49 protein-coding genes and 1 pseudogene (1 of these 50 only partly in view) are annotated in these 56780 nt (G+C 60.6%); 27 read left to right on the forward strand and 23 right to left on the reverse strand.

Translation table 11 applies throughout. The annotated features are described in order from the left end of the window. Positions 1-224: 224 nt before the first annotated feature. Together AB4N85_RS05435 and cobF are read left to right on the forward strand one after the other, a co-directional pair. Positions 225-854, forward strand: a complete 630-nt coding sequence (locus tag AB4N85_RS05435) for a histidine phosphatase family protein (protein WP_371857494.1) — start codon at positions 225-227, stop codon at positions 852-854. Continuing rightward, positions 854-1609 (forward strand): precorrin-6A synthase (deacetylating), encoded by a 756-nt coding sequence (gene cobF / locus AB4N85_RS05440; RefSeq protein ID WP_252869192.1) that lies wholly within the window; start codon positions 854-856, stop codon positions 1607-1609. The genes AB4N85_RS05435 and cobF overlap by 1 nt, the downstream gene beginning before the upstream one ends. 219 nt (positions 1610-1828) lie before the next feature. Here the strand turns inward: cobF and AB4N85_RS05445 are convergent, their stop codons facing one another. The 3 genes from AB4N85_RS05445 to AB4N85_RS05455 are packed head-to-tail and all read right to left on the reverse strand — an operon-like array spanning position 1829 to position 4410. Next, positions 1829-3010 (reverse strand): acetyl-CoA C-acetyltransferase, encoded by a 1182-nt coding sequence (locus AB4N85_RS05445; protein WP_252869193.1) that lies wholly within the window; start codon positions 3008-3010, stop codon positions 1829-1831. Between the two features lie 11 nt (positions 3011-3021). Further along, a complete protein-coding gene (locus AB4N85_RS05450; RefSeq protein WP_150742753.1) occupies positions 3022-3687 on the reverse strand; it encodes a CoA transferase subunit B in 666 nt (221 codons plus the stop codon). A gap of 24 nt (positions 3688-3711) precedes the next feature. Then, a complete protein-coding gene (locus AB4N85_RS05455) occupies positions 3712-4410 on the reverse strand; it encodes a CoA transferase subunit A (RefSeq protein WP_016774135.1) in 699 nt (232 codons plus the stop codon). A 296-nt stretch (positions 4411-4706) separates the two neighbouring features. Here AB4N85_RS05455 and AB4N85_RS05460 point away from each other — a divergent pair, with 296 nt between their 5' ends. Beyond that, positions 4707-5642, forward strand: a complete 936-nt coding sequence (locus AB4N85_RS05460) for a LysR family transcriptional regulator (protein WP_252869194.1) — start codon at positions 4707-4709, stop codon at positions 5640-5642. Between the two features lie 44 nt (positions 5643-5686). On the opposite strand, the gene AB4N85_RS05465 is transcribed toward AB4N85_RS05460, so the two are convergent. Together AB4N85_RS05465 and AB4N85_RS05470 are read right to left on the reverse strand one after the other, a co-directional pair. Beyond that, entirely contained in the window at positions 5687-6304 is a 618-nt protein-coding gene (locus AB4N85_RS05465) for a DNA-3-methyladenine glycosylase family protein (RefSeq protein ID WP_252869195.1), read from the reverse strand. A 58-nt stretch (positions 6305-6362) separates the two neighbouring features. Further along, entirely contained in the window at positions 6363-7445 is a 1083-nt protein-coding gene (locus AB4N85_RS05470; RefSeq protein WP_252869196.1) for a bifunctional transcriptional activator/DNA repair enzyme AdaA, read from the reverse strand. 109 nt (positions 7446-7554) lie between these two features. On the opposite strand from AB4N85_RS05470, the gene AB4N85_RS05475 reads away from it, so the two are divergent. Beyond that, on the forward strand, positions 7555-7986 hold the full coding sequence (locus tag AB4N85_RS05475) for a VOC family protein (RefSeq protein WP_252869197.1): 432 nt from the start codon (positions 7555-7557) through the stop codon (positions 7984-7986). Here the strand turns inward: AB4N85_RS05475 and AB4N85_RS05480 are convergent. Then, complete coding sequence (locus AB4N85_RS05480; RefSeq protein WP_252869198.1) at positions 7968-9086, reverse strand: carboxylate-amine ligase; 1119 nt, start codon at positions 9084-9086, stop codon at positions 7968-7970. The two genes, AB4N85_RS05475 and AB4N85_RS05480, sit on opposite strands and share 19 nt — an antisense overlap. Before the next feature lie 161 nt (positions 9087-9247). On the opposite strand from AB4N85_RS05480, the gene AB4N85_RS05485 reads away from it, so the two are divergent. The 4 genes from AB4N85_RS05485 to AB4N85_RS05500 all read left to right on the forward strand — a co-directional run bounded on the left by AB4N85_RS05485 (position 9248) and on the right by AB4N85_RS05500 (position 13370). Next, positions 9248-9523, forward strand: a complete 276-nt coding sequence (locus AB4N85_RS05485; protein WP_252869199.1) for a hypothetical protein — start codon at positions 9248-9250, stop codon at positions 9521-9523. A 194-nt stretch (positions 9524-9717) separates the two neighbouring features. Continuing rightward, on the forward strand, positions 9718-10323 hold the full coding sequence (locus tag AB4N85_RS05490; protein ID WP_041478637.1) for a biliverdin-producing heme oxygenase: 606 nt from the start codon (positions 9718-9720) through the stop codon (positions 10321-10323). Next, the gene (locus AB4N85_RS05495) at positions 10320-12557 is read left to right on the forward strand and encodes an ATP-binding protein (RefSeq protein WP_056784641.1); all 2238 of its coding nucleotides are present in this window, start codon (positions 10320-10322) and stop codon (positions 12555-12557) included. The genes AB4N85_RS05490 and AB4N85_RS05495 overlap by 4 nt, the downstream gene beginning before the upstream one ends. Before the next feature lie 225 nt (positions 12558-12782). Beyond that, positions 12783-13370 (forward strand): LysE family translocator, encoded by a 588-nt coding sequence (locus AB4N85_RS05500; protein WP_252869200.1) that lies wholly within the window; start codon positions 12783-12785, stop codon positions 13368-13370. Positions 13371-13513: 143 nt separating this feature from the next. Here AB4N85_RS05500 and AB4N85_RS05505 read toward each other — a convergent pair whose 3' ends face one another. After that, positions 13514-14347, reverse strand: a complete 834-nt coding sequence (locus AB4N85_RS05505) for an AraC family transcriptional regulator (protein ID WP_150635695.1) — start codon at positions 14345-14347, stop codon at positions 13514-13516. A gap of 163 nt (positions 14348-14510) precedes the next feature. Here AB4N85_RS05505 and AB4N85_RS05510 point away from each other — a divergent pair. Further along, positions 14511-14711: pseudogene (locus AB4N85_RS05510) on the forward strand (GFA family protein); the annotation flags it as partial. 727 nt (positions 14712-15438) lie between these two features. Here AB4N85_RS05510 and AB4N85_RS05515 read toward each other — a convergent pair. Continuing rightward, the gene (locus tag AB4N85_RS05515; protein ID WP_150635694.1) at positions 15439-16269 is read right to left on the reverse strand and encodes an alpha/beta fold hydrolase; all 831 of its coding nucleotides are present in this window, start codon (positions 16267-16269) and stop codon (positions 15439-15441) included. Between the two features lie 248 nt (positions 16270-16517). Between AB4N85_RS05515 and AB4N85_RS05520 the strand changes: the two genes are divergently transcribed. From AB4N85_RS05520 to AB4N85_RS05535, 4 genes are read left to right on the forward strand one after another with little or no spacing between them, the layout of a single operon-like run. Beyond that, the gene (locus AB4N85_RS05520) at positions 16518-16973 is read left to right on the forward strand and encodes a (2Fe-2S)-binding protein (RefSeq protein WP_041478642.1); all 456 of its coding nucleotides are present in this window, start codon (positions 16518-16520) and stop codon (positions 16971-16973) included. A 22-nt stretch (positions 16974-16995) separates the two neighbouring features. Then, positions 16996-19158, forward strand: coding sequence for a xanthine dehydrogenase family protein molybdopterin-binding subunit (locus AB4N85_RS05525; protein WP_252869201.1), 2163 nt, complete (start codon positions 16996-16998; stop codon positions 19156-19158). Between the two features lies 1 nt (position 19159). After that, on the forward strand, positions 19160-19738 hold the full coding sequence (locus tag AB4N85_RS05530) for a hypothetical protein (protein ID WP_056784654.1): 579 nt from the start codon (positions 19160-19162) through the stop codon (positions 19736-19738). 54 nt (positions 19739-19792) lie between these two features. Then, the gene (locus AB4N85_RS05535; protein ID WP_095179571.1) at positions 19793-20755 is read left to right on the forward strand and encodes a sensor domain-containing diguanylate cyclase; all 963 of its coding nucleotides are present in this window, start codon (positions 19793-19795) and stop codon (positions 20753-20755) included. A 267-nt stretch (positions 20756-21022) separates the two neighbouring features. Here AB4N85_RS05535 and AB4N85_RS05540 read toward each other — a convergent pair whose 3' ends face one another. From AB4N85_RS05540 to gloB, 9 genes are all read right to left on the reverse strand, one after another. Continuing rightward, the gene (locus tag AB4N85_RS05540; RefSeq protein WP_252869202.1) at positions 21023-24145 is read right to left on the reverse strand and encodes a hypothetical protein; all 3123 of its coding nucleotides are present in this window, start codon (positions 24143-24145) and stop codon (positions 21023-21025) included. Positions 24146-24297: 152 nt separating this feature from the next. Then, positions 24298-25092 (reverse strand): enoyl-ACP reductase FabI, encoded by a 795-nt coding sequence (gene fabI / locus AB4N85_RS05545; protein ID WP_003202751.1) that lies wholly within the window; start codon positions 25090-25092, stop codon positions 24298-24300. 19 nt (positions 25093-25111) lie between these two features. Continuing rightward, positions 25112-26722, reverse strand: a complete 1611-nt coding sequence (locus AB4N85_RS05550; RefSeq protein WP_252869203.1) for an ABC transporter ATP-binding protein — start codon at positions 26720-26722, stop codon at positions 25112-25114. Position 26723: 1 nt separating this feature from the next. Beyond that, on the reverse strand, positions 26724-27743 hold the full coding sequence (locus AB4N85_RS05555) for an ABC transporter permease (protein ID WP_016774153.1): 1020 nt from the start codon (positions 27741-27743) through the stop codon (positions 26724-26726). A 1-nt stretch (position 27744) separates the two neighbouring features. Continuing rightward, a complete protein-coding gene (locus AB4N85_RS05560; RefSeq protein WP_016774154.1) occupies positions 27745-28818 on the reverse strand; it encodes a microcin C ABC transporter permease YejB in 1074 nt (357 codons plus the stop codon). A 4-nt stretch (positions 28819-28822) separates the two neighbouring features. Continuing rightward, entirely contained in the window at positions 28823-30664 is a 1842-nt protein-coding gene (locus AB4N85_RS05565; protein ID WP_460067291.1) for an extracellular solute-binding protein, read from the reverse strand. Beyond that, positions 30661-32493 (reverse strand): extracellular solute-binding protein, encoded by a 1833-nt coding sequence (locus AB4N85_RS05570; RefSeq protein ID WP_460067293.1) that lies wholly within the window; start codon positions 32491-32493, stop codon positions 30661-30663. The genes AB4N85_RS05565 and AB4N85_RS05570 overlap by 4 nt, the downstream gene beginning before the upstream one ends. A gap of 333 nt (positions 32494-32826) precedes the next feature. Further along, complete coding sequence (locus tag AB4N85_RS05575) at positions 32827-34290, reverse strand: transglycosylase SLT domain-containing protein (protein WP_041480626.1); 1464 nt, start codon at positions 34288-34290, stop codon at positions 32827-32829. Positions 34291-34389: 99 nt separating this feature from the next. Then, positions 34390-35157, reverse strand: coding sequence for a hydroxyacylglutathione hydrolase (gloB, locus tag AB4N85_RS05580; RefSeq protein WP_056786790.1), 768 nt, complete (start codon positions 35155-35157; stop codon positions 34390-34392). 66 nt (positions 35158-35223) lie between these two features. Between gloB and AB4N85_RS05585 the strand changes: the two genes are divergently transcribed. The 4 genes from AB4N85_RS05585 to AB4N85_RS05600 all read left to right on the forward strand — a co-directional run bounded on the left by AB4N85_RS05585 (position 35224) and on the right by AB4N85_RS05600 (position 38426). Then, positions 35224-35982 carry a class I SAM-dependent methyltransferase gene (locus tag AB4N85_RS05585; protein ID WP_041480625.1) on the forward strand — a complete coding sequence of 253 codons (759 nt, stop codon included), beginning with the start codon at positions 35224-35226 and terminating at the stop codon, positions 35980-35982. 90 nt (positions 35983-36072) lie between these two features. Continuing rightward, entirely contained in the window at positions 36073-36543 is a 471-nt protein-coding gene (rnhA, locus tag AB4N85_RS05590; protein WP_007910572.1) for a ribonuclease HI, read from the forward strand. 201 nt (positions 36544-36744) lie between these two features. Next, entirely contained in the window at positions 36745-37503 is a 759-nt protein-coding gene (gene dnaQ, locus AB4N85_RS05595; RefSeq protein WP_041480624.1) for a DNA polymerase III subunit epsilon, read from the forward strand. A gap of 308 nt (positions 37504-37811) precedes the next feature. Further along, entirely contained in the window at positions 37812-38426 is a 615-nt protein-coding gene (locus AB4N85_RS05600; protein WP_016774208.1) for a GNAT family N-acetyltransferase, read from the forward strand. Here the strand turns inward: AB4N85_RS05600 and AB4N85_RS05605 are convergent. Both AB4N85_RS05605 and AB4N85_RS05610 read right to left on the reverse strand, forming a co-directional pair. Further along, complete coding sequence (locus AB4N85_RS05605) at positions 38392-39285, reverse strand: LysR substrate-binding domain-containing protein (RefSeq protein ID WP_041480623.1); 894 nt, start codon at positions 39283-39285, stop codon at positions 38392-38394. The two genes, AB4N85_RS05600 and AB4N85_RS05605, sit on opposite strands and share 35 nt — an antisense overlap. A gap of 85 nt (positions 39286-39370) precedes the next feature. Further along, the gene (locus tag AB4N85_RS05610) at positions 39371-39601 is read right to left on the reverse strand and encodes a hypothetical protein (RefSeq protein ID WP_041480622.1); all 231 of its coding nucleotides are present in this window, start codon (positions 39599-39601) and stop codon (positions 39371-39373) included. A 183-nt stretch (positions 39602-39784) separates the two neighbouring features. Between AB4N85_RS05610 and AB4N85_RS05615 the strand changes: the two genes are divergently transcribed. Next, entirely contained in the window at positions 39785-40342 is a 558-nt protein-coding gene (locus tag AB4N85_RS05615) for an NADPH-dependent FMN reductase (protein ID WP_024012496.1), read from the forward strand. Positions 40343-40491: 149 nt separating this feature from the next. Beyond that, positions 40492-41775 carry an arsenic transporter gene (locus tag AB4N85_RS05620; protein WP_095179577.1) on the forward strand — a complete coding sequence of 428 codons (1284 nt, stop codon included), beginning with the start codon at positions 40492-40494 and terminating at the stop codon, positions 41773-41775. A gap of 110 nt (positions 41776-41885) precedes the next feature. Here AB4N85_RS05620 and AB4N85_RS05625 read toward each other — a convergent pair whose 3' ends face one another. Continuing rightward, on the reverse strand, positions 41886-42836 hold the full coding sequence (locus tag AB4N85_RS05625; RefSeq protein ID WP_252869206.1) for a DUF1853 family protein: 951 nt from the start codon (positions 42834-42836) through the stop codon (positions 41886-41888). 114 nt (positions 42837-42950) lie between these two features. Between AB4N85_RS05625 and AB4N85_RS05630 the strand changes: the two genes are divergently transcribed. The 6 genes from AB4N85_RS05630 to pepN are packed head-to-tail and all read left to right on the forward strand — an operon-like array spanning position 42951 to position 49468. Continuing rightward, a complete protein-coding gene (locus AB4N85_RS05630; RefSeq protein ID WP_041480619.1) occupies positions 42951-43841 on the forward strand; it encodes an NAD(+) kinase in 891 nt (296 codons plus the stop codon). After that, complete coding sequence (locus AB4N85_RS05635) at positions 43841-44812, forward strand: metallophosphoesterase (RefSeq protein ID WP_095179579.1); 972 nt, start codon at positions 43841-43843, stop codon at positions 44810-44812. The genes AB4N85_RS05630 and AB4N85_RS05635 overlap by 1 nt, the downstream gene beginning before the upstream one ends. Further along, positions 44809-45678 carry a rhomboid family intramembrane serine protease gene (locus tag AB4N85_RS05640; protein ID WP_423661599.1) on the forward strand — a complete coding sequence of 290 codons (870 nt, stop codon included), beginning with the start codon at positions 44809-44811 and terminating at the stop codon, positions 45676-45678. The genes AB4N85_RS05635 and AB4N85_RS05640 overlap by 4 nt, the downstream gene beginning before the upstream one ends. Positions 45679-45712: 34 nt before the next feature. Next, complete coding sequence (locus tag AB4N85_RS05645) at positions 45713-45973, forward strand: YeaC family protein (RefSeq protein WP_252869208.1); 261 nt, start codon at positions 45713-45715, stop codon at positions 45971-45973. Further along, positions 45970-46800 carry a DUF2797 domain-containing protein gene (locus AB4N85_RS05650; protein ID WP_252869209.1) on the forward strand — a complete coding sequence of 277 codons (831 nt, stop codon included), beginning with the start codon at positions 45970-45972 and terminating at the stop codon, positions 46798-46800. The genes AB4N85_RS05645 and AB4N85_RS05650 overlap by 4 nt, the downstream gene beginning before the upstream one ends. Before the next feature lie 10 nt (positions 46801-46810). Next, complete coding sequence (pepN, locus tag AB4N85_RS05655; RefSeq protein ID WP_252869210.1) at positions 46811-49468, forward strand: aminopeptidase N; 2658 nt, start codon at positions 46811-46813, stop codon at positions 49466-49468. Between the two features lie 185 nt (positions 49469-49653). Here the strand turns inward: pepN and katG are convergent, their stop codons facing one another. Then, positions 49654-51930 carry a catalase/peroxidase HPI gene (gene katG / locus AB4N85_RS05660; protein ID WP_252869211.1) on the reverse strand — a complete coding sequence of 759 codons (2277 nt, stop codon included), beginning with the start codon at positions 51928-51930 and terminating at the stop codon, positions 49654-49656. Positions 51931-52190: 260 nt separating this feature from the next. On the opposite strand from katG, the gene AB4N85_RS05665 reads away from it, so the two are divergent. Continuing rightward, entirely contained in the window at positions 52191-52619 is a 429-nt protein-coding gene (locus AB4N85_RS05665; protein ID WP_095179584.1) for a hypothetical protein, read from the forward strand. A 9-nt stretch (positions 52620-52628) separates the two neighbouring features. On the opposite strand, the gene AB4N85_RS05670 is transcribed toward AB4N85_RS05665, so the two are convergent. Next, complete coding sequence (locus tag AB4N85_RS05670; protein WP_252869212.1) at positions 52629-54839, reverse strand: LTA synthase family protein; 2211 nt, start codon at positions 54837-54839, stop codon at positions 52629-52631. Positions 54840-55167: 328 nt separating this feature from the next. On the opposite strand from AB4N85_RS05670, the gene AB4N85_RS05675 reads away from it, so the two are divergent. Then, the gene (locus tag AB4N85_RS05675; protein WP_095179586.1) at positions 55168-56184 is read left to right on the forward strand and encodes an ABC transporter substrate-binding protein; all 1017 of its coding nucleotides are present in this window, start codon (positions 55168-55170) and stop codon (positions 56182-56184) included. Positions 56185-56404: 220 nt separating this feature from the next. On the opposite strand, the gene AB4N85_RS05680 is transcribed toward AB4N85_RS05675, so the two are convergent. After that, on the reverse strand, positions 56405-56780 hold the 3' portion of the coding sequence (locus AB4N85_RS05680) for a copper chaperone PCu(A)C (RefSeq protein WP_252869213.1). 104 nt of this gene lie beyond the right edge of the window; the window shows 376 of its 480 coding nt (coding positions 105-480); its start codon lies beyond the right edge, outside the window; the stop codon is at positions 56405-56407.

Below are 56780 nucleotides of genomic sequence, written 5' to 3' on the forward strand. Positions count from 1 at the left end.
TCACATTCCGTTAAACGAGTATTTATGTAATGGGTGCTACATGTCTAGCTAATTTTTGTACAGGTTTTCTGAGCACCAAAAGTGTGCAAGGTGCCCGTGTAATAAGGGCTACGTCGAAGTAACGCGCTGTTGTAGTCCTTTGCCAATTGTTGTGTCAGACATTGCCTATCCCAAGCTCAGCGACGGGCCGGTGACAGCCCTGAACGCCGAGGTTTTACGGCACAATGCGACGCGTATCGGCTGTGTGCCATTGTTTGTTTTATCTTTCGACCGAGAACCTGCTTGTGCCAAGTAGCCGTTTGACACTGATTTGCCATGCGCGAACCATCGCACAGAAACTGGCGCGTTTTCCTACGAACGAGCCTGTTGAAGAGTTGCATTTAGCTTCTGACGCGTGGAGGGCGCGATTCGCCCCGCCACGGCGACTGATTTGCGCGCCTGAGCTGCGTACCCGGCAAACGGCAGCGTGGTTTGGCGTCGATGCGCAGATTGATCAAGCCCTGCGCGATTGCGATTGGGGACGCTGGCACGGCCAATCGATCAAGGATCTGCAAGCCAATGAAAACCAGGCTGTGCAAGCCTGGCTAGCCGATCCTGAAGCCGCACCCCATGGCGGCGAATCGGTCAGGCAACTGACGCAGCGGGTCTCAATGTGGCTGGACTCCATCGCCGAAACCCCTGGACATGTAGTGGCAGTCACCCATCCGTTCGTCATGCGCGCGGCGCTGATGCAGGTGCTGCAAGGCGCGGCGTTCAATGCAATCGACATCGAGCCACTGGCGATGATCGACTTGCGCTTCAATGGCATCTGGCGGCTACGCTTGCCGGGCATGGCCCTTGACGAGGAATTCTGATGAAACAGCTGCTGGTCATCGGCATTGGCGCCGGCAATCCGGACTACATCACGATGCAGGCGGTGAAAGCGCTGAATCGGGTCGATGTGTTCTTTTTGCTGGATAAAGGCCAGAGCAAGCAGACGCTGATCGATCTGCGCCGCGAGATCTGCGAGCGCTACATCACTGACCACGCTTATCGCTTTGTCGAAGCCAGCAGTCCGGAGCGCGAGCGCGGCGATGTCGACTACAGGGCGAGCGTCGATGCACTGAACCTCGCCAAGCAGCAGACCTTCGAACGGCTGATCAATGAAGAATTGTCCGACGGCCAGTGCGGCGGATTCCTGATCTGGGGCGATCCGGCGTTATACGACAGCACATTGCGGATTCTTCAGGCGATTCAGGCATCAGGCCGCTGTGAATTCGACTATGAAGTCATCCCCGGGATTACCAGTGTTCAAGCCTTGGCTGCGCAGCACAAAATACCTTTGAACACGATTGGTCGCTCAGTAGAAATCACCACAGGCCGGCGATTGGCGGCGGGGCAGGTGAGTGAAGCGGACAGTCTGGTGGTAATGCTCGATGCCGAGGATTCGTACCAGCGGGTGGCGGATCGGCAGACCGAGATTTTCTGGGGCGCTTACCTGGGCACGCCGGACGAGATACTGCTCAGCGGCCGGCTGGCGGAAGTGGCCGATGAGATCGAACGGGTGCGCAAGGCGGCGCGAGCGGAGCATGGCTGGATCATGGATACCTATCTGTTGCGCAAGCCTTGAGTGGTTGGCGCCTGAACAAGCGCTTTCGCGAGCAGGCTCGCTCCCACAGGGAAATGCGTTGCAGAATGTGGGAGCGAGCCTGCTCGCGAAGGGGCCAGAACATTCACCACCGATTGTAGACAGGCAAAAAGAAACCCGGTGCAACGCAAATCGCACCGGGTTTTTTGTTGCCAGCCAACAGCGGATGTCGTGGATCCGCCGTCAACCTTGAACTCCGTATCAGCCGCGTTCCAGCGCCAAAGCCACGCCCTGACCGCCGCCGATGCACAAGGTCGCCAGACCTTTTTTCGCATCGCGCTTGAGCATTTCGTGCAGCAATGTCACCAGCACGCGGCAACCTGATGCGCCGATCGGGTGGCCGAGGGCGATGGCGCCGCCGTTGACGTTGACCTTGTCCAGATCCCATTGCAGGTCTTTGGCCACGGCCAGCGATTGCGCAGCGAACGCTTCGTTGGCTTCAATCAGGTCGAGCTGGTCGATGTTCCAGCCGGCCTTGTCCAGGCAGCGGCGGGTCGCCGATACCGGGCCGATGCCCATGATCGCCGGGTCGACGCCAGCGTTGGCGTAGGCGGCAATCCTGGCCAGAACCGGCAGGCCCAGCGACTTGGCTTTCTCGGCACTCATCAGAATCACGGCGGCGGCACCGTCGTTCAGCGACGAGGCGTTGCCTGCGGTGACGCTGCCGTCCTTTTTGAACGCCGGACGCAGTTTCGCCAGAGATTGTGCGGTGGTATCGCCGCGTGGCTGCTCGTCGACCTTGAACGCGACCGGATCGCCTTTGCGCTGCGGGATCAGGATCGGCGTGATTTCATCAACGAAGCGCCCGGCCTCGATCGCAGCGGCAGCTTTCTGCTGGGAAGCGGCAGCGAAGGCGTCCTGCTGTTCGCGGCTGATCTGGTATTTGTCGACCAGATTCTCGGCAGTGATGCCCATGTGGTAATCGTTGAACGCATCCCACAGGCCATCGCTGATCATGGTGTCGACGATTTGCGCGTGGCCCATGCGCAGACCGGTGCGCGCACCCGGCATGATGTAGTTGGACAGGCTCATGTTTTCCTGACCGCCGGCGATGATCACCTCGGCGTCGCCGCAACGGATCGCTTGCGCGCCCAGGTGCAGAGCCTTGAGGCCGGAACCGCAAACCTTGTTCAGGGTCATGGCCGGTACGGCGTGGGGCAGGCCAGCCTTGATTGCGGCTTGACGTGCCGGGTTCTGGCCAGCGCCAGCGGTGAGCACCTGGCCCATGATCACTTCATCGACCTGCGCACCGTCGAGGCCGGTCTGCTCGAGCAACTGGCGGATCACCGCCGCGCCCAGGTCTACTGCGGATACATTGGCCAGGGAGCCCTGAAAACTGCCGATCGCAGTACGCGTGGCGGCAACAATGACGACGTCTTGCATTTTCGAATTCCTCACTGGGCAGCGAACTGCATTTCCGGTACGTGATCCGGGACGATCAGTTTACCAGCGGTTTTGGCGACGATTTCCTCAACACTGACGCCAGGTGCGCGTTCCTTGAGGACAAAAGCGCCATTTTCGATTTCCAGATACGCGAGGTCGGTCAGCACGCGCTTGATGCAGCCGGCACCGGTCAGCGGCAGGCTGCATTTGGCCAGCAGCTTGGACTCACCATCCTTCGAGGCGTGGGTCATGATGACAATGATGTTGTCGGCGCCGGCCACCAGATCCATCGCGCCGCCCATGCCCTTGACCAGTTTGCCGGGGATCATCCACGAAGCGATGTTGCCTTCCACATCCACTTCGAAAGCGCCGAGCACGGTCAGGTCGACATGGCCGCCGCGGATCATCGCGAAGGATTCGGCGGAATTGAAGATCGACGCGCCGATCCTTGCAGTCACCGTTTGTTTGCCGGCGTTGATCATGTCGGCATCGATGGTTTCTTCGGTCGGGAACGGACCCATGCCGAGCAGACCGTTTTCCGATTGCAGCATGACTTCCATGCCATCGGGGATGTAGTTGGCGACCAGGGTCGGAATGCCGATGCCGAGGTTGACGTAGTAGCCGTCCTGCATTTCGCGGGCGACGCGCTGAGCCATTTGTTCGCGGGTAAGTGCCATGTTGTTGTTCTCCGTAGGCCTGAATTATTTGCGGATGGTGCGCTGTTCGATGCGTTTTTCGAACGTGCCGCAAATGACTCGATCGACGTAGATGCCCGGGGTGTGGATCTGCGTCGGGTCGAGTTCGCCGGGCTCGACGATTTCTTCGACTTCGACCACGGTGATCTTGCCGGCGGTAGCGGCCAGCGGGTTGAAATTCTGCGCGGTGTGACGGTAAACGACGTTACCGAAGTGGTCGGCCTTCCAGCCTTTGACGATGGCGAAATCGCCGGTGATGGATTCTTCCATCAGGTATTTGCGCCCCTTGAACTCGCGCACTTCCTTGCCTTCAGCAACCGGGGTGCCAACGCCAGTGGCGGTGAAGAACGCCGGAATGCCGGCGCCGCCTGCGCGCATCTTCTCGGCGAGGGTGCCTTGCGGGGTAAGGATGACTTCGATCTCGCCCTTGAGCAGTTGCTCTTCAAACAGTTTGTTCTCGCCGACGTAGGAGGCGATGACTTTGCTGATCTGGCGGTCGGTGAGCAGCACGCCAAGGCCGAAACCATCAACGCCGCAGTTGTTGGAAACCACGGTGAGGTCACGGGTGCCCTTGCGCTTGATCTCGGCGATCAGGTTTTCCGGAATGCCGCACAGACCAAAGCCGCCGGCGATGACTGTCATGCCGTCTTCCAGCCCGGCCATCGCTTCCTCGTAGGAATACACACGCTTGTCGAAACCTGCCATAGGCACCTCTTTTATTATTTGCGGGCGGCTGGCTAGCCGAATGACTGGAGTGTCTCTCTGCTGGATATATTTGTTAAGTTGATTTTTAAGGTGGATTGATTGATAAATCTCACCAATACGCGTTCGGCGATGATCGTTCCCACGCTCCGCGTGGGAATGCCTCCAGGGACGCTCCGCGTCCAGTAACGCGGAGCGTCACGGGCTGCATTCCCACGCAGGAGCGTGGGAACGATCAGGGCCATCGCATCACGGCTTGCAGCTTGACGCTTGCAGCTTGCAACTGGAGCAAAGCGACCATGACCATCAAACAGATCCGGGCCTTTCTCGCCGTGGCTCACAGCCTCAGTTTTGCTGTGGCCTGCGAGCGTCTCCACCTGTCGCAGTCAGCGCTCAGCCTGACCATCAAGGCGCTGGAAGAGGGCCTGGGAGGGCGTCTGTTCAGCCGTAACACGCGTAACGTGGCGTTGACCCCGGAAGGCGAGTCCCTGCTGCCGCTGGCGCGCCGCTTGATCGCCGACTGGGACAATGCCGAAGACGAAATGCGCCAGCGTTTCAGCCTGCAGCGCGGACGCGTGACGCTGGCGGCGATGCCGTCATTTGCCGGCAATCTGCTGCCGCCGATCCTCAAAAGCTTTCGCGCGCGTTATCCGAACGTCAACGTGACGGTCAACGACGTGATCAACGAGCAAGTGCTGGAAATGGTCCGCGATCGTCAGGTTGAACTCGGTGTGGCGTTCGCGCCGATGCAGAGCACGTCGATGACATTCACGCCTTTGTATGTCGATCGCTTTGTCGCCGTGGTGCCGGCCGATTCAGCGCTGGCCGGTCGCGCCGACATCGATTGGCAGACCTTGCTGGAGCAACCGTTCATCACCCTGCAGCGGCCATCAACGGTGCGGGTGATGCTGGAAGAGCATTTGCAGGCGCGCGGAATGAAGTTGCCGGTGGAGTTCGAGAGTCATCAATTGGCAACGGTCGGGCGAATGGTTGCCAGCGGGCTTGGGGTCAGCGCGGTGCCGGCATTGTGCGCGGGGCAAATGTGCGAGCTCGGTGCGCATTGCCTGACCTTGAATGATTCTGTGGAGCGGGCGATTGGTGTGTTGACCGAGCCGGGCAATGACCTGTCGGCGGCGGCGCAGGCGTTATTCGAGATTCTCAAGGCTGAGGATTTGCAGCGACAGTTCGATTTTCCCCTCACCCTGGGAGCGCGGAAACAGAGCGCCGAACGCTGATTCAGTGTGGGAGCGAGCCTGCTCGCGAAGAACGATAATGCGGTCTAAGCCTTGGCCACGCGCCACAGATACCAGGCCGCGACCGTCCGATAAGGCTTCCACGCCTGGCCAATCCCGATCATCTGTTTGCGCGTCGGCTGCACCTCCAGTCCCTTCAAGCGCCGATATCCCTCACGCACGCCAAAATCATCCGCCGGCAGGATGTCCATGCGTTCGAGGCTGTAGATCAACAGCATCTCCACGGTCCAGCGGCCGACACCGCGCAAACTGGTCAGGCGTTCGATCAGGGTTTCATCGTCCATCGCCCGTGCAGTCGGGTAATCCGGCACCACGCCGTCCAGCGTCGCCTGGGCGATCCCTTGAATCGTCGCAATCTTGCTCGCTGAAAAGCCACAAGCACGCAGTCGCTCGACCTCAGTCGCGAGAATCTGCTCCGGGCGTGGAAACACCTGACCGGGAAACAACCCCACTAAACGCCCAAGGATCGCATCGCCGGCCTTGGCGTGCAGTTGCTGATAGGCAATCGCCCGTACTAGCGATTCATACGGGTCGCGCGCTGGATGTGGTTGATGCAGGCACGGGCCGACGGCGCTGACATGGCGCAGCCAATCAGCGTCTATCGCGGCCAGAAAAGCGCTGGCCATCTCATACGTGTCAGCCATGTTGCGGTGATACGGACGTACTCATCGAAATCCCTGTTTGCGCGTTGGATCGCATGGCTCAAAAAGCCAATTGTTGAGTCATTTGCAGCGCGGCGTTTTCCAGCCTGAGCAGGAACGCCTTGCGCGGTTGTCCGCCACCATAACCGGTCAGCGAACCGTCTGCGCCGATCACTCGGTGGCACGGCACCACGATCGACAGCCGATTGTGCCCGTTGGCCAGCCCGACGGCACGGCTGGCGCCGGGTTTGCCCAGGCCTGCCGCGATGGCGCCGTACGTGCTGGTGTGGCCATAGGGAATTTGCAGCAGCGCCGCCCACACCTCACGGGCAAAAGCGCTGCCGGGCAGGTGCAGCGGCACGCTGAACTGAGTGAGTCTGCCGGCAAAGTAATCCGCCAGTTGCACCTCGATCTGCTGCAAGTGGGCGTTATGCCCCGGTGCAATCGCGTAGCCGTAACGGTTTTGCAGCGCTTCAACTTCACGGGTCAGCGCCGGGCGATCGAGAAATTCCAACAACACCAGCCCACGGCGCTCGGCCATGGCGATCATTGGCCCCAGCGGCGTGGTCAGGCGGGTGAACAGCAACGGTTCACTATTGGCCGCGCGGCCCGGGGTGATGTGGAAGGACTTCTGAAACGCATCGCGAAAACCGCTGAGCGACTCGTAGCCGGAGTCGAACGCCGCGTGATCGATCGACGTGCCTTGCCTGATCCCGCCCAGGGCCATGCCGAGGCGCCGTGTGCGCAGCCAGGCGTGGAAGGTCATGCCAAAATGCTGCTTGAACCAGCGCCGCAGTTTCAGCGGTTCGATGCCCTCGGCGAGCAATTGCGCATCGCTCCAGCGCCGTTCGGGATCGGCGTCCACCGCGTTGAGCAGGCGCTGCACCCAGTCCGGGGCAATGGCTGCCGCGTCCAGCGGTTTGCAGCGCAGGCAGGCGCGATAACCGGCGCACAGGCATTCGTCGGCGTGGGCGAAGAATTCGACGTTTTCCGGTTTCGGCTTGCGCGCCGTGCAACTGGGGCGGCAAAAGATCCCGGTGGTTTTCACGGCGGTGAAGAACACGCCTTCATAGGCAGTGTCGCGCTCGAGCATGGCGCGAACCATTTCGGCGTGGGGCGGCAGGACAGCGGCTGGTATGTTCATGACGTGAGAGTAAATCCGCTTTGTCGATGGCTCCACCGAAAAATCGACAGTGAATTTTTTCCCTTGTGCAGCACAATGAGCGGGTCGCCGCTTTCGAGGAAGCCAACTCATGCATCCCTTTTCCATTCAGCACATCGATCATATCGTCCTGCGCGTCGCCGACCTGCAGCGCAGCATCGATTTCTACGCCAGGGTGTTTGGCGCCGAAGTGGTCAGGCATAACCAGCCGCTGGGGCTGGTGCACCTGCGGGCCGGTACGTCGATGATCGATCTCGTTGATTTGGCGGGCGAACTCGGGCGCAAGGGCGGCGGCGCCGCTGATGCGCACAAGCGCAACGTCGATCACTTCTGTCTGCGCATAGAGCCGTTCGACGAAGCCGCGCTCATCGCCCATCTGCAATCGTTCGGGCTGACCGTTGAACAAGCCGCCAGGCGTTTTGGCGCCGAGGGTTACGGCTTGTCGCTTTACTGTTTCGACCCGGACGGCAATCAGGTCGAACTCAAAGGCCCGTCCGAGAGCGATCAGCCAGCGGTTTCCTGAAGCAGCAGCTCGGCCACTTGCCCGAGGGCCGAACGGCCGTTTTGCGGTTGTTCAGACGCCAGATTGAACAGCGCCAGTTGCCGATCGGCGCTGGTGCCGCTGTCGATGATCGCCCGGGCACGTTCGAACAACTGCGCCGCGCCCAATACCTGTGCCGTTTCGGCAAAACGCTGCTCGGCCAGTTCCAGCCATTGCGCGAGCGAACAGTCGCCGTCGATGCCTTCGACCAAAAAGCGCGCATGAATCCCCTGATGTTTGGCCCGCCAGCGATTTTCCTCCAGCATCGAACGTGCGGTCTGGTCATAGAGCAATCCTGGCCGCCGCTGCGCACTGGCGTGAGCCACCAGAACGCGAAAGAACGCCGCAAGGGTCAGCGCATCCTCGACCCGAGGGCAAGCGTCAGTCATACGCAGTTCCAGGGTCGGAAAACGCGCGGCCGGGCGCACGCCCCACCAACACTCGCCGGGCTGGCTGATCGCGCCGATACGCATGAGAAACGCCAAGTGTTCGTCGTAATGGCGCTGATCGGCAAACAGCGGCGGGATGCCCATGCGTGGCCACTCGTCACACGCGGTCTGCCGATAGCTCATGAAATCGCTGGCGGCGCCATCCCAGATCGGCGACGAACAACTCAGCGCCAACAGCAGCGGCGTCCACGGCAGGACTTCGTTCATCACGGCGATGCGATCCAGCGGCTCGATCACCTCGACGTGCACATGCAGCCCCGACAACACGCTGCGCCGGGCAACATGGCCGTAGCGCTCGAACAGATGATGGAAATGTTCCTCGTCGGTCGGAACCTGCTCGCGCCAGTCGGCCAGCGGATGACTGCCGGCGCTGAGCACGCCCAGAGCAAACGGTTCAAGGGCTGCACCCAAGGCCTGACGGCTGCCACGGAGAAAATCGCCAGCGTGCACAAAGTCGCTGAACACCGGCGAAGCCACTTCGATCTGGCCCTGAAACATCTCCGTGGCAAACCACACACCCAGCGCCGCCCTGCAAGCCTCGATGGCCTGTGGGGGCGGACTGCCGACCATGCGCAGGCTCTGCAGGTCAGTGAGAAAGTACTCTTCCTCAATGCCGAATCGCGGGTGGCTCATGACGGTGCTCGAGCAAGTGGTTCTCTTGAGAACCGTGCGCCGTTGCGGTGGTTCACGCCAGGCGACCAGTGCCCCGCGAATGCACCGTTGGTCTTGTCCATTGCACTTGAGCGGCCGAGGCGTTTCCAAACAAGTCCGATCAACGTGTTCTGGAGGCAGACATGAGCAACCCATCCAGCAACGACAAAGCGCTTGAGCAAACCGTCAATGCCAACGACGACGGCTTCGCCATCGGCACGGCCGGGCGTGATGAAGATCCCAACGCCACCACCGACTGGGATGTCAGCCGTGACAACGAAGATGTCATGACGCCGGACGATACTCGCGGTCTGCCCGGTTATCCCGGGGCCGAAAAAAACAATCCTTCGAAACCCGTTGTCGACAGCAGCGTACCGGCCAACGGCGACCCATCGGTGCAGAACGACGGCGCTGATTGAGGTGGTCAGCAGTGGCAGGATAATGGCGTCGGTCGAACTTTTCTGATCCGGCGCCACTCTGAACCTGTCATAGGGTCGCAGTTCGACAGAAAAAACGCTTCGGCAGTCAGAAAAAGCCGCGTGGCGTGATAAATTCCCCCCACGTCGAGCCCACCCAGAATGGCCCCTGCCGGGTCCCACCAAGAGCGATCTACATGCAAGCAAAGGCCCGTGAGGTTTATGTGCCACCGGTGCTGCAAGATCTGCGGGCCGGCACAGCCGAACTGCACATCGCACTGGAAAAACGCCTTCCTTTTTTTACCGATACCCTCGATACCCCCGCATTCGAGCGCTTGATGGCGGCCTATTACGGTTTTTATCAGCCGCTGGAACGGGCGTTGCTCGCCAGTGGCGCTGTCCCGGATGATTTCGATCTGACGCCTCGTTTGAAGGCCGAGACCTTGCACGCCGACCTGCGCGCACTGGGCGCGACGACCAATGATTTGCCGCTGTGCGAGGACTTGCCGGTGATCGACTCCAGCGCCGCCAGTCTCGGCGTTTTGTACGTGCTCGAAGGCGCCACTCTCGGCGGGCAGATCCTGCGTCGGGAGATCGCCGCGCGGCTGAATCTGGACGCCGACAATGGCGCTGCCTTCCTCGATGTCTACGGCGCGGCCACCGGGCGGCGTTGGCGCGAGTTCATCGAATACCTGAGCAACCGGCCCATGGCGGCCAGCGAACGCGCGGCCGTGGTCAGCGCAGCACAAACCACATTCAGCTGTTTCGAGCAGTGGCTCGAGCGCCAGGAGGTACTGGCATGAACCCGCAAGACCCACAAGCCTTTGAAGAACTGCTGGCCAACTGTGCCGACGAGCCGATCCGCTTTCCTGGCGCGATCCAGCCCCATGGTTTGCTGCTGACCCTGACCGAGCCTGCGCTGCAGATCATTCAGGTCAGCGCCAACGTCGAAACCCTGCTGGCCCGCGCGCCCGAATCCTTGATCGGCCAGCCGCTGCACAGCCTGATCGGCGCCGAACACACCGCGCACGTGCTCGAAGCCTTGCAGCAGACAGCGTTTTCCGAGGCGGCGCCGCTACGATTCGAGCTCAACGGCACTGAATTCGAAGGTTTGCTGCACCGCCATCAGGGCGTGCTGATTCTCGAGCTGGAAATTCATGTGAAGAATTTCCAGCCGCGCAACGTCGCCGGGGTCAATACCCACCTGGGCCGCATGCTCCAGCGCCTGCAAGCGGCGACCACGCTGCAGGCCCTGTACGACATCAGCGTCAAGGAAATCCAGGCGATGACCGGTTACGACCGGGTGCTGATCTATCGCTTCGAGGAAGAGGGCCACGGTCAGGTCATCGCCGAAGCGTCCGATCCATCGATGGAAGTGTTCAATGGCCTGTTCTTCCCGGCTTCGGACATTCCCGAGCAGGCGCGCGAGCTGTATCGCACCAACTGGTTGCGGATCATCCCCAACGCCGATTATCAGCCAGTGCCACTGGTGCCGAAGCTGCGCCCGGACACGCAAACGCCGCTGGACCTCAGTTTCGCCACGCTGCGCAGCGTCTCGCCGATTCACTGTCAGTACATGAAGAACATGGGCGTGCTGTCGTCGATGAGCATTTCCCTGCTCAAGGGCGACAAGCTCTGGGGCCTGATCAGCTGCGGCAACCGCCAGCCGCTGCACGTGCCGCATGAATTGCGCATGGCTTGCCAGACCATCGGCCAGGTTCTGTCGTTGCAGATCAGTGCCATGGAAACCCTTGAGCTGACCCGCCAGCGTGAAGAGAAGGTCGAAGCGCTGTCGCGGCTGAATCAGGCGATGATCGATTCGCCGCAGAACGTTTTCGACGGCCTCGCCCAGCAGCCTGCAACGCTGATGGCGCTGGTCAACGCCGGCGGTATTGCGATCATCGAAGACAAGCAATTGCACCGTTACGGCAACTGCCCGGCGCCGGAAGAAATTCGCGCGCTGCACAAGTGGTTGCAGGCGCGCGGCGAGCCGGTGTTCGCCAGCCATCACCTGTCCAGCGTTTACCCGCCGGCGGCGCAGTATCAGTCTGTGGCCAGCGGTGTGCTCGCCATGAGCCTGCCCAAACCGGTGGACAACGGTGTGCTGTGGTTCCGTCCGGAAGTGAAGGAAAACATCAACTGGAGTGGCGATCCGCGCAAACCGCTGGATCTGGAAACCTCCGACGCCGGGATGCGCCTGCGTCCGCGTACCTCGTTCGAAATCTGGAAGGTCGAGATGGCCGGGATCTCCACCAAGTGGAGCCACGGTGACCGGTTCGCCGCCAATGACCTGCGCCGTTCGGCGCTGGAAAACGACCTGGCCCGTCAGGTACGTCGCGAGCAGGCGGCTGTGCAGGCGCGCGATGATCTGGTGGCGGTGGTTTCCCACGACCTACGCAACCCGATGACGGTGATTTCGATGCTCTGCGGCATGATGCAGAAAGCCTTCAGCTCGGAAGGCGCGCACACTTCGCGGCGTATCTCCACTGCAATCGACACCATGCAGCAGGCCACGGCGCGGATGAACACGCTGCTGGAAGACCTGCTCGATACCTCGAAAATCGATGCCGGGCGCTACTCGATCACCCCGCAGGCGCTGGAGGTCGGGCACATCTTTGAAGAGGCCCAAGCGTTGCTGTCGCCGCTGGCCCATGACAAGGACATCAGCATTTCCTTCCAGGCCGATCCTGACCTGCGCATCCACGCCGACCCTGAGCGGTTGTTTCAGGTGCTGTCGAACCTGGTGGGCAACGCCATCAAATTCACCCCGCGCATGGGCACCGTCGGCGTGCACGCGAAATCGGTGGGCGACGAGATCGTGTTTATCGTGCGTGACAGTGGCGAAGGCATTCCCAAGGAGCACTTGCCGCATGTGTTCGACCGCTACTGGACGATAAAGGAAGGCAACCCGACCGGCACTGGCCTGGGTTTGTACATCACCCAAGGCATCGTCGAAGCTCATGGCGGCCAGATCGTCGCCGAGAGCGAGCCGGGGCAGGGCAGCGAATTCCGCTTCACCGTGCCGCGCCTCGCCTGAGTGCCCCCTGTAGGTTTTGATCGTTCCCATGCTCTGCGTGGGATGCCTCTACGGACGCTCTGCGTTCGGCTCTGAATGGGACGCAGAGCGTCCCGGGCTGCATTCCCACGCAGAGCGTGGGAACGATCAGATCAGATTCGCAGCCTCAGGGTCATTTTCTTCAATACCGCAAATCCCCCGCCCGCTACCGTAGCCACCTCGTTCCTCGATTGAAGCAGGTGTGCAATGAGTCTGATTCTTTCCATGGCGGCGTTTGCCCTCGCCGCATCCATCACCCCCGGGCCGGTCAATATCGTCGCCTTGAGCACCGGCGCGCAGTACGGTTTCCGCGCCAGCCAACGGCACGTGGCCGGGGCGACGTTGGGGTTTGTGCTGTTGCTGGTGCTGATGGGCCTGGGCCTGCATGAGGTGCTGCAATTGTGGCCGTTCATGACCCGCGTGGTGCAATGGGCCGGGGTGGCGTTCCTGTTGTTCATGGCCTGGAAACTGGCCAGCGATGACGGCCAACTGAACACCAGCGAGTCCGGCCGTGCGCCGTCGATGCTCTATGGCGCGGTGATGCAATGGCTCAACCCCAAGGCCTGGCTGGCATGCGTGGCCGGCATGGGCGCATTTGTCGCCGACGGCGAGGCGCGGCTGGTCTGGCAGTTTGCGGCGGTGTATCTGGTGATCTGCTATCTGTCGGTGGGCTGCTGGGCGTATGCCGGGACGTTCTTGCGCGGGTATCTGAGCAATGCCGCCGGGATGCGCTGGTTCAATCGGTTGATGGCGTTGTTGCTGGCGGTGAGTGCGCTTTATTTGCTGTTCACTTGATTGACAGGCCCACCACAACCCCCTGTGGGAGCGAGCCTGCTCGCGAATGCGGTGGATCAGTCAGTGAAGTGTTGAATGACACACCGCCTTCGCGAGCAGGCTCGCTCCCACAAGGGGGGCAGTGTTCAACTTTGAGTATGAAGTCAGCCGCGATACTGCCCCGGCGTTGCCGCCAGATGTTGTTTGAACGCTCGCTGAAAATGCGCCTGATCGGCAAACCCGGCCTGGAGCGCGACATCGGCAATCAACTGGCCGCTGCGCAAGCGCTCGCGGGCGAACTGGATGCGCTGGTTGACCACGAACGCATGGGGCGTCATCCCGTAGCGCTGCTTGAACGCGCGAATCAGGTATGACGGCGACAGCTGCGCCGCCGCGCAAATCGCCTCGAGGCTGAGCACTTCGGTGCAATGTCCACGGATGAAATCAGCGGCGCGTTCCAGCTTGAAATTCGGCTCATCGACGGGCTCATCCGCCGGATTCAGGCGGACCTGCAAATCACTGAAAAACTCTACCGCCGCGCTGTGTTTCGCCAGCGCCTCCATTTGGTCGTCGAGCAAAACCTCATACAACCCCATCAATTTGCCGAACAGCTCGGCATCAGCCAGATGGGTGTCGGAAAATCGCCGGAATTCCAGCTCCCCGGCAAACCCCAATTGATGCTGCAAATCCGTCAGCCACGGCGTTTCGACATACAACATCACGTACGACCAAGGCTGATCATCGATCGGATTGCAGGCGTGTACATCGCCGGGATTCATCAGCACCACGGTGCCTGCTGCCACTTCATACTGCGCCTGCTCATGCACATAGGTGCTGCGCCCGGCGGTGATTGCGCCGATGGAAAAGTGCGCATGGGAATGCCGCGCATAACAGACTTCACGACCATCCGCGATGGCCCGCGCTTCGATGAAGGGCAGGGCGTCGTCGCGCCAGAAGCGCGGGGCTTTCTCGGGGTTTTTCGCAGCGGCGTGTTTCATCGTGATTGTCCCGGCAGGTCAGCGCCTGAGTGTATTAGCTCTGGCCGTCGAATGCCCGTTGCAGTGCGGCAACATCGAGTTCTTTCATCTGAAACATCGCCTGCATTGCAGCGCCGACTGTTATAGGCTCTGGGGGGCGTGACACCACGGGCGCGATGGAGATTTCTGCCCGCGCTGTGGCTCGTAAGTGTTCAACCGCAGTGGTGATGAGGTCGAGGTGAACCTCGGCGCGCGGGATGCGCCGGATCAGTTGAAGCCGACCTATGAGAGCTGGATTGTGCGGCGTGAATCGTGGCTGCCGGATTTTCCGCTGGCCAGGCATTACCGTGGTGATCGTGAAGGCGAAGGGCGGGCAGAGGGGTAGGGGATTGATTCAGCCTTCAGCACGCTTGCGATTTCTGTGGGGGCGAGTCTGCTCGCGAAGGCTTGTTGTCGAGCGATGATTTGTTCTGGTTGACCGAGTACATATCCGTTGCTGCGGTAACGGCTGCTTATGGTTCCGCCCTTACGGCGGGTCACTTTTTCCAAACGCCGAAAAAGTAACCAAAAAGGCTTGCTCCTGCGTTCGGCCCTCGCAGGCTCGGGTTCCTTCGCTCCGGGACTGATCCGGGCGCAGCGGCTCCGGTTTGCTTCGCTGCACCTCCTTCCGCTGAGTCTGGCTGCGCCAGACGGTCGCTGCGCTCCCACGCCCGGATCAATCCCTCCGCTCAGCCTTCCGACGTCGCCGGTGGATCAAAAGCAAGGTCAAAAGCACTCGAGCTTGCGCTCATTGTTGAGTGGGGCGGCTTTGCCGCGGGCAGCTGCGCTGCTTTGTTTTTCTGTGGGAGTGAGCCTGCTCGCGATAGCTATCTCAAAGATACGAATGAACAGCGGACCTACCCTGATCCCTGTGGGAGCTGGCTTGCCAGCGATGGCGGCCTTCCAGCCGACCAGTCTCTGACGGATATACCCAATCCCAACTGTGGGAGCGAGCCTGCTCGCGAAAGCGGAGTGTCATTCGCAGATAATTGGACTGGAGAGACGCCTCGCGGGCAAGCCCGCTCCCACAGGGGATCAGTGTTTGCCAATTGCAGTAAGCCTGATTGAGGCGGTTACCCGCGAATAAACGCCAACAAATCCGCATTGATGGTTTCAGCCTGCGTGGTCGGCATGCCATGCGGAAATCCTGGGTACGACTTCAGTGTGCCGTTGGGCAGCAGTTTCGCCGATAACGGTGCGGAGTTGGCGTAAGGCACGATCTGGTCATCCTCGCCGTGCATGACCAGCACCGGCACGGTGACTTTTTTCAGGTCTTCGGTGAAGTCGGTCTGCGAGAAGGCGATGATGCCGTCGTAATGCGCCTTGGCCCCGCCGATCATGCCCTGGCGCCACCAGTTGGCGATGATCCCTTCCGCCGACTCGGCGCCCGGGCGGTTGTAGCCGTAGAAAGGTCCGCTCGGCACATCGCGATAGAACTGCGCGCGATTCGCCGCCAACTGCGCCTGAAAGCCATCGAACACCGATTTCGGCAAACCGCCCGGGTTGCTTTCGGTCTGCACCATCAACGGTGGCACGGCGCTGATCAACACCGCTTTGCTGACCTTGTCCTGACCATGTCGGGCGATGTAATGGATCACTTCGCCGCCGCCGGTGGAATGGCCGACGTGGACAACGTCGCGCGTACCCAGATGATTGACCACTGCCAGCACATCGTCGGCGTAGTGATCCATGTCGTGGCCGTCCCAGACCTGGCTGGAGCGGCCATGCCCGCGTCGATCATGAGCAATCACCCGAAAGCCCTGTGCCAGGAAAAACAGCATCTGCGCGTCCCAGTCATCCGAGCTGAGCGGCCAGCCGTGGTGGAAGTGGATCACCGGCGCGTCGCGCGGCCCCCAGTCCTTGTAGAAGATGTCGACGCCGTCTCGAGTGGTGACAAAGCCCATATTCGTTACTCCTGACCTGTGATGGACAACCGCGAGGTTCGCGGACCGGTTGCGCAGAGATACGACGACTCAGTGCGAGCCGTTATCAACTGTAGGAGCAATGCCGGGGTCTGCATGACCGCTGGTCACAACGTGTGGCTTGCTGCGCAAATTAGGCTTTGCTGAAAGGGATAAGCGCGGGCGTCCGTAGGTTTTTGCGACCACAGCGACGCCCCTTCGCACCACCGTGAGCCTGAGGAAATCCGCTGATGCTGACCCTGAATATCAATGGCAAGGACCAAGAGCTCGATGTACCCGCCGACATGCCGCTGCTCTGGGTTCTGCGCGATATCGCGCACCTGACCGGGACCAAGTTCGGCTGCGGCATGGCCCAGTGCGGCGCCTGCACCGTGCACGTCGACGGCGCGCCCTTACGCTCCTGCATTACCCCGGCGACTGCCGTCGCCCATGGGCAGAAAATCCTCACCATCGAGGGCTTGTCCACCGATGGCTCGCACCCGGTGCAGCAGGCCTGGGCCGAGCTGGACGTGGTGCAGTGCGGTTATTGCCAGTCCGGGCAGATCATGTCCGCCGCCGCGTTGCTGGCGAAAATTCCCAAGCCCACCGACAGCGATATCGATCAGGCGCTCTCCGGCAATATCTGCCGCTGCGGCACCTATCCGCGCATTCGCGCTGCGGTCAAACGCGCCGCCGAAATCGGCTGAGTCATTCTCTGGGAGAGGAACGATGAACAGTCCTGTATCGCGTCGCGGGTTTCTCAAGGGCAGCGCACTGTTAAGCGGCGGCCTGATGGTGGCGTTTGTGGTGCCCGGGGCCAACCGCTTTGCCCGGGCGGCAGAAAATCAGAACAAGACGTTCGCACCCAACGCGTTTCTGCGCATCGCGGCGGACAACAGCGTCACCGTGCTGCTCGGTCATTCGGAAATGGGCCAGGGCATCTGGACCGGCCTGACCATGCTGATCGCCGAAGAACTGGACGCCGACTGGTCGAAAATCCGCGTCGAGCACTCGCCAGCCTCAGCGGCGGATTACGGCTTGCCGGCTTTTGGCGGCATGCAGATCACCGGTGGCTCGACGTCGACCTGGATGGAATTCGACCGCTATCGACTGGCCGGGGCGACGGCGCGGCAGATGCTCGTGGAAGCGGCTGCGAAACGCTTCGACGTCGCGCCGTCGACGATTCGCACGGAGTCCGGCGTGGTCATCGCCGGGGACCAACGCGCGACCTACGGCGAACTGGCCGATGCCGCCGGGCAACTGCCGGTGCCTGACCCGAAAACCATCACTTTCAAGGAAGCCAAGGACTGGAAAGTCATCGGCAAACCGACCAAGCGTCTCGACACCCCGGAGAAGATCACCGGCCGCGCCAGATTCGGCATGGACGTGCAGTTCGAAGGCCTGATGACCGCGATGGTCGCCCGCGCGCCGGTGTTTGGCGCCACGGTGAAATCCTTCGAAGGCGCCGCAGCGCTGGCCATTCCCGGCGTACACAAGGTGGTGCAGGTGCCCAGCGGCGTGGCGGTGGTGGCCGAGCATTTCTGGGCGGCGAAGCTGGGCCGTGATGCGCTGAAGGTCGATTGGGACCTTGGGCCGTTGGCCGACATGAGCAGTGAAAAACTGCTCGAGAGTTTCCGCAAACTGGCGGCGACGCCGGGCACTTCCGCCACTCAGGCGGGGGACGCCAAGGCCAATTTCGGCAAAGCCGCGAAAAAAATCGAGGTCGAATACAGCGTGCCGTATCTGGCCCACGCGCCGATGGAACCGCTCAATTGCACGGTGAAAATCAGCGCCGGAAAATGCGAGATCTGGACCGGTACGCAATTTCAGACGCTGGACCAAATGGTTGCCAGCAAGATCACCGGGCTCAAGCCCGAGCAGGTCGAAATTCACACGGAATTTCTCGGCGGTGGCTTCGGTCGCCGCGCCAATCCGACTTCGGACTTCGTCGCCGAAGCGGTGCAAGTGGCGAAAGCGGCGGACCTGCCGGTGAAAACCGTGTGGGCGCGCGAAGATGACATTCGCGGCGGCTACTACCGCTCGATGTACCTGCACAAGGCGCAGGTCGGACTGGGTGCTGATGGTTTGCCGATGAGCTGGCAGCATGTGCTGGTCGGCCAGTCGATCATGGCCGGGACGATGCTCGAGGCAGCGATGGTCAAGAACGGCATCGATGCCACCTCGGTCGAGGGCGTGGCCGACAGTCCGTATATCAAGGATCTGCCTCATCATCAGGTCGATCTGCATTCGCCGCAGACCGGCATCAATGTGTTGTGGCTGCGTTCGGTGGGCCACACCCACACGGGTTTTGTCATGGAATCGCTGATCGATGAACTGGCGACGGCGGCGGGCAAGGATCCGGTGGAATACCGACGCACGTTGCTCAAGGCGCACCCGCGCCATCTCGGCGTGCTCAATCTGGCGGTGGAGAAGGCCAACTGGGGCGCGCCGTTGCCGGACGGGCATGCTCTGGGCGTGGCGGTGCACGAGTCGTTCGGCAGCTACGTGGCGCAAGTGGCGGAGGTGTCGCAGGACAATCTGGCGATCCGCGTGCATCGGGTGGTCTGCGCGGTGGACTGCGGCATTGCGGTGAATCCGCAAAGCATCGCCGCGCAGATGGAATCGTGCATCACTTTCGGCCTCGGCATGGCCCTGCACAGCAAGCTCACCGTCAAGGATGGCGGCGTCGTGCAGTCCAACTATCACGATTATCAAGTGCTGCGGCTCAACGAAATGCCGGTGGTGGAAGTGCACATCGTCCCCAGCAGTGAAAAACCCGGCGGCATCGGCGAGCCCGGCGTGCCACCGACCGCGCCGGCGGTGGCCAACGCAGTGTTCGCCTTGACCGGGCAGCGCCTGCGCGAACTGCCACTGCAATTGTCGGGGGTGTGAGATGAAACGACATCTTGTGTTGGGCACCGTCGTGTTGCTGGGCCTCGGTGGCTATGCCTCGGACCTGTTTGCCGAGGATCAGCAGGCGTTGAAAGCCTTCGCCACGGTGCAGAAAGTCTTTCAGAGCCCGCGCTGCCAGAACTGCCACATCCCCGGCGATTCGCCGTTACAGTTCGACGCCGGCATCCCTCACGCGATGAATGTAGTGCGCGGCATGGATGGCAAGGGCGCCGCCGGTTTGCCCTGCGCCACCTGTCACGCTGAAAGCAATCCGCCGGCCAGTTATGGCCCCCATGCGCCGCCGGGTGCGCCGCACTGGAGCCTGCCGCCAGCGGCACACAAAATGGCCTGGATCGGCCTGCCCTCGGACAAGCTCTGCGCGATGATCAAGGACCGCGCGAGCAACGGCGACCGGGATTTCGCCGCGCTGTTAAAACACGTCAGCGAAGACAAACTGGTGCTCTGGGGCTGGAATCCCGGGGCAGGGCGCGCACCGGTGCCGGTGCCGCACGATATTTTCGTCGCGCAGTTCAAGCTCTGGGCCGATGCCGGCGGGCCTTGTCCGGTGGCGCAAATGTGATGCCCCGACGATTAAGCGCTACGCTGAACGCATGACTGTCTACGGAGTGTGCGCATGCTGGTGCCCGGAAAACCTGCCAATGAAGCTGCACGAATCGACGCCTTGCACGGCCTCAACCTCGACTCGGCGCCGGAGGAGCGCTTTGATCGTCTGACACGCCTGGCCAAGCGCCTGTTCAACGTGCCGATCGCCCTGGTCACGCTGGTCGACAAGGATCGCCAGTGGTTCAAGTCCTGTGTGGGTCTGGATGTCAGCGAGACATCCCGCGATGTCTCGTTCTGCGGCCATGCGATTTTGCAAAACGAGCTGATGCTGGTGCCCGATGCGCTGGAAGATTTGCGCTTTCATGACAACCCGTTGGTCACCGGCGCACCGAATATTCGCTTTTACGCCGGTTATCCGCTGACCGTGCCGGACGGTAACAAAATGGGCACCTTGTGCCTGATCGATACCAAACCCCGCCATCTCGACGACGAAGAGCGTGCCTTGTTGCGCGACCTCGCGGAGATGGCCGAGCAAGAGCTGACGGCGGTGCAGATGGCAAGCATGGATGAACTGACGCTGCTGTCCAATCGCCGTGGTTTCAAGCAACTGGCCCAGCATGCGCTGGATGCCTGCGCACGTTTGAACCGACCGGCGACGCTGCTGTTTTTCGATCTCAACGACTTCAAGCAGATCAACGATCTGTACGGGCATGCCGAAGGTGACAGTGCGCTGAAGACCTTCGCCGATGTGTTGCGCATTGCCTTTCGCGAGAGCGATGTGGTCGGGCGCTTGGGTGGTGATGAGTTCGTCGCGTTGCTGACCGGCTCGAGCCACGTTGAAACCACGCGGATCATGGCGCGGCTCAAGGAAATCCTCGAAGAGCGCAACGCCACGCTGCACCGTGGTTATGCGATTCGTTTCAGCGTCGGCCAGATCGAATACGATCCCAAACGCCACGAAACCGTTGATCGCCTGCTCGCCGATGCGGATGGCGCGATGTATGCGCACAAGCAAGCTCTGAAAGGCTGTTAGTAACGGCCCCATCGCTGGCAAGCCAGCTCCCACAGAGTCCAGTGACGTTAATGAGGTGTGAGTTCACCTTGAATTCCTGTGGGAGCGGGCTTGCCCGCGATGGCGGTGGGTCAGGCAATTTGATGCTGGCTGATCGAATGTCTTCGCGAGCAGGCTCGCTCCCACAGGTCTCGATGGCGCGGAGGATTTTTCAGTTCAGCACCATCTATGTAAGAGCGAGCCTGCTCGCGAACGCGTCAGCCGAACTATCGCCGGATTCGCCAGTGCTCAGCGCTTGGGCGGGCTCAGCTTCTGGTAAAACGTCAGCCATTTCTCGTGACTCGCAACGGCATCCTCGAGTTCGGGCACGCGCAATGCGTCTTGCAAGGCTTGCGCTTTGAAAGCATCGAACAGATGCCTGACGGCAGTGCTGGCGATGGCGTTGACTGTGTTGGAGGCGAAGGTATCGGGCACGGCGGCGCGCTCCTGTTGCGCCAGGGGGGCGCCCTGAATATCGAGGCGAGTAATGAACGCGTTACAAGTGGCATTCAAGCGAGGCTGGGAGCCGTGCCTGTAGGCTTCGGCGTCGACGGGCAGCGATTTCGCCGCATCATTTGCCCCCGATGGTTTGAGTAATGCAAGGTCGATATCGCGACGCAGCACCACTTCATTCCTGCCAGTGAAAATCTCGAAGACTCTGGCTGGACTCCCACTCAGCAGCGCCAAGATGCCGAATGGCGCAGTGCTGGCGTCAGCCAGCTTGTCCGTGGCTGCCGATACTGGTCGCAAGGCGAGCAATTCCAGATCGTGGTCTTCGATGTCGATTCGCTGCGCGAACGGCAAGCGACAGAACGCTTCCTTGAGAAATGCGATATGTGCGTCCTTCATTTGCCTCAGGCGTGCGCTCAGTGCCGCATGGAAGTAGGTCGCCACATTGTGCAGTCTGGGCAACGAGGCAAGCATGGGGGCCAGTTGCAACTGTGCATTGCTCGATTGCCATCCTTGCAGGTCACCTGTCAGCTTGCCGGCGACATGCAGTTCGCTCAGCGAATAGTGCGCTGCAGAGGTCTGCGTGTTGGAGTCGGGAGCAAACAGCGCCTTCTCCGTGAGGTAGGGGGAATCGCTGAACACCTTGCGCAGATCGGCCAGGGCAACCGTGACGGGAGTGGGCGGTGCCGAAAGGAACGCCCGCCGATAAAGATCGTTCAACAGGCGATTGTGGTTGCGGAACAGGACATCGGCCTGCTTCAGCGTCGTGGCGTCATAAACAGTCACCGGAAATTCGGCGTTGCGCTGGATCAGCCCTCTGGCAACCGCCCAGTCAACGACCAGTGAGGCACAGGAATCCTCGCGCAGGAATTTGTAGAAGTGCGTGGGGGCCGGGCCTTTGGTCAGTTGGCTCAGTTGCTCATAGCTCATCAGGCGTGCCACACCCGGCATTTGGCTTTCGATATACAGCACGACCTGCTTCAGCCTGACCCAACGCGAACAACTCATGTAACAGAGTGATGGCGGAATATGCCGGGTCAGAAACTCCGGCGCTATACCGGACAACAACAGATGGGTGGCCAACGTCTTGTTTTTGACCGATGCAAGAGCGGGCTGCCGATCAATGAAGCGGCGTACCTCGTCATAGCTGTCGCCCCAGAAATCACGCCCCTCCAGACGTTGCTCGACAATACGGTTCAAATCTTCACCCGCGTTCGGCTCCAGGCTGAGAATCAATGCAGCGAGCAACAGGCGATCGCGGTTGGTGGCCAGCAGGCGTTTCTCCTGCGCCGGAGCGCCCAGAGTCTTCACCAGCAAATTGCCCAGCGTTTGCGCGCGCGGTGTGATCAGAATACGGCTGATCAGGTAGTCGGCTTTTGCCTGGAGCGTTTTGAGCGGCAGATCGGTATCGACACCCTCACTGAGGTAGTCGATCAACGGCGGCGAGTCTACGGGTAAAAACGCCTGTGTGGTGTCGATGATGCTCTGACGCTGTTGCGCCGTGAACCGTTCGGTTTGTGTCCACGGCTGGCCCAGCAGATACCAGTGATTCATATGCCCGGGGCGGGTGTGCAGATTGATCCTGAACCATTTCACCAGCGCGAGGGCTTGCTCGACAGTGTTCGGCAAAAGCAGATTGTAGAAGCGCAGCATTTGCCCAAGGGTGACTTTACCGCTTGAGCGCAGGGCGCCGCCGGCTTTGCTTGCCTTGGCCTTGAGCTGGTCGCGAAAGAGTTTCAGATCAGCCTGTTTTTCCACCTGCGCCGTCAGGGTGACCCAGCCTTTTACGCTGGCAGTACCGACATGACCGGATTCGGTGACGAGCAATTGACTGTCGGCGGGCAGTCCGTGCTGCTGCAGGATGGCTTGAAAATCCTCATCGGCGCTGAGTGTCTGCAATTGACGCTGGCCATACTTCATCCGTCCCGCCAGCGCGGAATCCGGATGGGGCTCGCTGATTTCCTCGTAATCGATCTTGGCCTTGGGCGCTTTGTTCCAGCTCAGCGCTTCAAGGCGTCGCACGATGTGCCGGTTATCTTCCAGAGCGCCAAATTCTTCACGATAACTGCGGATGGGGTCGTTGCTTTGCACGTAATCGCTGACGTAGGGCAGCGCCGGCCAGCTTTGCTGGCGCAGGCGTTGCGCAAGTGCCTTGGCTTCGCGGGCATCTTGCGGCAACGCAAACTCATAGCGGCCCAGAAGCTCGCCCAGTTTGAGGCGCGGCCCTCTGGCGGGTGCAGAAACAGAGGCCGAAGTGAGGGTTACCGGCGTGTCGAGAAAGCCTCGCTGCTCGAAAGGGTCGCTCGCCAGCAACACTTCATCGATTCGATCGGCGATCGCCCGAAAGTCTTCCAGTTGCGCGTTGCGTTCCTTCACTAGCGCCGACGTGCTCTGGCCGTTTTCATCGATGGCCGCCAGCCCGGTTTTCTTCAGCTCGGCGAGGATGACTCGGGCCTGAATCTGGTTTTGCGGTTCCGGGTAACCGTAGAACGCCAGCACCACTTGCCGTGGAAACCGATACAGCGGATTGGCGGATTTACCGCCGATGTAGGGCAGGCCCAGCCCCGCAGGATCGATACGCTGGGAAATCGACAGCAGCATCGGCGCCATCTGCCACCAGCCCGAATCATCTTCCAGCGTGAACGTGCGGACATCGCTGGAGCCGTTCGAGGGTGTCTGCGCTTGCAGGGTATCGCCCTTGATCTGCAGGGTATCCAGATCGATGTTAAAGCCACTGGCCCAATCGAGAAATTCAGGGCGTTCGAGGGCGCTCCAGTAAAGCTCCATCCATTCGCGCAGCCGGCATGCACGGGGAACCTCCAGCGTGCGCGCCGGTGTGGCGGCGCTGACCACCGGTACGGCGGTCAATTCTGCGATGAGATTGTGAATCAGCGTCTGTTCGTGTACCGGTGTGTCGTCCATCTGCGCCTCCCTGGCGGCTGATAAGCATCGAGCGCCGAGTATCAAAGGCAGGGCAGGGTGGTTGGCGGTACATATGTAGTTGGACGAGCTTTTCTGCAGGCATAAAAAAAACCCGCCGGATCCGGCGGGTTTTTCTATGGGCTACAGGAAGATCACTCTTCGATGTTGCCCATCGCGGTGGTGTTGAAGCCGCCGTCGACGTACATGATTTCACCGCTGATGCCCGACGCCAGGTCGGAGCACAGGAAGGCGCCGGCGTTGCCGACCTCTTCGATGGTGACGTTGCGGCGCAGCGGAGTCTGCGCTTCGTTGGCGGCCAGCATCTTGCGGAAGTTCTTGATGCCGGAAGCGGCCAGGGTGCGGATCGGGCCAGCCGATACGCAGTTGACGCGGGTGCCGTCCGGACCGAGGGAACCGGCCAGGTAACGGACGCCGGCTTCCAGCGAGGCTTTGGCCATGCCCATCACGTTGTAGTTCGGCATGGTGCGCTCGGCGCCCAGGTACGACAGGGTCAGCAGGCTGCCGTTGCGGCCTTTCATCATTTCGCGGCCGGCCTTGGCCAGGGCCACGAAGCTGTAGGCGCTGATGTCGTGAGCAATGCGGAAACCTTCACGGGTGGTGGCTTCGGTGAAGTCGCCGTCCAGTTGGTCGCCCGGGGCGAAGCCGACGGAGTGCACGATGCAGTCCAGACCGTCCCACTTCTTGCTCAGCTCTTCGAAGACCTTGGCGATTTCTTCATCGCTGGCCACGTCGCACGGGAAGCACAGCTCAGGGCTCGAACCCCAGCCTTGTGCGAACTCTTCGACGCGACCCTTGAGTTTGTCGTTCTGATAAGTGAAGGCAAGCTCAGCGCCCTCGCGATGCATGGCGGCAGCGATGCCGGATGCGATGGACAGCTTGCTGGCGACACCGACGATCAGTACGCGCTTACCGGCGAGAAAACCCATGTGTTGCTCCTCTTTCAGGTTATTGCGCAGTGGCTGGTGCCAGAAAAGCGGCTTCCAGCAACTGCTGTGTATACGGATGTTGGGGGGCGGCAAAGATACTTTGCGCGTCTCCCTGTTCGACCACTTGGCCATGCTTGACCACCATCAGCTGGTGGCTCAGCGCTTTGACGACAGCCAGGTCATGGCTGATGAACAAATACGTCAGGTTGTACTTGGCTTGCAGTGAACGCAACAGCTCCACCACTTGCCGCTGCACCGTCCGGTCGAGCGCCGAAGTCGGCTCGTCCAGCAGGATCAGCGCCGGTTTCAGCACCAAGGCCCGGGCAATGGCGATTCGCTGCCGTTGCCCACCGGAAAATTCGTGGGGGTAGCGGTGCCGGGTTTCCGGATCCAGACCTACCTCCTTCAATGCCGCAATGATCGCCGCTTCCTGTTGGGCTGCGGTGCCCATTCTGTGTATCCGCAAGCCTTCGCCCACGATGTCGTTGACGCACATGCGCGGGCTCAGGCTGCCGAACGGGTCCTGAAACACCACCTGCATCTCCCGCCGCAGCGGGCGAATCTCGTTCTGCGTCAGGCAGTCTAGCTGCTTGCCTTCAAAGCGGATCGCGCCTTTGCTGCCGATCAGCCGCAAAATCGCCAGACCGAGGGTGGATTTGCCGGAACCGCTTTCGCCGACGATCCCCAGGGTCTGGCCCTGAGGCAGGCTGAAATTGATGCCGTCCACTGCCTTGACGTAATCCACCGTGCGTTTGAGCAGGCCTTTCTTGATCGGGAACCAGACTTTGAGGTCCTCGACTTCGAGCAGCGGCGCGCCGATTTCATTGCTCGCCGGGCCGCCGCTGGGCTCCGCGCCGAGCAATTCCCGAGTGTACGGATGCTGCGGCGAACGGAACAGCTCTGCGCACGATGCCTGTTCGACGATGCAACCGCGCTGCATGACACATACGCGATGCGCAATTCTTCGCACCAGGTTCAAATCGTGACTGATCAGTAGCAGCGACATGCCCAATCGAGCCTGAAGATCCTTGAGCAAATCGAGGATTTTCAGCTGAACGGTCACGTCCAGCGCGGTGGTCGGTTCGTCGGCGATCAGTAATTCCGGCTCGTTGGCCAGGGCCATGGCGATCATCACCCGCTGCCGCTGGCCGCCGGACAATTCATGGGGCAGCGCCTTGAGCCGCTTGTGCGGCTCGGGAATGCCGACCATTTCCAGCAGCTCCAGCGTGCGTTTGGTTGCCACTTTGCCACTCAGGCCCTTGTGGATGCCGAGCACTTCGTTGATCTGCTTCTCGATCGAATGCAGCGGATTGAGCGAGGTCATCGGCTCCTGAAAGATCATGGCGATGCGGTTGCCACGAATATGGCGGATGGTCTTCTCGCTCAAATCCAGCAGGTTCTGCCCGGCGTAATTGATGCTGCCGGCCGGATGCCGCGCCATGGGGTAGGGCAGCAGGCGCAGGATCGAATGCGCCGTTACCGATTTGCCCGAGCCCGATTCGCCGACCAGTGCCAGGGTCTCGCCGCGCTTGATGTCAAAGCTCACGCCTTCGACCACGCGGTGCACGCGCTCGCCGAAACCGAATTCGACGGCGAGGTCGCGCACTTCGATCAGATTGTCCTGATTCATTTCACTTCCTCGGGTCGAAGGCATCGCGAGCGGACTCGCCGATAAACACCAGCAGACTCAACATCAGCGCCAGCACGGCAAACGCGCTCATGCCCAGCCATGGCGCCTGCAGGTTGGATTTGCCTTGGGCAACCAGTTCGCCCAGCGACGGACTGCCGGCCGGCAAGCCGAAGCCGAGGAAGTCCAGCGCGGTCAGGGTGCCGATGGCGCCGGTGAGAATGAACGGCATGAAGGTCATGGTCGAGACCATGGCGTTGGGCAGGATGTGGCGGAACATGATCGCGCCGTTCTGCATGCCCAGCGCGCGGGCGGCGCGCACATATTCCAGATTGCGCCCGCGCAGGAACTCGGCGCGCACCACATCGACCAGGCTCATCCACGAGAACAGCAGCATGATGCCCAGCAACCACCAGAAATTCGGCTGGACGAAACTGGCAAGGATGATCAGCAGATACAGCACCGGCAGCCCCGACCAGATCTCGAGAAAACGCTGCCCGGCGAGATCGACCCAGCCGCCATAAAAGCCCTGTAGCGCCCCGGCAATCACGCCGATGATCGAACTCAGCACGGTCAGCGTCAGCGCAAACAACACGGAAATGCGGAAACCGTAGATCACCCGCGCCAACACGTCGCGGCCCTGATCGTCGGTGCCCAGCAGGTTGTCCGCCGAGGGTGGCGCTGGGGCCGGGACTTTCAGGTCGTAGTTGATGCTTTGGTAGCTGTAGGGGATCGGCGCCCACAGAATCCACGCGTCCTTGGCCTTGAGCAGTTCGCGAATGTACGGACTCTTGTAGTTGGCTTCCAGCGGGAATTCGCCGCCGAACGCGGTTTCCGGATAGCGCTTGATCGCCGGGAAATACCAGTTGTTGTCGTAATGCACGACCAGCGGTTTGTCGTTGGCGATCAGTTCGGCGCCCAGACTGAGGCCGAACAGAATCAGGAACAGCCACAGCGACCACCAGCCACGCTTGTTGGCCTTGAACAGTTCGAAGCGCCGGCGGTTGAGAGGGGACAGGTTCATCTCAATGCTCCCGGCTGGCGAAGTCGATACGCGGATCGACAAAGGTGTAGGTCAGATCGCCGATCAGTTTCACCACCAGCCCGAGCAGGGTGAAGATGAACAGGGTGCCGAACACCACCGGGTAATCGCGATTGATCGCCGCTTCGAAACTCATCAGGCCGAGGCCATCGAGAGAGAAGATCACTTCCACCAGCAACGAGCCGGTGAAGAAGATACCGATGAATGCCGACGGGAAACCGGCAATCACCAGCAGCATGGCGTTGCGGAATACATGCCCGTAGAGCACGCGATGGCGAGTTAGGCCTTTGGCCTTGGCGGTGACCACATACTGCTTGTTGATTTCGTCGAGAAAGCTGTTCTTGGTCAACAGGGTCATGGTCGCGAAGTTGCCGATCACCAGTGCGGTGACCGGCAATGCCAGGTGCCAGAAGTAATCGAGGATCTTGCCCCCCAGGCTCAGCTCATCGAAGTTGTTCGAAGTCAGCCCGCGCAGGGGGAACCAGTCCAGATAACTGCCGCCGGCAAATACCACGATCAGCAGGATCGCAAACAGGAACGCCGGGATCGCATAGCCGACGATGATCGCCGAACTGGTCCAGACGTCGAAGTGGCTGCCGTGCCGCGTGGCCTTGGCGATGCCCAGCGGGATCGACACCAGATACATGATCAGCGTGCTCCACAGCCCCAGCGAGATCGACACCGGCATCTTTTCCTTGATCAGGTCGATGACCTTGGCGTCGCGGAAGAAACTGTCGCCGAAATCCAGCTGCGCATAGTTCTTGACCATGATCCACAGACGTTCCGGGGCCGATTTGTCGAACCCGTACATGTGCTCGATTTCCTTGATCAGCGCCGGATCCAGCCCCTGCGCGCCACGGTAGGACGAGCCGGCCACCGCCACTTCGGCACCACCGCCGGCAATCCGGCTCGTGGCGCCTTCGAAACCTTCGAGCTTGGCGATCATCTGCTCGACCGGCCCGCCGGGCGCGGCCTGGATGATCACGAAGTTGATCAGCAGAATGCCGAACAGGGTCGGGATGATCAGCAGCAGTCGCCGAAAGATATACGCCAGCATCTGATTACTCCGTGCCCGCAGGGTCGGCTTGCAGTTGGGTTTCGACTTCTACGGCAGGCTTGGCGTCAGGCTTGACCCACCAGGTGTTGATGCCGATGTCGTACTTGGGCGAGGTTTTCGGGTGGCCTATATGATTCCAGTAAGCCACGCGCCAGCTCTTGATATGCCAGTTGGGCACCACGTAGTAGCCCCATTGCAGAACACGATCCAGCGCGCGAGCGTGGGCCACCAGGCTTTTGCGCGAGTCGGCGTTGATCAGGCTTTCCACCAGTTGATCAACGGTCGGGTCTTTGAGGCCCATGCTGTTGCGGCTGCTCGGTTTGTCGGCGGCGGCGCTCATCCAGTACTCGCGCTGCTCGTTACCCGGCGAATTGGACTGGGGAAAGCTGCCGACCATCATGTCGAAATCCCGCGAGCGCACGCGGTTGATGTACTGCGAGACGTCGACGCGGCGGATGACCAGATCGATACCGAGGTCGCTGAGGTTGCGCTTGAACGGCAGCAGCACCCGTTCGAACTCGGTCTGGGCGAGGAGGAATTCGATTACCACCGGTTTGCCAGTGGCGTCGACCATTTTGTCATCGACGATTTTCCAGCCGGCCTCTTGCAGCAGTTGATAGGCCTCACGCTGCTGGGTGCGGATCATGCCGCTGGCGTCGGTCTTGGGATTTTCGAAGGCTTCGCTGAACACCTGGGCCGGCAGTTTGCTGCGAAACGGTTCGAGGATCGTCCGTTGCTCGGCGTCGGGCAGGCCGGTGGCCGCCATTTCCGAGTTCTCGAAGTAACTGCGGGTGCGCACGTAGGCGCCGTTGAACAATTGCTTGTTGGTCCATTCGAAGTCGAACAGCAGCCCCAGCGCCTGACGCACGCGCACATCCTGGAACACCGGGCGGCGCAGGTTGAAGACGAAGCCCTGCATGCCGGTCGGGTTGCTGTTGGGGATCAGTTCCTTGATCAAACGGCCCTCGGTGACCGCCGGAACGTTATAGGCGCTGGCCCAGTTCTTCGCGGTCATCTCCAGCCAGTAATCGAACTGCCCGGCCTTCAGTGCTTCGAGGGCGACGGTGTTGTCGCGGTAATAGTCGGTGGTCATCGTGTCGAAGTTGTAGAAGCCACGGTTGACCGGCAAGTCCTTGCCCCAGTAATCCTTGACCCGCTCGTAACGTACCGAACGGCCGGCCTTCACTTGGGTGACCTTGTACGGGCCGCTGCCCAGCGGGATTTCCAGATTGCCCTTGTTGAAGTCGCGGCTGGCCCACCAGTGTTTCGGCAGGACCGGCAACTGGCCGAGGATCAGCGGCAGCTCGCGGTTGTTGCTGTGCTTGAACTTGAACAGCACTTTCAACGGGTCTTCGGCGATGGCTTCGGCGACGTCGTTGTAATAGCCGCGAAACATCGGCGAGCCTTCCTTGGTCAGCGTCTCGAAGCTGAACACTACATCTTCGGCGCGCACCGGGTGGCCGTCGTGGAAACGCGCTTGCGGGCGCAGGTAGAAGCGCACCCAACTGTTGTCGTCGGCTTTTTCGATCTTGCTGGCAATCAGGCCGTACTCGGTGAACGGCTCGTCGAGGCTGTGTTTGGTCAGGGTGTCGTAGATCTGGCCGATGTCATCGGCGGGCACGCCTTTGTTGATGAACGGGTTGAGGCTGTCGAAGCCACCGAAGCCGGCCTGACGGAATACGCCGCCCTTGGGCGCGTCAGGGTTCACGTAGTCGAAATGCTTGAAATCGGCCAGGTATTTCGGTGGCTCGTTGTACAGGGTCACGGCGTGTTGCGGGGCGGCCCAGGCCAGCCCGGCGAACAGCAAGCCGCCGGCCTGCACGAGCAGGGTGCGAACAGCATTCATCGATCTTTCTCCGAAGACTTCAGCCACCATGCGCTCAGGCCCAGGGTGTAGGGCGGCGTGGTGACAAAGGCCAACCGGTTGCGGTAGGCCAGACGGTGATAATTGAGGTACCAGTTGGGAATGCTGTAGTGCTGCCAGAGCAGCACGCGGTCGAGCGCTTTGCCAGCGGCGACCTGCTCGTCGCGGGTGCGGGCGGCGAGCAATTGTTCGAGCAGGTGATCGACCACCGGATTGGCGATGCCCGCGTAATTCTTGCTGCCCTTGACGTTCACCTGGCTGGAGTGGAAGTACTGCCACTGCTCAAGGCCCGGGCTCAGGGTCTGGCCGAGGGTCATCGAGATCATGTCGAAATCGAATTGATCGAGGCGCTGTTTGTATTGCGCACGATCAACGGTGCGCAGGCGCGCGTCGATGCCGATGCTGTTGAGGTTTTCGATGTACGGCTGATAGAGCCGCTCCAGGCTCGGGTTGACCAGCAGCAGTTCGAAACGCAGCGGTTGGCCGTCTTTGTCTTGCAGGCGCTGGCCGTGGAGCTTCCAACCGGCCTCGGCGAGCAGGGCCAGCGCCTTGCGCATGGTTTCCCGGGGAATGCCTCGGCCGTCGGTCTTCGGCAGGGTAAACGGCTCGGTGAACAGCCGGGCTGGCAACTGCTCCTTGTAAGGCTTGAGCATCAGCCATTCATGGCCGACCGGCAGGCCGGACGCAGTGAATTCGCTGTTGGGGTAGTAACTGCTTGTGCGCTTGTAGGCATCGCTGAACAGCGCACGGTTGGTCCACTCGAAATCGAACATCAGGCCCAGCGCTTCGCGGGTTTTTACGTCGGCGAACGTCGCGCGGCGGCTGTTCATGAACAGGCCCTGAGTCTGCGTCGGAATCTGATGCGGGATCTGTGCCTTGATCACTTCGCCACGACGTACAGCAGGGAAGTTGTAGCCGTTGACCCAGTTCTTCGCCTGATGCTCGATGTAGATGTCGAACTCACCGGCCTTGAACGCTTCGAAGGCGACATCGCTGTCGCGGTAGAACTCGACGTCCATGCGATCGAAATTGTACTTGCCGCGATTGACCGGCAGATCCTTGCCCCAGTAATCCTTGACCCGCTCGAAAATCAGCTGCCGACCCGGCGTGACCGACGTGATGCGGTACGGCCCGCTGCCCAGCGGTGGTTCGAAGGTGGTGGCTTTGAAGTCGCGGTCTTTCCAGTAATGCTGCGGCAGCACCGGCAACTCGCCCAGGCGCAGGATCAGCAGCGGATTGCCCGAGCGCTTGAACACAAAGCGAATGCGCTGTTTGTTGAGGATGTCGACCCGTAGCACTTCCTGCAAGGCCGTGCGATACAGCGGATGACCGTCCTTGAGCAGCGTTCGATAGGAGAACGCCACGTCGTAGGCGGTGATGGGCGCGCCGTCGTGAAAGCGTGCTTCGGGGCGCAAATTGAAGACGACCCAGCTGCGATCTTCGCTGTACTCCACCGATTGTGCGATCAAACCGTAGCTCGACGCCGGCTCGTCTCCGGACGGCGAATACTGTCCGGTACCAACCATCAGCGGCTCGTTGAGCTCGTTGATGCCGTACTGGAGAAAATTGGCGGTGGTAACCGGGCTGGTGCCCTTGAAGGTGTACGGATTGACCGTATCGAAGGTGCCGAACGCCATCACCCGCAACGTACCGCCTTTGGGCGCTTGCGGGTTGACCCAGTCGAAGTGGGTAAATCTGGCCGGGTACTTGAGCGTGCCGAACTGCGCATAACCATGACTTTCGGTAATCGTTGCGCTTGCGGGTGAGCTCAAGGCCAGGCTGATCAGGAGCAGGGAGAGGGCACGCTTCAAGTCAGATCCGATCCAGCGGCTTGGGCTTTGTGGGCCGTACAGTAACAGCTTGTCTGGACAGGAAAAAGATGCGGGTTAATGCCGGGTTAATCGTTTGCGCGAAGAGCCCCTCACCCTAACCCTCTCCCGGAGGGAGAGGGGGCTGATCGTGGTGTCTGGGCGAATTGCACCGACGTGCGATACCGAGTCGAAGTCAGTTTCTGAAAAGCACCCGATCGGCTCCCTTTCCCCCTCTCCCCCCTGGGGGAGAGGGCTGGGGTGAGGGGGATGGATCTAAGCACACCACAAAAACTTCATCCAAAAAAAGCCCCTGAAATATCAGGGGCTCTTCAATCAGTGCGGCTGATAAACCGTAAGCATCTGCCCAGGCTTGAGTGCCTTGCCCGCACCCGGGTTCCAACGCTTGAGATGTTGCATCTCGACGTTGAACCGCTTGGCCACCACATACAGGGTGTCGCCGCGCTTGACCTTGTACTGGGTCTGCTGCTTGCTCTCGTCCTTGCCTTTGGTCTTGGTATTCGCCGCGACCACGGTGTTGACCCGGCCGGATTTGCGCGCCGGTGCACGCTTGGTGTTGTCCTGCATGACCAGGGTCTGGCCGACCTTGAGATTCTTGCCGGTCAGCTTGTTCCAGCGCTGCAGATCCTTGACTTCGACCTTGTTGGCCTTGGCGATGGAACCGAGGTTGTCGCCACGCTTGACCCGATAGGCGCGTTTGAGCTGTGCCACTTCCGACGGATCGGCGCCTTCGAACACCGGTTTCAGCGAGCGCGGGCTGATCAGTTCGTCCGGGCGCATGGTCTGCAGACTGGCGGTCAGCAGTTGCGCCTTGGACGTCGGCACCAGCAAGTGCTGCGGACCGTCGATGGTGGTGCGCTGTTTGAACGCGGGGTTGAGCTGGAACAGTTCGTCTTCATCGATGTTCGCCACCGCAGCGACCTTGGACAGGTCCATGCGCTGGTTGATTTCGACGACCTGGAAGTACGGTTCGTTGGCGATCGGGTTGAGGTTGACGCCGTAGGCTTCAGGCGCCAGTACCACTTGCGACAGTGCCAGCAACTTCGGCACATAGGCCTGGGTTTCCGCCGGCAGTGGCAGGTTCCAGTAGTCGGTGGGCAGGCCGAGCTTTTCGTTGCGCTCGATCGCCCGGCTTACGGTGCCTTCACCAGCGTTGTAGGCTGCCAGCGCCAGCAGCCAGTCGCCGTTGAACATGTCGTGCAGGCGGGTCAGGTAATCCATCGCGGCCGTGGTCGAGGCGGTAATGTCGCGACGACCATCATAAAAACGCGTCTGGCGCAGGTTGAAATAACGCCCGGTGGACGGAATGAACTGCCACAGGCCCACCGCATCGGCGCGGGAATAGGCCATCGGGTTGTAGGCGCTCTCGATCACCGGCAGCAGGGCCAGTTCCAGCGGCATGTTGCGCTCTTCGAGGCGTTCGACAATGTAATGAATGTAGAGGCTGCCGCGTTCGCCGGCATTCTCGAGAAAAGAGGGGTTACTGGCGAACCACAGGCGCTGTTGCTCGATGCGCGGATTGACGCCAAGGCCTTCCTGCAACTGGAAGCCCTGACGCATGCGTTCCCAGATGTCCTGGGGCGCCACTGGAGTGGGCTTCTCGGTCAGCCAGATCGGCTTCTGCTTGGCTCGCGCAGCAATGTTCGGCGTATGCGTCGCTTCAGTCTGCGGAGCGTGGCTGGAGCAACCCGCCAGCGTGGCGGACACAGCCACCGCGATGGCTTGTGCCAGGCGGGTCAAAGCATCTGAATTGACGGACTTACGTATGGATGACGACATTGGCTGGAAGTAAGTTCCGGGCAAAAATGTCGGGCGATTCTAGAAAGCGCACCCCCTGCGGTCAACCATTGAGAATTTTTGCCCCGGCCGGCGCGCTTGTCAGAACTTGTCTTTCCATGCCCGCAGAGCCGCAAATACCTCGCTCGGCGCCCGGTTTTGAGCGCCTTCCCGTTCGTCCACTTTTTGTGTAACCAATGTTTCAGAAGTGCGTAAAAACGGATTGGTCAGCTTTTCCAGGGCCAAAGTCGACGGCAATGTCATCACGCCGTTCTGCCGTTGCTGCGTGACCTTTTCCAGACGGGCGGCGACTTCCGGGTTGCCCGGCTCGACGGCGGCGGCAAATTTCAGATTGCTCAAGGTGTATTCATGGGTGCAGTAGACCAGCGTATCTTCCGGCAGGGCCGCAAGACGGCTGAGCGAGCGGTACATCTGCTCGGGTGTGCCTTCGAACAGCCGGCCGCAACCGGCGGCGAACAGGGTGTCGCCGCAGAACAGCAGACCATGGTGGTAATAGGCGATGTGCCCCAGGGTGTGACCGGGTACCGCATAGACGTCGAAGTCCCAGCCGAGCACGCTGACGCTGTCGTTGTCCTTGAGCGCTACGTCGCGCGCCGGGATGCTTTCGCTGGCCGGGCCGTAGACCTTGGCGCCGGTCGCGGCTTTCAGGCGCTCGACGCCGCCGACATGGTCATGGTGATGGTGAGTGATCAGAATATCGCTGAGCACCCAGCCCGGATGCGCGTCAAGCCACGCCTGCACCGGGGTGGCGTCGCCCGGATCGACCACCGCGCAGCGCTGGGTCTGATGATCCTGTAACAACCAGATGTAGTTGTCGGTGAACGCGGGCAGGGCACTGATCTGTATCATCGTCGGAATTCGCCAAGCAGAAAACATTGGCGCATCTTAGTAGTTCCTGGCGCGTTGGAGAATGACATGACCGATAAAGCGTTCGCTCAGGCCGATCCCGACTGGCTGGCATTGATCAGCGCCGCCCGCGAATGGCTGTCGGGGCCGCTCGGGCAATTTCTGCTGGATGAAGAGCGGCGCATGCTCGATGACGAGCTCGGCCGCTTCTTCGGCGGTTATCTGGTGCATTACGGGCCGTCCGCCGAAACCCCGCCGGCCGCGCCGCAAGTGCAGCGCAACGTGCGTCTCGGCGCACCGTTGCCCGGAGTCGAGATCGTTTGCGAAGAGCAGGCCTGGCCGTTGAGCGAGCACGCCGCCGACGTGGTGGTGATGCAGCATGGCCTGGATTTCTGCCTGTCGCCCCACGGTTTGCTGCGTGAAGCAGCGAGCAGCGTGCGCCCCGGCGGGCATCTGCTGATCATCGGCATCAACCCCTGGAGCACTTGGGGGCTGCGGCATTTCTTCGCCAATGATGCCCTGCGCAAGGCGCGCTGCATCTCGCCGTCGCGGGTCGCCGACTGGCTCAATCTGCTGGGCTTCGCGCTGGAGAAACGCCGCTTCGGATGCTATCGTCCGCCGCTCGCGTCACCCAAGTGGCAGAACCGTCTGGCCGGCTGGGAACGCAAGGCCGGTGACTGGCAATTGTCTGGCGGCGGCTTCTATCTGCTGGTGGCGCGCAAGATCGTGGTGGGGCTCAGGCCGTTGCGCCAGGAACGCCGCGAGCCGATGGGCAAGCTGATTCCGCTGCCGATGGCCAAGGTCAACCGCCGCCGCATCGAACCGTAAATCTTCTTTTATTTGTGGCCGGGCTTGTCCCGGCCGCGGTCATTGTCGATCCGCGATTGGCAGGACAGGCATTTTTCTGGAAAGACTGGCATGAGCGAAAGCGTGGAAAGCGTCGACACCGTAGAACTGTTCACCGACGGTGCCTGCAAGGGCAACCCCGGTCCCGGCGGCTGGGGCGCGCTGCTGGTGTGCAAGGGCGTCGAAAAGGAACTGTGGGGCGGCGAGGCCAACACCACCAACAATCGCATGGAGCTGCTCGGCGCGATTCGTGGCCTGGAAGCGCTCAAGCGCCCCTGCGAAGTGCTGCTGGTCACCGACTCGCAATACGTGATGAAAGGCATCAACGAGTGGATGGCCAACTGGAAGAAGCGCGGCTGGAAAACGGCTGCGAAAGAGCCGGTAAAGAATGCCGATCTGTGGAAAGAGCTGGACGAGCAGGTCAACCGCCACAAAGTCACCTGGAAATGGGTGCGCGGGCACATTGGTCATCACGGTAACGAGCGGGCTGACCAATTGGCTAACCGTGGGGTCGATGAAGTTCGCGGTTACAAGCAGAGCTGATTTCGCTTCTAACCGTGGCGTGGCCGTTCGCGAGCAGGCTCGCTCCCACAGGGAAATGTATTCCAGGCCTTGAATTGGAATGCATTCAGTGTGGGAGCGAGCCTGCTCGCGAAGGACCCGCCACGGTCTGACTGAAACACCCCGCCGAGCGTGTTAACATCCGCGCTTTTGCATGATTGACCCGTTGAGAGCTGAGCACTGATGGCCACCAGATCCGTTGTACTCGATACCGAAACCACCGGCATGCCGGTGACCGATGGTCACCGGATCATTGAAATCGGTTGCGTCGAACTGATCGGTCGGCGCCTGACGGGCCGGCATTTCCACGTTTATCTGCAACCGGATCGCGAGAGCGACGAAGGCGCGATCGGTGTGCATGGCATTACCAACGAATTCCTCGTCGGCAAGCCGCGCTTTGCCGAAGTTGCCGATGAGTTCTTCGAGTTCATCCAGGGCGCGCAACTGATCATCCACAACGCGGCGTTCGACGTTGGCTTCATCAACAACGAATTTGCCTTGATGGGCCAGCACGATCGCGCCGATATCACCCAGCATTGCACCATCCTCGATACCCTGATGATGGCCCGGGAACGTCACCCGGGGCAGCGCAACAGCCTCGACGCGTTGTGCAAACGTTACGGCGTCGACAACTCCGGCCGTGAACTCCACGGCGCCTTGCTCGACTCGGAGATTCTCGCCGACGTCTACCTGACCATGACCGGCGGCCAGACCAGCCTGTCGCTGGCTGGCAACGCGTCTGACGGCAATGGCACGGGCGAGGGCGCCGACAACTCGGCTACCGAAATCCGCCGCCTGCCGGTCGATCGCCAGCCAGCACGCATCATCCGGGCGACCGAAGAAGAACTGGCGGCGCATCTGGTGCGGCTGGAAATCATCGCCAAATCGGCGGGAGCGCCGGCGTTGTGGACGCAGATTGCCGAGGCTGATGCGCAGGTCTGAAAGATCGAAAAATCAAAAGATCAGAAGATCAAAAGATCGCAGCCTTCGGCAGCTCCTACGGGGAATGCATTCCATAGTGGGGACCAGGAAGGCAGCGATTTTTTGCATTTGGCGACATGAAGCCAAGTTGCCACCCTCGCCACATTCGTCGCAACCCTCTACCCTGAGTGCACTGGTCAGGTGCAAATCTGCCGCCTCAGGACACTGAGCCTCATGTACAAAGAGTTGAAATTTGCGCTGGCAATCATCCATCGCGACGGTAAGGTCGACACCGTCGGCTGCGTCAAGGAATGAGGACTTTTCCCAGTATGCAACCGGTCATGAATCCGAAATACCCAGGGTTGTCGGTGCGTGTAGCCGACGAAGGTTTTGCGCCGTATATCTGGGGCAGCGACTTCAGTTTCGAGGTCGCTGCCTACGGCGCTGCCGTGATCGGCAAGCCGGTCGAGCAGTGGCCGGTGACGCCAATCGTGCCGTACCGCAAGTGCTACGGCATCGATCCCGAAGAATTCAGCGCCTTTCACAACGCGCCCGACAGTGCGATTTTCATGGCGTACCTGGACGACGAGCCGGTCGGTCACCTGGTGATCAGCACCAACTGGAACGGCTTTGCCCACATCGATGAACTGGCGGTGCACGCCCCGGCCCGCCGCCACGGTGTGGCCAAGGCGTTGCTCGATGTCGCGCAGTTCTGGAGTCGCAAGAAGAAGCTGCCGGGCATCATGCTCGAAACCCAGAACAACAATCTCGGCGCCTGTCGTCTGTATGAGCGTTGCGGTTATGTGATCGGCGGCATCGACCAGTTACGCTATCGCGGCATCGATCCGCATACCGCTGAAGTCGCGTTGTTCTGGTATCGCCTGTTCGATAATCCGCTGGAAAAACCACTCAGCTCGACAACATCGCCTCGGCTTGTTCCGTGACGATCGCCAGCAAGGTCTGAATCGCCGCCGACGGCGCGGCATGTTTGAAGGTCAGGGCGTAGAGGCTGATCGGCACCGCCGGTGACAATGGGCAGACGTCCAGGCCACCGGCGCGGGCGCCCAGAGCGGTGAACGGATCGACGATGGCCAGACCTTCGCCGGCCTCGACCATGCTGCGCATCATCTGATGGGTCTGCACGCGGGTCTGAATGCTCGGTGCCGGGCGCAAGGCCTGAAGTTTGTTTTCCAGCGCCGGGCTCAGTGGATCCTGACCTTCGAGACCGACCATGGCCTGACCGGCCAGATCCACTAGGGAAATGTATTTCTGTTTCGGCTGCAGCCAGCCGTGCGGAGCGAGCAATTGCAGCTTGCCCTGGGCCAGCGGCTGGCAGTGGATATCGGGGTGTTCGGGATCGTGCAGGCTCAGGCCCAGATCGCTTTCGCGCAATAACAGGCTGCGGACGATGTCGCGAGTCGGCGCGCTGAGCAGGCTGCAAGGTGCGTCCGGCAAGCGCCGACGCAGAGTCGCAAGGCTTTGTGGCAGTAATTGTTGAGCCAGCGGCGGGGTGCCGATGATGCGCAGGGGTGGGGCGAGGTATTGCTTGAGGCTGCTGGCCAGACGCTGCACCGGCTCAAGCGCCTCATAAACGTGTGCGATTTCCACTTGCAGGGCGCGCGCTTCGGGGGTCGATTGCAGGCGACCGCGAACGCTGGCGAACAGCATGAACCCCAACTGACTCTCGGCTTCGCGCAAACGCTCTTCGACCTCGGTCACCGGCAGTTGCAGCCATTCGGCGGCGGTGCCCAGGTGACCGGTCTGCAAGAGCGCCTGAATCACTTCGATGTGGCGTAAACGCATGCGTGAAGTCCATGTTCAGCAGGTGGGGTCAGACGCTGAATCCTACCCCAAGTCCGCTCGCATGACTTCTGCTCATAATGCAGGGTTATGAAGCAACGGTTGGCTCGGGTTCGCGGATCAGGGTAATGCCTGATTGAACCAGGAGAAACTCGCTGTCACTGACCTTGTTGACCCGATCGCCAATGGCGAGTTTGTAAATGGGCTCCGAGCCAGTGGATCCGTCTGCAGACGGGTTCGATTCCTGGAATTCATGCACGGAATAAACGCGGCCTTCCGCATCTCTTGCATGAAACTGACCGACGAGTACTGCTGCCATCTGCTTAGAACCTCTGGAGATAAAACGCTTGATTTGCGGCTTTGTAGACCGTCAGCAAGCTCGGTAAGTTTTCCTACATGAAAAAAATATTCCTCGCGCAGGAAAAACCAATGACCACTGGTGAAAATGTCACTGGATCATCTATAACTAGCGACTCTTCCCACGGACCATCGAGAGTCATCCATGAGCAATGTCTACAACGTCGCTGTAGTGGTCGGTAGCCTGCGCAAAGCATCGATCAATCGCAAAGTCGCACTGGCCCTCGCCGAACTGGCACCGGCCAATCTCAAGCTCGAGATTGTCGAAATCGGTGAACTGCCGCTGTACAACGAAGACATCGACGGCGCTTCTCCGCCGGCAGCCTACAGCACTTTCCGTCAGAAAGTGGCGTCATCCGACGCGGTGCTGTTTGTTACCCCCGAGTACAACCGCTCGATCCCGGCACCGTTGAAGAACGCCATCGACGTCGGTTCGCGCCCTTATGGCCAGAGCGCGTGGAGCGGCAAACCCGGCGCGGTGATCAGCGTATCGCCAGGCGCCATCGGTGGCTTCGGCGCCAACCAGCACCTGCGCCAGACCTTTGTTTTCCTCGATATCCATTGCCTGCAACAGCCGGAAGCCTATCTGGGCGGCGCGGGCAACGCGTTTGATGAAGCGGGCAAGCTGAGCGACTCGGTGAAACCGTTCCTGCAGAAATTCATCGATGCGTACGGCCAGTTCGTCGAGCAACACAAGAAATAAACTTACCGAAACTCACTGTGGGAGCGAGCCTGCTCGCGAAGGCGGACTGTCAGATAACAATTTCTAGTCTGACACACCGCTTTCGCGAGCAGACTCGCTCCCACATTTGTTCGATTTCCACCCGTTTCGCTATTTGAAGGCTTCTGCGAATGCTCGCTGCGTCACTGATTTTCCTGCTGACCATCACCCTCGTCATCTGGCAACCCAAAGGTCTCGGCGTCGGCTGGAGTGCAACGTTGGGCGCCGTGCTGGCGTTGATTTTTGGCGTCGTTCACCTCACGGACATCCCGCTGGTCTGGCAGATCATCTGGAATGCGACCGGCACCTTCGTCGCGCTGATCATCATCAGCCTGTTGCTCGACGAGGCTGGTTTTTTCAACTGGGCGGCGCTGCACGTGGCGCGTTGGGGGCGGGGCAGTGGGCGCAAATTGTTTGCCTTCATGGTGCTGCTCGGCGCGCTGGTCTCTGCGCTGTTCGCTAATGACGGCGCGGCGCTGATACTCACACCGATTGTGATTTCGATGCTGCTGGCGCTGCGCTTCTCACCGGCGGCGACGCTGGCCTTCGTCATGGGCGCCGGGTTCATTGCCGACACGGCGAGCCTGCCGCTGGTGGTATCGAACCTGGTCAACATCGTTTCGGCGGACTTCTTCCACATCGGCTTCAACCGCTATGCAGCGGTGATGGTGCCGGTGAACTTCGTCAGCGTGGCGGCGACGTTGGGCATGTTGCTGTGGTTTTTTCGCCGCGACATCCCGGCCGCTTACGATCCGGAACAGCTGGAAAACCCGCACACCGCGATCCACGACAAAGCGACGTTCTACGCCGGTTGGGCGGTGTTGGTGATCCTGTTGATCGGCTGCTTTGCCCTCGAACCGCTGGGCATTCCGATCAGCGCAATTTCGGCGGTGTGCGCCGCGCTGCTGCTGGGTATTGCCGCGCGCGGCCACAAAATCTCCACGCGCAAAGTGATGAAAGAAGCGCCGTGGCAAATCGTGATTTTCTCGTTGGGCATGTACCTGGTGGTGTACGGCCTGCGCAATGCCGGACTCACCGGTTACCTCGCCGGGTGGCTGGATGTATTCGCCGGCCACGGCGTGTGGGGCGCGGCGATGGGCACCGGGGTGCTGACGGCGCTGCTGTCGTCGATCATGAACAATCTGCCAACGGTACTGATCGGCTTGCTGTCGATCGACGCCAGTCAGGCCAGCGGCGTGATCAAAGAAGCGATGATCTACGCCAACGTGATCGGCAGCGACCTGGGGCCGAAGATCACTCCGATCGGCAGTCTGGCAACGTTGTTGTGGCTGCATGTGCTGGAGCGCAAAGGCATCCATATTGGCTGGGGCTATTACTTCCGTGTCGGGATTGTGTTGACCGTGCCGGTGTTGCTGGTGACGTTGGCGGCACTGGCGGTGCGGCTTTCGCTGTAGACCGGGGTGGGCCCAATCGCTGGCAAGCCAGCTCCCACAGATTTGTATTCATCGCGAAACCTGTGGGAGCTGGCTTGCCAGCGAAGGGACCAGTTCAGGCACTACAAATCTCAGGTTTGGCCGGGGACATTCGGCCAAAGATCCGCCACCAGAAACAACCGCTCCGCCTCTTCCCATTCGCCCTGGGCATTCTCGGTCAGGCGTACCATCAACTGCGCCGGGGCCAGTGCTGGCAGGTCTTCCAGCCACAAACGCAGGTGCTCATCTGTCCAGACCTGATCCGCCGGGTAATGCGCCGGCGCCAGCCACGCATGGCGGGGCAGGGGTTGCCAGCGGCCCGGCGGGCGCTGTGCGACAAACGCCGGCCAGTCCTTCTGATGCAGCCAGCTGCCACGCAGATGTTGTGGATGCGCGCCGTTCGGTGAGTCGGCGTGCCCGGGCCACGGATATAGCAGATAACCGCCCAGCCACAACTGCGCGCTGAAGGTTTCGATATCCAGCGCCGCGAGCACCTCGCGGCTTTCCGGGCGCGCCGAGATCGGCAATTGATGCTCGGCCAGATGTGCCAGTTTGCGATCCAGCCGGTCATGACAACCCGGCCCCAGCCACTGCGCGGGATCGCGGCCATCGCCATCCTGCGGGCCAAGGTAGAGCTTGATCGCCAGTTCCAGATGATGCACGCCGTCGCGGTCACGCAGCAGCATGTCGAGTTCGCCGAGGGTGTGCCCGGCGCGGCGAATCGGCAGGTTGGCGGCGATCAGTTCGATGCCCGGCGCATGCGAGACGGCGAACTGCCAAAGACGCTCGTAATACAGACCCAGACGCCGGGTGCGCGCCTGCGACAGCCATTGCAGCAGGCCGTAACTGTCGCGGTCGAGCTGATGCAGCCAATGTTCGAGGCGCTGCGGGTCGTGCACCCATTCGCTGCCGGCAAGCGGATGGCGCTGGGGCCACGGCGTGGCAGCGAGCATCGGCGGCGCGAGGATCACCCACGCCAGGTCCCGCACTTCGGGATGGCGTAATCGATGGGGCAATTGCAACAAGTCGGGGAACAGGATCATCTTGCGAGCATAGCCTTAAACCTGAGTGCACCCTTGAGGCTGAAAGGATTTTGTCTATCTGGCGCTTTCGCCCATAATCGGGTTTTCGCGTTTTCGATTGTCCGCAGAGGTCCCATGGAGCAATTTCGTAATATCGGCATCATCGGTCGCCTGGGCAGTTCCCAGGTGCTGGATACCGTCCGCCGACTGAAACGCTTTCTGCTCGACCGTCACCTGCATGTGATCCTCGAAGACACCATCGCTGAAGTCCTGCCCGGCCATGGCCTGCAAACCTCGTCGCGCAAGATGCTCGGCGAAGTTTGTGACATGGTCATCGTCGTCGGCGGCGACGGCAGCCTGCTCGGCGCCGCGCGGGCGCTGGCCAGGCACAATATTCCGGTGCTGGGCATCAACCGCGGGAGCCTTGGCTTCCTCACCGACATTCGCCCCGACGAGCTGGAAATCAAGGTCGCCGAAGTGCTCGACGGCCACTATCTGGTAGAAAACCGTTTCCTGCTGCAAGCCGAAGTGCGTCGCCATGGCGAGGCCATCGGCCAGGGCGATGCGCTCAACGATGTGGTGCTGCACCCGGGCAAATCGACGCGGATGATCGAATTCGAGCTGTATATCGACGGCCAGTTCGTCTGCAGCCAGAAGGCCGACGGCCTGATCGTCGCCACGCCCACCGGCTCCACCGCCTACGCGTTGTCCGCCGGCGGGCCGATCATGCATCCCAAGCTCGACGCTATTGTGATTGTGCCGATGTACCCCCATACCTTGTCGGGACGGCCGATCGTGGTCGATGGCAACAGTGAGCTGAAAATCGTCGTGTCCAAAGATATGCAGATCTACCCGCAGGTGTCCTGCGACGGCCAGAACCACTTCACCTGCGCACCGGGCGACACCATTACCGTGAGCAAGAAAGCGCAGAAGCTGCGCCTGATTCATCCGCTCGATCACAATTACTACGAGGTGTGCCGCACCAAGCTTGGCTGGGGCAGCAAGCTGGGGGGCGGAGGCGACTGATGCTCGATCCCGCGCGCAGTTACGACCTGATCGGTGACGTGCACGGATGCGCCATGACCCTCGAACACTTGCTGGACCGTCTCGGTTATCACAAGCAGGGCGGGGTCTGGCGGCATCCTTCACGCATGGCGGTGTTCGTCGGCGACATCATCGACCGTGGCCCGCGCATTCGCGAGGCGCTGCACATCGTCCACGACATGGTCGAGGCGGGGCAGGCGCTGTGCATCATGGGCAACCACGAATTCAACGCGCTCGGCTGGGTCACCCCGGCGCCACCGGGCAGCGGCAAGCAGTTCGTGCGCGAACACACCAAGCGCCATGCGCGGCTGTTGCAGGAAACCCTGAGCCAATTCGAGGACCATCCCGGCGACTGGCATGACTTCCAGCAGTGGTTCTACGAGTTGCCGCTGTTCGTCGATGCCGGGCGGTTTCGCGTCGTCCACGCCTGCTGGGATGCCGGGCTGATCGAGCCGCTGCGGGCGCTGTTCCCCAATGGCTGCGTCGATGAGCATTTCCTCCAGGCCTCGGCGGTGCCCGGCAGCTTCGCCTGCACTGTGTTCGACCGCTTGCTGCGCGGCACCGACATGCGCCTGCCCGGTGGCCTGACTATGACCAGCGGCGACGGTCTGGTGCGTTCGTTCTTCCGCACCAAGTTCTGGGAAGACGACCCGAAAACCTATGGCGACATCGTGTTCCAGCCCGATGCACTGCCCGAACCTGTCGCGCAGACGCCGCTGACGTCCACTGAAAAGAATTCCCTGCTGCGCTACGGCGTCGACGAGCCGTTGCTGTTCGTCGGCCACTACTGGCGCAGCGGCAAACCGGCGCCGATCCGCCCGAACCTCGCGTGCCTGGATTACAGCGCCGTGCTCTACGGCAAACTGGTGGCCTATCGTCTGGATCAGGAAACGCGCCTGGATCCGCAAAAATTTGTCTGGGTCGATGTCGAGCGGCCGGAGGTGCTGCAATGAGTGCGGTAGCGGTATTGCGCCTGCCGTTGGCGGTGGATTTGAGCGGTTTCGTCAAACTGCTGCAACGCATGCAAGTGCCGCATCGGGTCAGCGAAGAGGCGGGCGAACAGGTGCTGTGGGCACCAGAAGAAATCAGCGAGGACGTGCGTTCCTTGTACGAGCGCTTCCCGGCCGGCGACCCGGATCAGCAACTGGACTTACCCATGGGCCAGACCTTCAAGCGCCCGAGCTTCGCCGAGCAGCTGAAACACGCCAAAGCCACCGGGTTGATTCTGCTGTTGAGCCTGATCGTCGGTGGTCTGACCTTCCTCGGCGAAAACCTAGAGACCTTACGCTGGCTGACCTTCCTCGATTTCCGCGTGATCGGTGAGTACATCCACTTCACGCCGCTGGCCGATAGCCTCGCGGCGGGGCAGTGGTGGCGGCTGGTGACGCCGATGCTGATCCACTTCGGCATCCTCCATCTGGCCATGAACGGTATGTGGTACTGGGAGCTGGGGCGGCGCATCGAGTCGCGCCAGGGCAGCATCAACCTGATCGGCCTGACGCTGCTGTTCAGTCTGGTGTCCAACTACGCCCAGTTCGTCTGGAGCGGCCCGAGCCTGTTTGGTGGGCTGTCCGGCGTGCTTTACGGCTTGCTCGGGCATTGCTGGATCTTCCAGTTGCTGGCGCCGAACCCGGCCTATCGTCTGCCGCGCGGCGTGCTGGTGATGATGCTGGTGTGGCTGGTGGTGTGCATGTCCGGGCTGATCTCGCTGATCGGTTTCGGCCAGATCGCCAACGCCGCGCACCTGAGCGGGTTACTCATCGGATGCTTTACCGGTTTGTTGGGCGGTTTGTATAACCGCCGTAAACTGGCCGTCTAACATTTTTGTTTCAGCAAAGAGCACGGAGACCCTGATGTCCTCTTTCAACGACATGATCAACAACATCACCCCGGACATCTACGAAAGCCTGAAACTGGCCGTGGAAATCGGCAAATGGTCCGACGGCAACAAACTCACTGTCGAACAGCGCGAGCTGTCGTTGCAGGCGATGATTGCCTGGGAAATCCAGAACCTGCCTGAAGACCAGCGCACCGGTTACATGGGCCCGCAAGAATGTGCGTCGAAGTCGATCGAAGTGCCGAACATCCTGTTCAAATCGGATGCCATCCATTGATCGAGATTGGCCGCGGTGCAATCAGCAAAATGTCGGCGCGTCTGGACGGGTCGAACGTGCAGTACGCGTTTCGTCTGGATGACGTCGAGGTGCCGGTCAATCCGTTGATCGGCAGCACGCTGCGTCTGGAATTTTTGGGGGCGATCCACTGCACCCATTGCGGGCGCAAAACCAAAACCAGTTTCAGTCAGGGCTATTGCTACCCGTGCATGACCAAACTGGCGCAGTGCGACCTGTGCATCATGAGCCCGGAACGCTGCCACTTCGACGCCGGCACCTGCCGCGATCCGGAGTGGGGCCAGCAGTTCTGCATGACCGATCATGTGGTTTATCTGGCCAACTCGTCGGGGATCAAGGTTGGCATCACCCGTGCTACGCAGTTGCCGACCCGTTGGCTCGACCAGGGTGCGAGTCAAGCCTTGCCAATCATGCGTGTATCGACACGCCAGCAATCGGGGTTTGTCGAGGACCTGTTCCGCAGCCAGGTGGCGGACAAGACCAACTGGCGCGCGCTGCTCAAAGGTGATGCGGCGGCGGTGGATCTGGCGCAGGTGCGCGATCAGTTGTTCGAAAGCTGCGCCGAAGGCCTGCAAGGGTTGCAGGAGCGATTCGGCCTACAGGCGATTCAGACGATTGCCGATGTCGAACCGCTGGAAATCCGCTATCCCGTCGAGCAATACCCGGCGAAAATCGTCAGCTTCAACCTGGACAAGAACCCGATTGCCGAAGGCACGCTGCTGGGGATCAAGGGCCAGTACCTGATCTTCGACACCGGCGTGATCAACATTCGTAAATACACGGCGTACCAGCTCGCCGTGCATCAATAAGGATTCCAGCATGCGCACCGAACAACCGAAGATGATTTACCTCAAGGACTATCAGGCGCCCGAGTACCTGATCGACGAAACGCACCTGACCTTCGAGTTGTTCGAGGACCACAGCCTGGTTCACGCGCAACTGGTGATGCGCCGCAACCCGGAGCGCGGCGCCGGCCTGCCGCCGCTGGTGCTCGACGGCCAGCAACTGGAGCTGCTGTCGGTAACGCTGGCGGATCAGGAGCTGAGCGCCGCTGACTATCAAGTTTCCGACAGCCACCTGACCCTGCAACCGACCAGTGAAACGTTCACCCTCGACACCAGCGTGCGCATCCATCCGGAAACCAATACCGCGCTGGAAGGCCTGTACAAGTCCGGCACGATGTTCTGCACCCAGTGCGAGGCCGAAGGCTTCCGCAAGATCACCTATTACCTCGACCGCCCGGACGTGATGAGCAAGTTCACCACCACCGTCGTGGCCGAACAGCACAGCTACCCGGTGTTGCTCTCCAACGGTAACCCGATCGCTTCCGGCCCCGGCGAAGACGGCCGGCACTGGGCGACCTGGGAAGATCCGTTCAAGAAACCGGCGTACCTGTTTGCGCTGGTCGCCGGTGATCTGTGGTGCGTCGAAGACACTTTCACAACCATGAGCCAGCGCAACGTCGCGCTGCGCATTTACGTCGAGCCGGAAAACATCGACAAGTGCCAGCACGCGATGAACAGCCTGAAGAAATCCATGCGCTGGGACGAAGAGGTGTACGGTCGCGAGTACGATCTGGACATCTTCATGATCGTCGCCGTCAACGATTTCAACATGGGCGCGATGGAGAACAAGGGCCTCAACATTTTCAACTCCAGCGCCGTGCTGGCCCGCGCCGAAACCGCGACCGACGCCGCGCACCAGCGGGTCGAGGCGATCGTCGCCCATGAATACTTCCACAACTGGTCGGGCAACCGCGTGACCTGCCGCGACTGGTTCCAGTTGTCGCTCAAGGAAGGCTTCACGGTGTTCCGCGATGCCGGTTTCTCCTCGGACATGAACTCGGCGACGGTCAAGCGCATTCAGGACGTGGCCTATCTGCGTACTCACCAGTTCGCCGAAGATGCCGGGCCGATGGCCCACGCCGTGCGTCCGGACAGCTTCATCGAGATTTCCAACTTCTACACCCTGACCGTGTACGAAAAGGGTTCGGAAGTGGTCGGCATGATCCACACCCTGCTGGGCGCCGACGGCTTCCGCAAGGGCAGCGATCTGTACTTCGAGCGCCACGACGGTCAGGCCGTGACCTGCGACGACTTCGTCAAGGCCATGGAAGATGCCAATGGCGTTGATCTCAGTCAGTTCAAACGCTGGTACAGCCAGGCCGGCACACCGCGTCTGGCCGTCAGCGAGTCCTACGACGCTGCGGCGAAAACCTACAGCCTGACCTTCCGCCAGAGCTGCCCGCCGACCCCGGACAAGGTAGAAAAACTGCCGTTCGTGATTCCGGTCGAGCTCGGCCTGCTCGACAGCCAGGGCAATGAAATCGCTCTGCGTCTGGCTGGTGAAGCTTCGGCACAAGGCACCACTCGGGTGATCTCGGTGACCGACGCCGAGCAGACCTTCACCTTCGTCGACATCAACGAACAGCCGCTGCCATCGCTGCTGCGCGGCTTCTCGGCACCGGTGAAACTGAGCTTCCCGTACAACCGCGATCAACTGATGTTCCTGATGCAGCACGACAGCGACGGCTTCAATCGCTGGGATGCCGGTCAGCAACTGTCGGTGCAAGTGCTTCAAGAGTTGATCGGCCAGCATCAGAAAGGCGCGAGCCTGAAGCTCGATCCGCGTCTGGTGTCGGCACTGCGCACGGTGCTGTCCGACGAGTCGCTGGATCAGGCGATGGTTGCCGAAATGCTCTCGCTGCCGGGTGAGGCCTATCTCACCGAGATCAGCGAAGTGGCTGACGTCGAGGCGATTCACGTCGCTCGCGAGTTCGCCCGCAAGCAACTCGCCGAAGGCTTGTTCGAAGCGCTGTGGCTGCGTTATCAGGCCAACCGCGATCTGTCGAAAAAGACTCCGTACGTGGCCGAGGCCGAGCACTTCGCCCGTCGCGCCTTGCAGAACATCGCCCTGTCGTACCTGATGCTCAGCGGCAAGCCGGAAGTGCTGGCAGCGGCGCTGGAGCAATTCGAGACCGCCGACAACATGACCGAGCGCCTGACCGCGCTGGCGGTGCTGGTCAACTCGCCGTTCGAAGAGCAGAAGGCCCTGGCACTGGCCAGCTTCGCCGAGCACTTCAAGGACAATCCGCTGGTCATGGATCAGTGGTTCAGCGTGCAGGCCGGTAGCACCTTGCCGGGCGGTTTGGCGCGCGTTAAGGCGTTGATGCAGCACCCAGCGTTCAACATCAAGAACCCGAACAAGGTGCGGGCACTGATCGGCGCGTTCGCCGGGCAGAACCTGATCAACTTCCACGCGGCGGACGGTTCCGGTTATCGCTTCCTTGCCGATCTGGTGATCGAACTGAACGGCTTCAACCCACAGATCGCCTCACGTCAATTGGCACCGCTGACCCGCTGGCGCAAATACGACAGCGCGCGTCAGGCACTGATGAAGGCCGAGCTGGAGCGGATTCTGGCGTCCGGGGCGCTGTCCAGCGATGTGTATGAAGTGGTGAGCAAAAGCCTGGCGTAACGCCGATTAAATGTTGGGGCCTTTAATTGATCGTTCCCATGCTCTGCGTGGGAATGCCTCTCTCCACGCTCTGCATCGGCTTTGGGACGCAGAGCGTCCCTTGCTGCATTCCTTTGCTGCGCGTGGGAACGATCAACAAAAAAATGCCGCTCAACGAGCGGCATTTTTATTGGCACAACAAACAGCTATTTACGCAGATCAAACCGATCCAGATTCATCACCTTCGTCCAGGCCTTGACGAAATCGTTGACGAACTGCGCCTTCGCGTCGGAACTGGCATAGACCTCGGCCAATGCGCGCAATTGCGCATTGGAGCCGAACACCAGATCCACCCGCGTCGCCGTCCACTTTGGCGCCCCGGTCTTGCGGTCACGGCCTTCAAACTCATCGGCATCCCGTGACGTTGGGGTCCACTCCACACCCATGTCCAGCAGGTGGGTGAAGAAGTCATTGCTCAGCGTTTCGGTTTTATCGGTGAACACGCCATGCCGCGTCTGGCCGACATTGGTGTTCAATACCCGCAAACCACCCAGCAGCACGGTCATTTCTGGTGCCGTGAGAGTCAGCAACTGCGCCTTGTCGATCAGCAGGGTTTCTGCCGCAACCGTGTATTTGCCTTTGCTGTAATTGCGGAAACCATCGGCGATCGGTTCGAGGAAGCCGAACGATTCGACATCGGTCTGCTCCTGCGAAGCATCGACGCGGCCTGGCGAGAACGGCACCGATACTGAATGCCCGGCGTTCTGCGCGGCTTTTTCCACTCCGGCATTACCGGCCAGGACGATCAGGTCCGCCAGCGAGATTTTCTTGCCACCGGCGGCGCCGTTGTTGAACTCGCTCTGAATGCTTTCCAGCGTGCTCAGCACTTTGTCCAGTTGTTCGGGCTGGTTGGCCTGCCAGAACTTCTGCGGGGCCAGACGCAAGCGCCCGCCATTGGCGCCGCCGCGTTTGTCCGAGCCGCGAAACGTCGACGCCGCCGCCCACGCGGTCGAGACCAGTTGCGACACCGACAGTCCTGAATTCAGCACCTTGTTTTTCAGCGCCGCAGCGTCGCTGTCATCGATCAGCGGGTGCGTCACGTCGGGCAGCGGGTCTTGCCAGAGCAGCTCCTCTTGCGGCATTTCCGGGCCGAGGTAGCGAGAGAGCGGCCCCATGTCCCGATGGATCAGCTTGTACCAGGCGCGGGCAAATGCGTCGGCGAGCTGATCGGGATTGGCCAGGAAACGCCGCGAGATCTGCTCATAAGCAGGATCGAAGCGCAGCGCCAGGTCAGAGGTGAGCATGGTCGGCGAGAGCTTCTTGTTCGGATCGTGAGCGTGGGGAACGGTGCCTGCACCGGCGCCGTTTTTCGGTTGCCACTGATGGGCGCCCGCCGGGCTTTTGGTCAGCTCCCACTCGAAGCCGAACAGGTTTTCCAGATAGTTGTTGCTCCACTGTGTGGGCGTGGTGGTCCAGGTTACCTCCAGACCACTGGTGATGGTGTCGGCGCCTTTACCGGTGCCGAAGGCGTTTTTCCAGCCCAGACCCTGTTGCTCAAGGCCAGCCGCTTCCGGTTCGGGACCGACATTGTCGGCAGGGCCGGCGCCGTGGGTCTTGCCGAACGCGTGACCGCCAGCGATCAGCGCCACGGTTTCTTCGTCGTTCATGGCCATGCGGCCGAAGGTTTCGCGAATGTCCTTGGCCGAAGCCACCGGATCCGGGTTGCCTTCCGGGCCTTCAGGGTTGACGTAGATCAGGCCCATCTGCACGGCGGCGAGGGGATTTTCCAGATTGCGTTCGCCCTGATCGGTGCGGCTTTCTTCACGGCCATGCAAATCGGGCTCAGCCACCAGCGTGCCGTCACCGGGCTCTTGCACTGGGCCATTACTCTTGCCGTAACGGTTGTCGCCGCCCAGCCACTCGGTTTCCGAACCCCAGTACACGTCTTCATCCGGTTCCCAGACATCGGCGCGGCCCCCGGAAAAACCGAAGGTCTTGAAGCCCATGGATTCAAGGGCGACGTTGCCGGTGAGCACGATCAGGTCGGCCCAGGAAATGTTGCGGCCGTATTTCTGCTTGATCGGCCACAGCAGACGGCGGGCCTTGTCGAGGCTGACGTTGTCCGGCCAGCTGTTGAGCGGGGCGAAGCGTTGCTGACCGGAGCCGGCGCCGCCACGGCCGTCGGCGGTGCGATAGGTCCCGGCGCTGTGCCAGGCCATGCGCACGAACAGTGGGCCGTAATGGCCGAAATCGGCTGGCCACCAGTCCTGAGAATCAGTCATCAGTGCTTTGATGTCTTGTTTCAGCGCCTGGAAGTCGAGGCTTTTGAAGGCTTTGGCGTAGTCGAAGTCCTGGCCCAGCGGATCGGACTTGGGGGAATGCTGGCTGAGGATTTTCAGATTGAGTTGATTCGGCCACCAGTCACGGTTCGTCGTACCGCCGCCGGCGGCGTGGTTGAACGGGCATTTCGATTCGTTTGCCATGTTCGGATCCCTATCAGGTCTGCGGCCGGCTCGTGCCGACTTCGGACTGGTAAGGCTAGACCCGAGTTGGCAAGTCGGCTAATAGCCGCAGTCTTGGCAGGCGATAGGCAGGCTCTTTTGCTACCTCGATATCGTGATGCAAAAGCGGCGTTATTTCGAAGCGATCTTAAAAACTGTCAGCTTTGACAGTGGTTGATACCACGCAATCACAATATGTTGGAGTCAACGCAACGTCACCTTTACCTCAAGGGAATATCGACATGTCTCAGGACGAAACAAGTGACCTTCTGAACAAACGAAATGCTACCGGTAGCTTTGTCGCGTTTCTCGATGACGTTAAATTTCTGGAGAGCAAGTTATGTGTTTATGCAGAGACCGAGACGGAATTTATCATCATCGGAACTGACGATTTTATACACACGGTCGAGTTGTCTGTGCCGAATGCGTTGGAGGGAGATGGTCCTCACACAGTGACTTTTCCAACCATGGGACGGTATTGGAAGGTTATGATCAATCATTTTGACCAACCCATTATTGAGGGTGAACTCATCGTCACCTTTGCCAATTTTCGCAAAAACGTAGCAGGCACTTTTGCTCTGGATCTGGGAAAAGCCAGGAAAGTGACAGGCAAATTCGATCTTACACTCGATACCCCGAAGCAAAGTGACAGGCGAGTGCAGCCTTTATAAATAAAGACGTCAACTCGATTGCGCGGTGTCGTCCTCGGGCACGTCATCAAGAATGTCATCCTGCCCAGGCAGTTCAGTGATCACGCTGAAGTCCGATACTTCAACCGCGCCATTGCCGTAGCCCAGCAAATGAAACGAGAAGGCTTTGCGCGGCTGCGGGTTTTCAAAGCTGAAATCCATCTCCAGCGGCTGATCCGCCGTGGCGACCATTTCTGCTGGCAGGCCCAGTTGCACGTCCTGTTCAAATTCCTTGGCCTTGAGCTGAATGTACGCCGCCTGCTGCGGATCGACCGAGCGCACGGTCAGGCGCACGCGGGTGTGCGAGCCTTTGGGCATTTCCAGGTATTGCGCGCCGATCAGGTTGTCGGCCCAGTCATCCTTTATCTGCGCTTGCAGAGGGATGATGTTGTTGCTGCCGAACTGGTAGCGATGATTGAGCGGTGTGCGCAGCAAGGACAGGTCCAGCGCATCGGCGCGCGCGGCGATTTGCCGGGCCGGGTGGCCGCTGTAGGTGCCTTTGTATGTGGCACTTTCGGCGATGAAGCCGGTGCTTTGGTAATAGCGGCAGCGGCGCGGCAGATCGCACTCGGAGAAGATGCCCTGACCGTTGTGGTAGCGCAGTTTGCCGTTGGTGAACGACATGATTTCTCGCCCCGAATCGTAGTCGCGAAACAGCGACCGCCCGCTCAGCGCAGTCGGCACCGGCAGGTCGAAATAGTCGAGGATCGAGGTGCTCAGATCGACGTGACCATAAACCCCGGCATTCAGGCGCGGCAGTTGCGCCTGCTCCGGTGCCAGCGTCAGGTTGAAACCCCACGAGGAGGCCAGCCGCACGCCGTCGATGCCATGGGATTCATCCGAGGTGATCACCACCAGTGTGTCCTTGAGAACGCCCTGGCGCTCCAGCCCTGAAAGAAACTGATCCAGCGCATCGTCGAGATAACCGACGGCAGCCTGCTTGGGCGTCTCATAACGCTGCAGATAATCCTCCGGTGCGGAGTAGGGCTGATGGGTGCCGACCGTCAGCAGAGTCAACATCCACGGCTGCTTTTGCTTTTTCAACTGGCCGACGTAATCCAGCGCGCCTTCAAAAAACGCCTTGTCATCCTTGCCCCACGGGAACTCCAGATAGTTGCTGTTGCTGAACCATTCCAGGCCGTGGGTCGCATCGAAACCGATGTGCGGCATGATCTTGTCTTTGGCCATGAAGCGCAGGCCGGCGCCCTGCAAATAATGAGTGCTGAAGCCGTGTTCGCGCAGCTGCGCCGGCAGGCAGGCCTGATTGCGTTCGTTGAGGGTGAGCATTTCCACGCCTTTGGGCGTGCCGTTGTTGAGCTTGTCGTAGTCACCGCACAGCATGGCGTACAGACCGCGAATGGTCTGATGGGTGTGCAGCACGTAATCCGGTGTGTTCATGCCGCGCTCGGCCCAGCGGCTGAGGTTGGGCATCAGGTCTTCCTGATAGTGACTGTCGATCGCCTCGCGGTTGGCGCGGATGTAGGCGCCGGGAATGCCTTCCAAAGCGATGATCAATACGTTGCGCGCCTGCCCCGGCGCGGCCAGCAGCTTCTGGCCATTGAGATCGACGTCGGTGAGCCCGGCCATCGCAGGTGTCGGTTCTTCAATGTCGCCGTCCAGCCATTCCTCGGCCTGGATCTGCAGGTCGGCGACTTCACTGGCGAGCAATTGATGCGGCAGGTTGTACAGGCGCCAGGCGTCGCCGTCATTCGGCCACAGGTTTTGCGCGCCCCAGTGCGCGGCGAACAAAACGATCGGCGCTGCCCAGGCCGCGCGCGGCAATGCCGGCCGAGCCAGACCGCGCCCCATAAATTGGGCCACCAGCCAGAAAACCAAAGTACCCAGCAAAGCAATGGCCAGGGCAGGGTGCGCAAGTCCGCCGCCAGTGGAATTCTCGACGAACTGCGGGTCGATCAGGTAGTGAATATCCGAAGGCGTCGGCAGGCGGCCGACGGCGCTGACCAATTCTGCCGTGGCGATCGCCAGCAGCGCCCAAAACACCAGCACCGGCAAGGCCAGCCACCACGTACGGCGATGCAGCGATACCAGCAGCAGACTACCCACGGCCAGATCCGACAAAAAGCCCAGCGGTGACGACCAGCCCAACGCTGCACGCAGGCACACCGGTACGATCAATACCAAAACGATTAGAGAAAGAAGGCGGGCATTCGGCCGCCGCAGCCAGTTGAAAAGAGCGCTCACAAAAAAGGCCTGCTTGTCATCAAAGGGTCAAAAAAGTGTGGGTGATGATATCAAGGGCAGGAAGGCTGATCGGCTTTTTAAAACCTGCGGCCGGCGATCCCCGAAACGGCGCGTGCCCATAGCGGGCGTGGGTTGTGGGGCGCAGTGCCATTTTTCCCGAGGGCAGTTTTTTGTTTCAGACTGTTGTAGGTTCATCCACTGCTCCTGAATTCCGGCAGCAGACGTCAAATCGCTCAGTGCTATCGATATGCGATAAGGATATTTAATTTCTATTTTTTATAGCTATAAAGTCAGGCCTTTCAGCCCACCCCCATGCTGCGAGGTTGTCATGGCCACACCGTTCAAACGTTCTGCGCTGACTCTGTTGGCCGCTACTCTGGCAGCGGGTGCGCTGTTCAGTAGCGGCGCCCAAGCCGAGGGCAGGATCAGCATCGCCCAGCAATTCGGCATTGGTTACCTGATTCTCGATGTCGTACGCGATCAACAGCTGATCGAGAGACACGGTAAGGCTCAGGGTCTGGACATCAAGGTCGACTGGAACAGCATTTCCGGCGCCACGGCGATGAACGAGGCGCTGCTGACCGGAGCGCTGGATGTGGTCTCGGCCGGCGTGCCGCCGATGCTCACAGTGTGGGACCGCACCAAGGGCAAGCAGAACGTCAAAGCCATCGCCGCGCTGGGCTCGATGCCCAATTACCTGCTGACCAACAACCCGAACATCAAAACCCTCAAGGACTTCAGCGACAAGGACCGTATCGCCGTGCCGGCCGCAGGCGTAGGTTTTCAGTCGCGCACCCTGCAAATTGAAACCGCGAAAGAATTCGGCGACGACCAGTTCAAGAAATTCGACAACATTTCGGTCAGCCTGCCGCACCCTGACGCCACCGCCGCGCTGATCGCCGGCGGCTCGGAAATCAATTCGCATTTCTCCAGCCCACCGTTTCAGTACCAGGCTCTGCAAAACCCCAACGTGCACAAAGTGCTGAGTTCCTACGACATCCTCGGCGGCCCGGCGACGTTCAACGTGCTCTACACCACGGAAAAATTCCACGACGAAAACCCGAAAACCTACAAGGCGTTCTACGACGCACTGGCCGAAGCCGAGCAGATCATCAAAGCCGACAAGCCCGCCGCTGCCCAAGCCTACATCCGCGTCGAACAATCGAAACTGCCGCTGGCTCTGGTCGAGCAAATCGTCAAAGACCCGGAAATCGACTTCACCGTCGTACCGCAACGCACGTTCATCTATGCCGAGAAACTGCAGGAACTGGGCGTGTTGAAGAACAAAGCGGCGAGCTGGAAGGATTACTTCTTTGAAGAAGCGCATGGTGGTGCGGGGAGTTGAGGGATTGGGCATCACCCAGAATTAATGTGGGAGCGAGCCTGCTCGCGAAAGCGGAGTTTCAGCCACAGATGATTTGACTGACCTGACGCCTTCGCGAGCAGGCTCGCTCCCACAGGTTTAGCGGCGTAAGCCTTCTTCCGGCCAATAAAAAACGGGGCGGCCCGATCATCGATCAGGCCGCCCCGTTTATGTGTCGGGCGAACAGTCTTTCCGTCAGCGATCAATGCATCTTGCTGTGATCGTGGCCGCCCATGTTGGTCAGCGCGCGAACCGGTGCTTTGACTTCGATGGTTTCTTTCTCGCCCTTGGTGTTTTCCACTGTCAGGGTCAGCGGCACGCTGTCGCCTTCCTTCAACTGACCATTCAGGCCCATCAGCATGACGTGGTAGCCGTTCGGGTCGAAGCTCACGGCTTTGCCGGCAGGCAGCTCAACGGACTTCACCGGGCCCATGGTCATCACATCGTTCTTCATGCTCATTTCATGAATCTGAACGTCCTTGGCCACTGGCGAGGCAACGCTGAGCAGCTTGCTGTCGGTGTCGGCAGTGACGGTCATGAACGCGCCGCTGGCGGACTGGGTCGGCACGGTGGCACGG

Source organism: Pseudomonas sp. H1_G08 (assembly GCF_054681355.1).

What these genes read in the sequence shown, in the direction of transcription:
- AB4N85_RS05435 (WP_371857494.1), top strand. Translation starts at nt 225, where the DNA reads ATGCGACGCGTATCGGCTGTGTGCCATTGTTTGTTTTATCTTTCGACC.
- cobF (WP_252869192.1), top strand. Translation starts at nt 854, where the DNA reads ATGAAACAGCTGCTGGTCATCGGCATTGGCGCCGGCAATCCGGACTAC.
- AB4N85_RS05445 (WP_252869193.1), bottom strand. Translation starts at nt 3,010, where the DNA reads ATGCAAGACGTCGTCATTGTTGCCGCCACGCGTACTGCGATCGGCAGT.
- AB4N85_RS05450 (WP_150742753.1), bottom strand. Translation starts at nt 3,687, where the DNA reads ATGGCACTTACCCGCGAACAAATGGCTCAGCGCGTCGCCCGCGAAATG.
- AB4N85_RS05455 (WP_016774135.1), bottom strand. Translation starts at nt 4,410, where the DNA reads ATGGCAGGTTTCGACAAGCGTGTGTATTCCTACGAGGAAGCGATGGCC.
- AB4N85_RS05460 (WP_252869194.1), top strand. Translation starts at nt 4,707, where the DNA reads ATGACCATCAAACAGATCCGGGCCTTTCTCGCCGTGGCTCACAGCCTC.
- AB4N85_RS05465 (WP_252869195.1), bottom strand. Translation starts at nt 6,304, where the DNA reads ATGGCTGACACGTATGAGATGGCCAGCGCTTTTCTGGCCGCGATAGAC.
- AB4N85_RS05470 (WP_252869196.1), bottom strand. Translation starts at nt 7,445, where the DNA reads ATGAACATACCAGCCGCTGTCCTGCCGCCCCACGCCGAAATGGTTCGC.
- AB4N85_RS05475 (WP_252869197.1), top strand. Translation starts at nt 7,555, where the DNA reads ATGCATCCCTTTTCCATTCAGCACATCGATCATATCGTCCTGCGCGTC.
- AB4N85_RS05480 (WP_252869198.1), bottom strand. Translation starts at nt 9,086, where the DNA reads ATGAGCCACCCGCGATTCGGCATTGAGGAAGAGTACTTTCTCACTGAC.
- AB4N85_RS05485 (WP_252869199.1), top strand. Translation starts at nt 9,248, where the DNA reads ATGAGCAACCCATCCAGCAACGACAAAGCGCTTGAGCAAACCGTCAAT.
- AB4N85_RS05490 (WP_041478637.1), top strand. Translation starts at nt 9,718, where the DNA reads ATGCAAGCAAAGGCCCGTGAGGTTTATGTGCCACCGGTGCTGCAAGAT.
- AB4N85_RS05495 (WP_056784641.1), top strand. Translation starts at nt 10,320, where the DNA reads ATGAACCCGCAAGACCCACAAGCCTTTGAAGAACTGCTGGCCAACTGT.
- AB4N85_RS05500 (WP_252869200.1), top strand. Translation starts at nt 12,783, where the DNA reads ATGAGTCTGATTCTTTCCATGGCGGCGTTTGCCCTCGCCGCATCCATC.
- AB4N85_RS05505 (WP_150635695.1), bottom strand. Translation starts at nt 14,347, where the DNA reads ATGAAACACGCCGCTGCGAAAAACCCCGAGAAAGCCCCGCGCTTCTGG.
- AB4N85_RS05515 (WP_150635694.1), bottom strand. Translation starts at nt 16,269, where the DNA reads ATGGGCTTTGTCACCACTCGAGACGGCGTCGACATCTTCTACAAGGAC.
- AB4N85_RS05520 (WP_041478642.1), top strand. Translation starts at nt 16,518, where the DNA reads ATGCTGACCCTGAATATCAATGGCAAGGACCAAGAGCTCGATGTACCC.
- AB4N85_RS05525 (WP_252869201.1), top strand. Translation starts at nt 16,996, where the DNA reads ATGAACAGTCCTGTATCGCGTCGCGGGTTTCTCAAGGGCAGCGCACTG.
- AB4N85_RS05530 (WP_056784654.1), top strand. Translation starts at nt 19,160, where the DNA reads ATGAAACGACATCTTGTGTTGGGCACCGTCGTGTTGCTGGGCCTCGGT.
- AB4N85_RS05535 (WP_095179571.1), top strand. Translation starts at nt 19,793, where the DNA reads ATGCTGGTGCCCGGAAAACCTGCCAATGAAGCTGCACGAATCGACGCC.
- AB4N85_RS05540 (WP_252869202.1), bottom strand. Translation starts at nt 24,145, where the DNA reads ATGGACGACACACCGGTACACGAACAGACGCTGATTCACAATCTCATC.
- fabI (WP_003202751.1), bottom strand. Translation starts at nt 25,092, where the DNA reads ATGGGTTTTCTCGCCGGTAAGCGCGTACTGATCGTCGGTGTCGCCAGC.
- AB4N85_RS05550 (WP_252869203.1), bottom strand. Translation starts at nt 26,722, where the DNA reads ATGAATCAGGACAATCTGATCGAAGTGCGCGACCTCGCCGTCGAATTC.
- AB4N85_RS05555 (WP_016774153.1), bottom strand. Translation starts at nt 27,743, where the DNA reads ATGAACCTGTCCCCTCTCAACCGCCGGCGCTTCGAACTGTTCAAGGCC.
- AB4N85_RS05560 (WP_016774154.1), bottom strand. Translation starts at nt 28,818, where the DNA reads ATGCTGGCGTATATCTTTCGGCGACTGCTGCTGATCATCCCGACCCTG.
- AB4N85_RS05565 (WP_460067291.1), bottom strand. Translation starts at nt 30,664, where the DNA reads ATGAATGCTGTTCGCACCCTGCTCGTGCAGGCCGGCGGCTTGCTGTTC.
- AB4N85_RS05575 (WP_041480626.1), bottom strand. Translation starts at nt 34,290, where the DNA reads ATGTCGTCATCCATACGTAAGTCCGTCAATTCAGATGCTTTGACCCGC.
- gloB (WP_056786790.1), bottom strand. Translation starts at nt 35,157, where the DNA reads ATGATACAGATCAGTGCCCTGCCCGCGTTCACCGACAACTACATCTGG.
- AB4N85_RS05585 (WP_041480625.1), top strand. Translation starts at nt 35,224, where the DNA reads ATGACCGATAAAGCGTTCGCTCAGGCCGATCCCGACTGGCTGGCATTG.
- rnhA (WP_007910572.1), top strand. Translation starts at nt 36,073, where the DNA reads ATGAGCGAAAGCGTGGAAAGCGTCGACACCGTAGAACTGTTCACCGAC.
- dnaQ (WP_041480624.1), top strand. Translation starts at nt 36,745, where the DNA reads ATGGCCACCAGATCCGTTGTACTCGATACCGAAACCACCGGCATGCCG.
- AB4N85_RS05600 (WP_016774208.1), top strand. Translation starts at nt 37,812, where the DNA reads ATGCAACCGGTCATGAATCCGAAATACCCAGGGTTGTCGGTGCGTGTA.
- AB4N85_RS05605 (WP_041480623.1), bottom strand. Translation starts at nt 39,285, where the DNA reads ATGCGTTTACGCCACATCGAAGTGATTCAGGCGCTCTTGCAGACCGGT.
- AB4N85_RS05610 (WP_041480622.1), bottom strand. Translation starts at nt 39,601, where the DNA reads ATGGCAGCAGTACTCGTCGGTCAGTTTCATGCAAGAGATGCGGAAGGC.
- AB4N85_RS05615 (WP_024012496.1), top strand. Translation starts at nt 39,785, where the DNA reads ATGAGCAATGTCTACAACGTCGCTGTAGTGGTCGGTAGCCTGCGCAAA.
- AB4N85_RS05620 (WP_095179577.1), top strand. Translation starts at nt 40,492, where the DNA reads ATGCTCGCTGCGTCACTGATTTTCCTGCTGACCATCACCCTCGTCATC.
- AB4N85_RS05625 (WP_252869206.1), bottom strand. Translation starts at nt 42,836, where the DNA reads ATGATCCTGTTCCCCGACTTGTTGCAATTGCCCCATCGATTACGCCAT.
- AB4N85_RS05630 (WP_041480619.1), top strand. Translation starts at nt 42,951, where the DNA reads ATGGAGCAATTTCGTAATATCGGCATCATCGGTCGCCTGGGCAGTTCC.
- AB4N85_RS05635 (WP_095179579.1), top strand. Translation starts at nt 43,841, where the DNA reads ATGCTCGATCCCGCGCGCAGTTACGACCTGATCGGTGACGTGCACGGA.
- AB4N85_RS05640 (WP_423661599.1), top strand. Translation starts at nt 44,809, where the DNA reads ATGAGTGCGGTAGCGGTATTGCGCCTGCCGTTGGCGGTGGATTTGAGC.
- AB4N85_RS05645 (WP_252869208.1), top strand. Translation starts at nt 45,713, where the DNA reads ATGTCCTCTTTCAACGACATGATCAACAACATCACCCCGGACATCTAC.
- pepN (WP_252869210.1), top strand. Translation starts at nt 46,811, where the DNA reads ATGCGCACCGAACAACCGAAGATGATTTACCTCAAGGACTATCAGGCG.
- katG (WP_252869211.1), bottom strand. Translation starts at nt 51,930, where the DNA reads ATGGCAAACGAATCGAAATGCCCGTTCAACCACGCCGCCGGCGGCGGT.
- AB4N85_RS05665 (WP_095179584.1), top strand. Translation starts at nt 52,191, where the DNA reads ATGTCTCAGGACGAAACAAGTGACCTTCTGAACAAACGAAATGCTACC.
- AB4N85_RS05675 (WP_095179586.1), top strand. Translation starts at nt 55,168, where the DNA reads ATGGCCACACCGTTCAAACGTTCTGCGCTGACTCTGTTGGCCGCTACT.